The organism is Amycolatopsis sp. A133 (assembly GCF_031082405.1).
Taxonomy (GTDB): domain Bacteria; phylum Actinomycetota; class Actinomycetes; order Mycobacteriales; family Pseudonocardiaceae; genus Amycolatopsis.
Genome location: NZ_JAVHJU010000069.1, coordinates 1 through 56970 on the forward strand (window position 1 = coordinate 1; position 56970 = coordinate 56970).

Here is a 56970-nt window from a genome sequence, read left to right on the forward strand (position 1 = left end):
CCCCGTCTCCCCGCCGTCGTGAGTGGTAAGGCGGGTTCTAACCCGCCTTACCACTCACGACAAGCTGCGGCAGACCCGCCGTCCGGCCCTTGACGGCGGGCCCGTGACCACCGACCATTCTCCCGTCAGTTGTTGTTAGCGCTAACAACGCCAGGATCAGCGTCGAACCGAGGACCCCATGAGCCTGCGCCGCCTCCCGGCCATCGTCGCCGTCGCCGCCGCCCTGCTGAGCGCCCCCGCCGCGCAGGCCGCGACCTACCCGGACCCCGGCTACGTGACCGGGGACATCGAAGCGGTGCACGACCCGGCGATGATCCGCGCGGCCGACGGCAGCTACCTGCTGTACTCCACCGACCAGTACCTGCAGATCCGCCGGTCGACCGACCGGATCCACTTCACGAAGATCGGCTCGGTGTGGCCGAACGGCGCGCCGTGGACCGCGCCCTTCACCGACCCCGCCAAGCCGGAGTACCTGTGGGCGCCGGACATCTCCTTCCACAACGGCAAGTACTACCTGTACTACGCCGCTTCGTCGCTGGGCTCGCGCAACTCGGCGATCTTCCTCGCCACCAGCACGACCGGCCTGCCCGGCAGCTGGACGAACCACGGCATCGTCGTGCAGACCAGCACGAGCAACGACTACAACGCGATCGACCCGAACCTGTTCGTCGACTCCGCCGGCCGCTGGTGGCTCAGCTTCGGCTCGTGGTGGACCGGCATCAAGATGATCCGGCTCGACCCGGCGACCGGCAAGCGCAGCACCGCCGACACCGCGCTGCGCAGCATCGCCCAGCGCACGGGCGGCACCTCGGCCGAGGAAGCGCCCTTCATCATCCAGCACGGCAGCTACTACTACCTGTTCGTCTCGTGGGACCTCTGCTGCCAGGGCACGAAGAGCACCTACCGCGTGATGGTCGGCCGCTCGACGTCGATCACCGGCCCCTACGCCGATCGCAACGGCGTCCGGATGACCGCCGGCGGTGGCACGCAGATCCTGGCGAGCCACGGCGCGGTCCACGGCCCCGGCCACGTCGCCGTGCTGCACGACTCCGACGCCGACGTGCTCGTCTACCACTACTACTACTCGGACGCGACGCCGCTGACCGGCAAGCTCGGCATCAACCTCATCGGCTACGACAGCGCCGGCTGGCCGTACGTCTACTGATTGTGTATAACGACCTATACGGCCCGCGTTGAGAAGGCGGCTCCATGCACCGGTTCCTGTCGTTCCTCCTGGCTCTGCTGATCACGACCGGGCTGGGTGCCGCACCGGCGTCCGCCGCCTCGCCGGCGTCCGCCGCCTCGCCGGCGTCCGCCGCCTCGCCGGCGCCGGGGCGGCACCAGGTCACCTTCGACAAGTACTCGCTCATGCTGGACGGCCACCGCCAGATCGTCTGGTCGGGCGAGTTCCACCCGTTCCGGCTGCCGAGCCCGGACCTGTGGCGGGACGTGCTGCAGAAGATGAAGGCGACCGGCTACACGGCGGTCTCGATCTACTTCGACTGGAACTACCACTCGCCGGCCCCCGGGGTGTACGACTTCACCGGCGTCCGCGACATGGACCGCGTCCTCGACCTCGCCGCCGAAGCGGGCCTGTACGTCATCGCCCGGCCCGGCCCGTACATCAACGCCGAAGTGACCGGCGGCGGCTTCCCCGCGTGGCTGTCCACCCAGGCCGGGCGGGCCCGCAGCGACGCGCCCGACTACCTGGCCGCGGCCGACGAGTGGCTGACCGCGATCGACCGGATCATCGCCCGCCACCAGTACACCGACGGGCGCGGCCCGGTGATCCTGTACCAGATCGAGAACGAGCTGGCCGCCACCGGCGTGGCCCAGCAGAACTACGTCGCGCACCTCTACGACAAGGTGCGCGCCGACGGCATCACGGTCCCGATCTTCCACAACGACAAGGGCCGCAACGGGATCTGGGTGCCGCCGGGCTCCGGCGTCCCGGGCACGGTCCCGGGCAAAGTCGACCTCTACGCCTTCGACGGCTACCCGGGCGGCACCTGCCGGACCGACGCGACGCCGGGCGCCCCGAACGCCGCCCCGGATTGGGGGACCTACGGGCCGGGCGGGGCGAAGGGCGGCGCGAGCGCGTCGCCGAACACGCCCGGGTTCGTCGCCGAGTTCGGCGGCGGCTGGTTCGACTACTGGGGCAGCAACGGCACCTACCCGTGCACCGCGGTCCGGCAGGGACCGGGCTACGAGCGCGTGTTCTACGGCACCAACCTGGCCAACGGCCTGACGATCCAGAACTTCTACATGACCTTCGGCGGCACGTCCTGGGGCGGGCTGCCGGCGCCGGTGGTCTACAGCTCCTACGACTACGGCGCGGCCATCGACGAAGGACGTCAGCTGCGGCCGAAGGCCCTGACGATGAAGGAAATCGGTTCCTTCCTCGCCACCGTCCCGGATCTGGCGAAGCTGGACCGCGGGGCGCCCGTGACGCCGTCGTCGGCGGCGGTGAAGGTCTACCACAACGTCAACCCGGACACCGGCGTGCACTTCTACCTGCCGGTGCACAACCCGTCGAACGTCACGACGGACGACACCTTCACCTTCCCGGTGTCCACATCGGACGGTGACTACTCCGTGCCGCTGCGGCTGAACGGACAGGACGCCAAGTACCTGGTGGCGAACTTCGACGTCGCGGGCCAGCACCTGGTGTACTCGACGTCGGAGCTGATGGCCCAGGCCGCCGGCACCGTCCTGCTGCACGGGCGGCCGGGGGAGGACGGCGAGACGGTGCTGCGGTACGCGACCCGGCCGCGCGTGGACGTCCTGGCCGGGGACGTCACGACGACCTGGTCAGGCCACGACCTGCGCCTGAACTACCGCCACGACGGGCTCGCGCGGGTCCGCCTCAGCGGCGGCGGCCGCCCGGCCGTCACGCTGCTGCTCGCCGACGACGCCACCGCGGACACGTTCTGGCCGGTCTCCGGCCTGCTCGTGCGCGGGCCGGACCTGGTCCGGACCGCCCAGGCCGGGTTCCGGCTGACCGGCGACACGAAGGCGCCGAGGGACCTCGAGGTGTGGGGCGCCCGCGGTCCGCTGCTGTGGTGGAACGGCACCCCGGTGCCGGTGCGGCCGACGGCGTCGGGCAGCCTGCTCGCGTTCCGCCCGCTGCCGGGCCCCGCCGACCCGCGGCTGCCCGAGCTCACCGGCTGGCGTTCGGCGCCGGGTTCCCCGGAGGCGGAACCGGGCTACGACGACTCGGCGTGGCCGGCCGCGGATCGCACGACGACGCACAGCACGACCCCGCCCCCGGCCGGTCAGCCGGTGCTGACGGCGGACGACTACGGCTTCGGCGTCGGCGACGTCTGGTACCGCGGGCGGTTCACCGGGACGCCGGGGGAGCAGGTCGGCCTGCGCTACGGCGGCGGGGGAGCCGGGCTGCTCCAGGCGTGGCTGGACGGGCAGTACCTCGGCCAGCACGTCCTGCCGTCCGCGCTGGCCGCCCCGCCGACGACCGGCACGGCGGTGTTCCCGGTGCCCGAAGGCCTGCGCGGCGACGGCCCGCACGTGCTTTCGGTGATGGTCCGGAACAACGGCCACAACCAGGACGGCGGCGTCAACGACGCGCACAAGGAGGGCCGCGGGCTGATCTCCTCGTCGCTGACCGGGGTGTCGTGGAAGCTCCAGGGCGGTACGGCGGACCCGGTGCGCGGCCCGCTGAACAGCGGCGGCCTCGCCGGCGAACGGGCGGGCCGGCACCTGCCGGGCTTCCCGGACCGCGCGTGGCCGCCGGCGCAGGTCCCCGCACCGACGGCTTCACCGGGCACGACGTGGTACCGGACGACGTTCTCGATGCGTGTCCCCCGGGGCCAGGACACGTCGGTGGGCTTGACCATCGGCGACCCGGCGAAGCCCCGATCGGGCGGCCGCTACCGGGTGCTGGTGTTCCTCAACGGCTGGAACGTCGGCCAGTACATCGGGGACGTGGGCCCGCAGCACACGTTCGTGTTGCCGAACGGGATCCTCGACCCCGGCGGCCGCAACACGCTGGCGCTGGCGGTGACCAGTGACGGCGGCCCGGGCAACGGCCTCGAGAAGGTGGCGCTGACGGACCTGGGTTCGGCCCGGGGCGGAGTCCCGGTCCGGCCGGTGTTCTCACCGGGCTGGCGGCCGTGACAGCGCATCGGTCCGTGTCGTCACCGGGCCGGCGGCCGTGAAAGCGCGTCGGTCCGCGAGACGATGTGGCCCGCCTTGACGACCAGGTCGCGCGGGGGCCGCGTCACGACCGCGTGGGCCGGGGTCTCCGCGTCGACCACCACGAGGTCCGCGGGCGCGCCCTCGGTGAGGCCGTAGCCGGCGAGACCGAGGGCGCGGGCGCCGCCGTACGTCACCGCTTCCAGGGCCAGCTCGATGTCCTCGTCGCGGCGGAACGTGCTGCGGTAGGCCAGGTGCATCGCCCGCTCCAGCAGATCTCCGCTGCCGTACGGGCTCCACAGGTCGCGGATGTCGTCGTGGCCGCACGCCACGTTCACCCCGGCTTCGCGCAGCTTCTTCACCGGCGGGACCGGGAAGTCGAAGACCGCCGCCGTCGTGATCGTGATGCCCGCCTCCGCCAGGCCCGCCGCCAGCCGGTCCTGCGTCGCGGCGTCGGCCTGGCCGAGCGCGTACGCGTGGCTGACCGTCACCCGCCCGGCGAGGCCGGCCGCCCGGGTGCGCTCGGTGATCAGCTCCAGCTCGAACACCCCGAGCGAACCGGGGTCGTGCAGGTGCAGGTCGATCCGCACGCCGTGGCGTTCGGCGAGGCCGAACACGACGTCGAGGTGGCGGACCGGGTCGCGGTCCATCCCGGCCGGGTCGATGCCGCCGACCGCGCTCACCCCGAGCTTGATCGCCTCCTCCAGCAGCGCCGCCGTGCCCGGATTGGTGAGGATGCCGCTCTGCGGGAAGGCGACCTGCTCGACGGTGATCCGCCCGGCCAGCCGCGCGGCGACGTCGCGGACCACTTCGACCCCGGTGAGCCCGGTGCCCGCCGCGCCCACCGGGGCTCCCGCCGTCCGGACCCCCGGAATGCCCGAGTAGACGTCGGTGTGGGTCCGGACGTGGGTGGTGCCCGCGGCGGCCATGGCCTCCAGCAGCGCGCTCACCCGGGCCGGGTCGGGCAGCCCGAGTTCGGCGCGGCGGACGCGTTCGTCGGCGATCCGGTCGGCCAGCGCCGGCCCGGCCGAGTGCGGCCGCCACGGCCCGCCGTAGAGCGTCTTGTCCAGGTGGCAGTGGGCTTCGACCAGGCCGGGCAGGACGAGCCGGCCGCCGAGGTCGACCACCTCCGCGTCGCCGGCGTCGAGGCCGGGCCCGAGCCCCGCCACCACACCGTCCGAGACGAGGATGTCGGCCCGGCCGCCGGTTCCCCACGGGCGGCCGTCACGCAGCAGAAGTCCGGGCATCATCGCTCCTCACGGTCGGTTCCGAGCTTTACAGCCGCCCGCGGTGGGCGAAAGGGGCGTTTGGTCCTGGCGGCGCCGGGGTAGGAGGTGATCACCCGCAGCCGCCCCGTGGAAGGAGCACCTCGATGAGCGCCCTGGACCTGTCCGCCCTGCTGCTGACCGCGACGACCGCGGAGCCCCGGCCGGGCACGCTGCGGGTCACGGTCGCGGGCGAGATCGACATGGTCACGCGGCCCCGGCTCGACGAGGAACTCGACCGGGCCGTCGCCGCCGGGCCGCAGCGGCTGGTCGTCGACCTGCTGGGCGTCGGCTTCTGCGCCGTGACGGGCGTGGCCTCGCTGGGCAGGCTGCGCGTCCGCTGCGCCGACGCGGGGATCGACCTGGCGCTGAAGCCGTCCGGCGTCGTGCGGCGCGCGCTGGATCTCGCCGCGGTCGCCCCGCTGTTCCAGCTGGAAGGCCGGTCGGAGCAGCTCATCGCCCGGTGAACGTCCGGGCCTCTTCGGCGGCCGCGGCCAGCTCGCGCTCGGCGGCCACGAGGTCGCCGAGGCGGCGCAGGGCCTCGGCGTGCCGGCGGCGGGAGAAGACCGCCGCCGGCCAGTGACCGAGGGCGAGGTTGTGCCGCACGGCGGCCCGCAGGTGCGTCGCCGCCCGGTCCGGGTCGCCCGCCGTCAGCGCCGTCGTGCCCAGCGGGTGGTGGACCGAGCCGAAGCAGGCGATGCCGAGGCTCGCCATCGCGGGCAGGTGCCCGAACGGCACCAGCAGCTCGTGGATCCGCTCCGCCGTGGCGCGGTCGTCGAGCAGGTAGGCGGTTTCCGCGGCGCCGCACAGGGACGTCAGCCAGGTGCTCGACCGCGGGAGCGCCCCCAGGTCGTCGCCGCACAGCCGCGCCAGTGCGCCCGCCGCGGTGCGCCGGTCCCCGGCCGACGCCGCGGCGACGGCGAGCGCCGCGTAGTAGGAGTTGTCGATCGGGCTGAGCGTCGGCGAGTGCATCAGCCCGTCCAGCACCGGCACGAGCTCGCCGAGCCGGCCCTCGAACCACCGGATCGCCACCAGCTGCGCGCCGTACCAGCCGAGTGCGTCGAAGTCGCCCGCGGCCTGCCCGAGCTCGGCGCAGGCCTGCGCCCCGGCTTCGGCCTCGCGGAACCGGCCGGCGCGGATGGCCAGCATGACCCGCAGCGCGTCGGCCACAAAACCCGCCGCCAGGTGCTTCCGCGTGGCCAGCAGGTCTTCCAGCTCCCCGAGCCGCCGTTCGGCGTGCGGGTCCGCGGCCAGGAAGAGGTCGACGGTGTCCCACAGCACGCCCATCAGGAGGTCGGTGCGCCGTCCCGAGCGGCCGCTCACCCCGGCGAGTTCCGTCGCGAGCGTGCGCCGCAGCCGCGCGTGGTCCGGGCCGAGCAAGCAGTGGTGGGCCAGGTTCAGCGCTTCGGCGTGGGCGACCGGGTCGCCCGCCGCCCGCGTCCGCCCGGCCGCCGCGAAGACCCGGTCGTGCCTGCCCTCGGCGTAGTCGAGTTCGGCGGCGAGCCGGGCCTGGAGCCGGTGAGCGAGCGACGAGCCGGGCTCCACCTGCGCCAGCGCGTGGCGCAGCCGCGTGAGCAGCGACGCCGACGCGGCGGACGTCCGGTGTTCGTGCACCCACAGCCCGCCGAGGCCGAGGGCCGCGCGGGCGAGTGAGACGGCGTCCCCGGCCCGCTCGGCCCGGACGTAGGCGGTTTCGAAGTGTTTCCGGCCGGTCCGCAGGTCGCCGTCCTCGAGCAGCGCGTGCTCGCCCGCGGCGAGCGGGTCGTCCGGGGCCACCACCACCGCCGCGACCCGGGCCGCGAGCAGCGCCGGGTCGTGGGCGAGCACCCGGCGGTGCACCTGCGCCAGCACCGGTGACGGCTCCACGCCGGACACGGTGATCAGGCCGTGCCGGGCCCGGCGGAACGCTTCCAGCGCGTCACCCTGCCGCCCGGCCCGGTAGAGCGCCGTCATCAGCTGGGCCCACAGCCGTTCGTGGCCGGGGAACGCGGCGGTCAGCGCCTCCAGTTCGGCGATCAGGCCGGTGTCCTCGCCGGTCGCGAGGTCGGCGTCGATCCGGTCCTGGACGGCGTTGTGGCGCAGCCGGTCGAGCCGCATCCCTTCGGCCGCCAGGGTTTCCACCGCGCCGAACTCCTCGTAGGCGGCGTGGCCGCGCCACAGGGCCAGCGCGGTGGCCAGGTGCTCCCGCGCGGACTCGGGTGCCCCGGCGGCCAGCGCCCGCCGTCCCTCGGCGGCGAGGTGTTCGAACCGCGCGGCGTCGACGGCCTGCGGCGCCAGGCGCAGGACGTACCCCGGCGGCCGGGTGAGGATCAACCCGGCGCCCACCGTGCCGCGCAGCCGCGAGAGGTACGTCCGGACGGTGCGGTCGGCGTGCGCGGGCGCCCGGCCGCCCCACAGCGCCCGGCCCAGCGCGGGCACGCTGACCACGCGTCCGGCCTCGGCCGCCAGCACCGCGAGCAGGGTGCGCAGGCGCGGCCCGCCGACGTCCCGCGGCTCGCCGTCGAGCCGCACTTCGAACGGTCCCAGCACGCCGAGGTCGACCCCGTCCATCCCCGCCCCTCCGCGACGCGGGTGTCCCGCGCGCTCCGGCGTACAGGTGCCGGCCGCGGCGCGCGGGATACGTCCCACAGCCAGGTGGAGCTCCGTCGACGAACTGTCGACGGATTGTCGACGGGCGCTGCGAGGCTCGGCAACGCGGGCCGGAAAGGTCCGCGGGCATCGGTTCCTCGGGAGGAAGTCCATGAAACGCACGATTCGGGGTCTCGCACCGGTTCTCGCCGCCGCGGCGACGGGCACGGCGCTGCTGGCGGGCGCCCCGGCGGCCCAGGCGGCGCCGGCGCACAGCGCGGCGGTGCTCGAGGTGAAGAGCGCGACCTGGGGCCAGCTGCACGTCGGCGACTGCCAGCAGGACAACGGCACCATCGTGCTCCGCTCGGACGGCACGGGCGACTGGAGCGCGACCACGCTGACCTACCAGACGCACTCCGGCGACGTCTGGCACTCGAGCTTCGACTTCAAGACCACGGCCGGCACGAAGCTGTTTTCGGCGGGCACGTTCGACAGCCCGCGGATGAACGACGGCAACCCGCCGCCGCGCTACTTCTGGAGCAAGCACTTCACCTACGACGCCGCGCTGTTCGGCGCGGTCGACGTCTTCAAGACCATCCAGCACTCGAACTGCTGACCGGGGTGAGCACCGCCCCGGGTCCCGATGCGCCGGGGCCCGGGGCGGTGCGCGTCCCCGCTCGTTGGCGCAAGGCCTAGCCGATCGGCACCGTCGCCGTGCAGGAGTCGGTGCCGTTGTCGAACTTCGCCGACGCGGTGCCCACGGACGTGACCGGCACGGTGGTGGTCGTCGGCATCGTGAAGGTGGTGCTTCCGGTGGTCGCCGACGACTGGGAGTACACCGTGTGCGTCGTCGATCCGCTGCGGTAGGAAATCCGCAGGGCGACCGTGCCCGCGACGTCGCCGATGTACGGCCCCGACGTGGTGTACCCGCCGATCATGCGGTGGCTGCCGCCGACGGTCTCGTACCGGAGGGTGAACGTGCCGCCGAAGTCACCCGCGTGGCAGACGGCCGTCCGCTGGACGATCGTGGCCGCCTGGGCCGGGGCCGCCAGTACCGTCGCGCCGGCCAGCATCGCCAGCAAGCCGGCTCGTACCGCAGTCTTCATCATTTCCTCCCGCTCGCTTCGCCCGTCATCCTGCCGGGTGCCGCTTCCGTTCCGCTTCCCTTCACCCGGTGGTGCGGACGAGGTGGACCGGGCAGGCGGCGTGGTGCAGGAGGGCCTGGCCGGTGGAGCCGAGCAGGAGCCCGGGGAAGCCGCCGCGGCCGCGGTCGCCGACGACGACGAGCTGGGCGGTGCCGCTGCGCTCGACCAGTTCCTTCCGCGGGTGGGCGTGGACCACGACCTGCTCGACCACGACGTCGCCGGTGTCGTGGGCCAGTACCCGCTCGCCGAGCAGCCGTCGCCCCGCCTCGGTGACGCACCGCGGGTCCCGCTGCGGCGGCGGGCTGTCCGCCCACGCGTGCAGGACGACCAGCGGTGCGCGGCGGGCGCGGGCCTCGGCGAGGGCGGTCGCCAGCACCCGGGCGCCGGCTTCGCTGCCGTCGACGCCGGTGACGACCGGCCGCGTCGCCGCGCCGGGTTCGTCCCAGCTGTCCCCGCGGACGACGACGGTGTCACAGCGGGCGTGGGTGCCGACGGCCGCGGCGACCGACCCGGCGAGGAGGCTGGTGAGCCTGCCGTGGCCGGCCGACCCGACGACGAGCAGCGCGGCCGAGCGCGACGCCCCGATCAGCGCCTGGGCCGCGCGATCGGGATCGAGCCGGGTGACCGCGTCCGCGACGCCTTGCGCCGCGGCGAGCTCCTGCGCGGTCCTCAGCGCGCGCCGCCCGCGGGCCCGCAGGGCGTCCACCATCTCTTCCGGCGGCGGCACGACCCCGCCGGCGAGCAGGGCGGGGACGTCGAGGGCGTGCACGATCTCCAGCGGCGCCTCCCGCAGGCGGGCGGTCCGCGCGGCCCAGCGGACGGCGTCGAGCGACTCGGCCGACCCGTCCACCCCGGTGACGATCGGCGCTCCGGCGGTGGCGGTCATTTCCAAGACTGTAGGCCCGCGCGCCCCCACCGGGGACCCCTTACCTGAACGGCCGGCTCGCGCACCCGGGCGGTCGGCTCGCCCGGCGCCGAGCCTGGCCGGGCACGCGGATCGTCCGGTCGCGGGCCGGATCCGGGTCGGGCAGGATCTGCGGCGTTCCCACCCGAGCCCGGAGGAGCCCGATGGCGGTGCTGGTCGTGGCGGCGGCGGTGCTCGGCCTGCTCGTCGGGTCGTTCCTCGACGTCGTGGTCCACCGGGTGCCGCGCGGGGAGCCGGTGGTCCGCCCGCCGTCGTGCTGCCCGGACTGCGGGCCGGACATCCGGGCCCGGCACAACGTCCCCGTCTTCGGCCGGCCGGTCCTGCGCGGCCGGTGCGCGGGCTGCGGTGCCCGGTACCCGCTGGTCGAGCTCGGCACGGCGGTGCTCTTCGCACTGCTGGCGCTGCGGCTCGACCCGCCCGACCTGCCCGCCTTCCTGTACTTCGGCGCGATCGGGATCGCGCTCGCCCTGATCGACCTCGACTGCCGCCGCCTCCCGAACGCGATCGTGCTGCCGTCCTACCCGGTGCTGGTGGTCCTGCTGACGGCGGCGGCCTGGTGGCGCGGCGACTGGTGGTCGCTGGCCCGCGCCGGCCTCGGCAGCGCCGCGCTGTTCGGGTGCTACCTCGTTCTCGCGCTGGCCCACCCGGCGGGCATGGGCTTCGGCGACGTCCGGCTCGCGGGCATCCTCGGCGGGGTGCTCGGGTACCTGTCCTGGGCGGCGCTGCTGATCGGGGCGTTCGGCGGGTTCCTCCTCGGCGCGGTCGCCGGTGTCGTGGTGCTGGCGGCCGGGAAGGGCAGCCGCAAGACGGCGCTGCCGTTCGGGCCGTTCATGATCGCCGCGGCCCTCGTGGCGATCTTCGCGGCCGAGCCGCTCGGCCGGGCCTACCTGCGGCTGACCGGACTGGCCTGAGCGGTCACCGGTCGTATTTGAACGCGTTCAACTCTTCGGGTACCGTGCGAGGGAGGCGGACTGTGGAGGGGGTTTCATGAAGGTCGTGATTCCGGGCGGCACCGGGCACCTGGGGCGGGTGCTGAGCCGCGCGCTGGCCGGGCAGGGGCACGAGGTCGTCGTGCTGACGCGGCGCGAGGCCGGGCCGGAGCCGGGGGTGCGCCACGTCCGCTGGGACGGGCGCGGCGCGGGACCGTGGACGGCGGAGATCGACGGCAGCGACGTCGTGCTGAACCTGGCCGGCCGGTCGGTGAACTGCCGCTACACCCGGGCGAACCTGCGGGAGATGATGAACTCGCGCGTCGACTCGGCCCGCGTCGTCGGCGGCGCGATCACCCGCGCCGCCCGGCCGCCGAGGGTATGGCTGCAGATGAGCACGGCGACGATCTACGCGCACAGCCACGACCACCCGAACGACGAAGCCACCGGCATCCTCGGCGGCGATGAGCCGGACGTGCCCGCGTACTGGGCGTACAGCGTCGACATCGCCAAGGCCTGGGAGCGCGAGCAGCAGGTGGCGGCCACCCCGCACACGCGCAAGGTCGCGCTGCGCACGGCAATGGTGATGAGCCCGGAACCCGGCGGAGCGTTCGCCATGCTCCTGCGCATGACCCGAACGGGCCTGGGCGGCCCGGTCGCGGGCGGCGGGCAGTACCTGTCGTGGATCCACGAGGACGACCTCATCCGGGCGATCGGCTTCCTCGTCGAGCGCGAGGACCTGAGCGGGCCGGTGAACCTGGCGGCCCCGGAACCGTTGCCGTACCGCGACTTCCTCCGCGCCCTGCGGGCGGCGGCGGGGGTACGGGCCGGCCTGCCGGCGACGAAGTGGATGGCGGAGATCGGGGCATTCGTGCTCCGCAGCGACACGGAGCTGCTGCTGAAGAGCCGCCGCGTGGTCCCGGGAAGGCTGCGCGAGGCGGGCTTCGAGTTCGAGTACCCGGAGTGGCCCGCCGCGGCGGAGGACCTGGTGCGCCGGTCACGGAGTCCATTGAGGACGGTCGGCTGAGCCGGGCGCGTGTCCGGGCGGGCGGCCGGCGTGCCGGGAGGGGCGGCTGGCGTGCCTGGGCGGTCGGCTCGTATGCCTGGAGGGTCGGTTCGCGTACGGGGAGGGGTCGGCGGCGTGCCTAGGCGATCGACTCGCGTACCGGAGAGTCGGCCCGTGTGCCTGGGCGATCAGCTCGGATGCCCGGGCGGTCGGCTGGCGTACCCGCAGGGTCGGCTCGTGCGCCTGAGCGTCGGCTCGCGTGTCTAGGCGGTCGGCTCGCGTATCCGGAGGGTCGACTCGCGCAAGCCGGCCCGCGCGGCGAGCCAGGCCTCCAGGCAAGCCGACTCCCGGCGAGCCGCGTGTCCCGGCGAGACCGGGCCATCTCAACCCAGCTCGGCGTTGTCCCGCAGCCGCCGCAGGACCAGGGCCAGGTGCAGCCGGAACCGGCCCCGCGGGGAGTCCACCTCGAAACCCAGTACCGCTTCCGCGCGGGCCAGCCGGGCCGGCATCGTGCTGTGGTGCCGGTGCAGGACCGCCGCCGCCTTGCGGGCCGATCCCGTTGCGCACAGCGCGTCCAGGGCCGCCAGCGTGTCCGCGCCGTGGGGCTCTTCCGCCAGCCGGTCGAGGGCGCGGACGTCGGCCAGCTCGGCCAGTTCCGCCGGGCCGAGCTTGCTGGCGAATGCCGCCAGGCCGCCCAGCCGTTCCCACCACACCACCGGCTCGGCGGCCGAGGTGAACCGCAGTGCCGTCCGGGCCGCCGCCCAGGAGCGGGCCACCTCGATGGCCGGGCCGTCCGGGCCGATGCCCGCCCGGGCGCCGTCCGGGAGCGCGGCGACCTCGCCCGGCAGCAGGACCGCGCGCACCCCGCCCAGCCTCGCCGAGCGTCCGGCGAGCGCGTCGACGCCGGTGCCCGCGAGCACGCGCAGCCGGGTCGACGGGCGGAACCCGAGCAGGTGCAGGGCCCGCGATCGCTCGGCCGTGCCGGTGTCTTCGGACAGCACCAGCTCCACCAGCGCCGGGTCCCCGAGCTCGGGCCGCGGCACGCCGGAGTGCTCCATGAGGATCGCGGTGGCGATCGCGAACCGCTCGAGCAGCATGTCGTCGAGCGGGAGCGGCGCACCCGCACGGGCGACCCACACGACCACGCCGCCTTCCAGTGACCGCGTGGCCGCACCCGCGGGCACCGCCGCCGGGGTGACGACGTCGGCCCCCGGCGAAGCGCCCAGTGACACGCCCTGGGCCGGAGCGTGCACGCCGACCGGGCAGCCCGCCAGGTCCGCCGTGCTGCGCACCAGCACGTCCGAGCCGGCGCGCCCGGTGATCAGGCGGTCGAAGAACCCGATCACCCGCACGGCGTTCTCGGCGTCGGCGTCGAGCCCGGACAGCCTCAGCAGCAGGCCTTTCATGCCGTCACGATAGGCGGGCCCGCCGCCGGATGGCGAGGAACGGCCCGGCAACGCCCGCCGCGTGGCGGTGGCCGGGGTCACGCCGGTGCGCCGATGATCGGACCATGACCTACGCGATCGACCCCGAGCTGCTGCCCTGGCTGGAAATGCTGCCGGCCGTGACCCTCACCGACCACGAGTCCCTGCTGGCCGCGCGTGCTTCGATGGCGCAGCTGGGCGAGCTGCTCCCGGCCTACGAACCGGTGCACCCCGTCGACGTCCGCGACACCGCCGCGCCCGGGCCGTCCGACGCCCCGGACGTGCCGGTCCGCGTCTACGCGCCGGCGAACCGCACCGAGGCGGTGCCCGGCCTGCTGTACATCCACGGCGGCGGGTTCGTCCTGGGCAACCTGGACATGTTCCACACCGCGCTGCTGCACCTGGTCGACGAGCTCGGCATCGTGATCGTGTCGGTGGACTACCGGCTCGCCCCCGAGCACCCGTTCCCCGCCCCGGTCGAGGACTGCTACGCCGCACTGGTCTGGGTCGCGGCCAAGGCGGACGAGCTGGGCATCGACCCGGCCCGCCTCGGCGTGGCGGGGGAGAGCGCCGGCGGCGGCCTCTCGGCGGCGGTGGCGCTGCTGGCCCGTGACCGCGGTGGCCCGCAGTTGTGCTTCCAGTACCTCGGCATCCCGGAGCTGGACGACCGCCTGGACACCCCGTCGATGCGGGACTACACCGACACGCCGATCTGGAACCGGCCGAACGCGGTGCACAGCTGGACGAGCTACCTCGGCGCGGAGCCCGGCGGCGCGGACGTTTCGCCCTACGCCGCGCCGGCCCGCGCGGCCGACCTGTCCGGGCTGCCGCCGGCGTTCGTGACGACCTGCCAGTTCGATCCCCTGCGCGACGAGGGGATCGCCTACGCGCAGCGGCTGGCGCACGCCGGGGTGGCCGTCGAGCTGCGCCACTACCCGGGGACGTTCCACGGGTCCGCGATGGTCGAGACGGCCGAGATCTCCCGCCGCATGTTCGCCGACGAGGTCGCCGCGCTGCGGCGGGGCTTGCGCATCACCGCCGGCTGACCGGAACCCGACGGCGTGCCGGCCGCGGCGCCGTTCGTAGACGCGGTCGGCCGCGGCCTGCCCGGAGGGGAACACGAACTGGTAGCTGTCCAGATCGGCGGCCTCGGCCAGCTCGAACGACCCGATGGGGGTGACCTGCACCTGGTAGCCGTGGCTCATCAGCAGCCGCCGGACCTGAGCGTCTTCGAAGAAGTCCCGCTTGGACGCGATCATCGCGCGCACCACGGTGACGGGCTGCAGCGGCCCGGCGACGTGCCCGGCGAAGAGCAGTGCGACGAACCCGAGCACAAAAAGCCCGGCCGGCGGCACGAACCAGGACAGGAACCGCCGTCTCGTGTCGACGACGTCGAACCTCGGCTCCTCCACCGCCGCCCCCTCCGGACGCGTCCTCCGCCATTCAACGAGAGGCCGCCCACCCCGGCCACGGCATCCGCCGAAACAGGACCGAACGGACCATCGGCTTTTCCGGGAAAGGAAGCGGTTCGGAAGCCGGATCCCGCACAATACGGGGGAACGCGAAGGAGCTCATCGATGAAACGTGCTGTAGCTGCCGCTTTGCTCACCGCGGCCGCGCTCGCCGTGCTCGCCCCCGTGGCGTCCGCGACGAACGACCCGTCGCCGGTCGGCGGGGTGGGAAGCGGTCCCTACATCGGCGATGTGCCGAAACCCGGCCCTGGGGGCCGGTGACCACAGTGGTCACCGCCGGATGCCCGCGTCAGGGCACCAGCACCACGCGGCCCGGGCGGCTCCACGCCCGGGCCGCGTCGTGCAGCGGGACGCGCTCGAACCCGGCCGTCAGCGCACCGGCCATCGTCTGCGCCACCACCGTCAGCAGCGCTTCGCGGCGCTCGTCGGCGGTGAGCTCGTTGTTCGTGTAGCCCAGGATCCGCAGCGACCGGCTGCGCAGCACGGCCGACGGGACCGGGCACACCTCGCCGGCCGCGCTGCCGAGGTTGACCAGCCGTCCGCCCGGACGCAGCGTGCGCAGCGCCGCCGCGGCCGGGATCCCGCACACCGGGTCCAGCACCAGGTCGACCGGCCCGGCCACCGCGCCGAGCCGCTGCGCCAGCCGTTCGACGTCTTCGCCGTCCTCGAGCCGGACCGCGTCGTCCGCGCCGAGGCGCCGGGCCCGCTCCAGGGCGGCCTCCGACCGCGCGCACGCGACGACCCGCCCGGCCCCGGCCACCCGCGCCAGCTGGACGGCCGACTGCCCGACCACCCCGCCGGCGCCCAGCACCAGCACGGTCTCACCCGCGGCGAGTGCGCCCGTGCCCGTCAGGCACCGCCACGCCGCGACCGCCGACAGCCCGAGCGCCGCGACGAGCGCGGGATCGGCCCCGTCGGGCAAGGGGACCACATCGGCGGACGCGGCCACGGCGTACTCGGCCATGCTGCCGTCCCCGGGCCGCATCCCCGCCGCCGTGGCGAACCAGACCGGCGCCCCCGCCAGCTCGCCCACCCCCTGCACCCCCGGCACATAAGGGGTGGCGGGCACGCCGAAGTAGGACGTGCCGGACGCGCAGAGCAGGTCGAGCGGGGTGATCGGCGCCGCCGTCACGCGGACGACGACCTCACCGGGCCCGGGCGCCGGTTCGGCACGGTCGGCCACCACCGGGGGCTGCCCGGCCGTCCGGATCTCAGCCGCGCGCACCGGCGGTCACACCGGCTGCAGGACGAAGTCGTACCGGGCTTCGAGCCACGGATCCGCCGACTGCCCGCCGTCCGGCGTCGGCCCGGGATCGCGCGGCTCGAACGTGACGACCAGCTCCTGCTTGGTGCCGAACACGACGTCGCTGTCCAGGTACTGCGCGCCCTCCTCGAACAGGTGCGTGATCAGCGGCTCGTACCCGGCGGCGTTGATCAGGAAGTGCACGTGGGCGGGCCGGAAGTGGCTGATGTCGGTGCCGCCGACGAGCCGGCCGACCGGGCCGTCCATCGGGATCGAGTACCCCTTCGGCGCGATCGTGCGCAGGCAGTAGGACCCGTCGGCGCGGGTGGTGTACTTCGCGCGCAGCCGGGCCTCGTCGATGTCCGGGATCTGCGACTCGTACGCGCCTTCCTCGTCGGCCTGCCACACGTCGAGGACCGCGCCGGTGACGGGCGAGCCGTCCAGGTCGCGGACCGAACCGGTGATGTAGAGCGGCGTGCCGGGCAGGCCGTCGGACATGTCGCCGCCGAACTCCTTCTCCGGCGAGCCCTCGATGTGGAAGGGGCCGAGCACGGTGGCCGGGGTCGCCTCCGCGTCGAAGGCGTGGTTCATCTGCACCACCAGCATGCTCAGGCCCAGCACGTCGGAGGCGAGGATGAACTCCTCCCGCTTCTCGGTGCTGATCTGCCCGGTCTCGGTGAGCCACCGCATCGCGGCCATCCACTCGGCCTCGCTCAGCCGCACTTCGCGGGCGAAGGCGTGCAGGTGGCGCACGAGCGCGGCCATGACCTCGGCGGTCCGCGGGTCGTGCGCGCTCGCCCAGCGCTGCGCGGCGAGCTCGGTGATGTTGTCCTCGGTGACCAGCTGCATCGGCGTTCCTCTCACGCGTGCGGATCCGGCGGGACCGACCGGTTGTTCAGGTCGACCGACAGGAAGATGTTGTTGGCGACGGGGTGGCGCAGCTCCTCGGCGAGCTGGCCGATCAGCCCCGCGGTCCGGGCGAGCAGCGCGAACCCGCGCAGCAGCTCCAGCGGCAGCCCGAGGTCGGCGAGCGCGGCGCCGCAGACGCCGGCCCCGTTGAGCGGCAGGGTCTTGCCGAGCACCCGCGGGTGCACCCGGCCGATCGCGGCGAACAGCTCCAGGTGCGGGCCGCGCAGGCCTTCGGCGTCGGCGATCTCGAACAACCGCCGCGTGCGCGGGTCGCCGTCCTTGTGCACGTGGTGCCCGAGCCCGGGGACGAACTTCCGTTCCGCGCGGCGGGCCTCCACCGTCTTCAGCGCGAGCGCGTCCCAGCCGTCCTCGTCCGACGGCGGCTCGCCCGCTCCGGCGAGGACGTCGTGCAGGAACCGGCCGCAGTCCTCGGTGACGCCGAGGAACCGCGACCCGCCGCCCAGCAGGCCGGCGGCCAGCGCGCCCTGGACCGAGTCCGGCGCGGACAGGTAGGTCAGCCGCGTGACGATCGCGGTCGGGGTGAAGCCGTGGTCGGCCAGCGCGGCCAGCACGGCCTCGAAGACCCTCGTCTCCCCGGGCGACGGACGTCGCTGCGTCGCCAGCCAGAAGGCGAGCTCGCCGAACCCGACCGTGCCCATCACGTCTTCGGCGAGGTCCTGGCCCAGCAGGGTGATCTTGTCCTTCGTGGACGCACCGAGCGCGGTTTCGTAGACCGGATCAGCCATCGACGGCCTCCGTCAGCCACGCCCGCAGCTCGGCGCCGTGTTCGTCGAGCTCCGGCGGCGGCAGCCGGTAACCGGCCGGGGTCGCGGAAAACCGGATGGGGTGGCGGGTCGTCGGGACCGCCCGGTCGCCGTCGCCGACCTCGACGACCGGGTCGAGCCCGAAGCGTTCGGCCATCGCGAACCCGCCGTCGATCGTGTTGATCGGTCCACAGGGGACACCGACCTTCGTCAGCGCGTCGAACCAGTCCACCGCGCCGCGCTTCGCCAGCCGCTCGACGAGGATCGGCCGGAGCTCTTCGCGGTTCTTCGTGCGATCGGCGTTGCGGGCGAACCGCGGGTCGTCGGGGACCTCGGGCAGGTCCAGGACCTCGCACAGCCGGCGGAACTGCCCGTCGTTGGCCGCGGCGACGATCAGGTCGGCGTCGGCCGTCGGCAGCGGCTCGTAGGGGAAGACACTGGGGTGGGCGTTGCCCATCCGGTACGGCACGACGCCACCGGCGGCATAGGCCGAGCTGTGGTTGACCAGCCCCGTCAACGCCGAGGACAGCAGGTTGACCTCGACGTGCTGGCCCGCACCGGTCGCGTCGCGGTGGCGCAGCGCGGCCAGGATGCCGATCACCGCGTGGTTGCCCGCCATCACGTCGAACACCGAGATCCCGGCCCGGAACGGCGGGCCGTCCGGATCGCCGGTCAGGCTCATCAGGCCCGAAATCGCCTGCACCATGAGGTCGTAACCGGGCACGTGCGCGCCTTCGCCCGCCCCGAACCCGCTGATCGACGCGTAGACGCTGCCGGGGTTGGCCGCGCTGACCGCCTCGTAGTCCAGGCCGTACTTGGCCAGGCCGCCGGGCTTGAAGTTCTCGATCAGCACGTCGGCTCGGGCCGCCAGCTCGCGGGCGACGGCGGCGTCGGCCGCGTCGCGCAGGTCGAGGGCGATGGACCGCTTCCCGCGGTTGACGCCGAGGTAGTAGGTCGAGACGTCCCCGCGCACCGGCGGCATCCACGTGCGGGTCTCGTCGCCCTGCGGGCCTTCGACCTTGACGACGTCGGCGCCCAGGTCCGCGAGCAGCATCGTCGCGTACGGGCCGGCCAGCACCCGGGAGAAGTCCGCGACCAGCAGCCCGGACAGCGGGCCGGTGGGTGGTTCCACGCCAGCTCCTCGCCTTCTGTCCGTCAGACGGACTGTTGTCCGCCAGTCTGCGGCAAGCGTCGGCCCGCGGTCAACCCGCGGAGCCGGTCTGCCGCGGCGTCGTGAGTGGTAACGCGGGTTCTAACCCGCGTTACCACTCACGACCACGTGCGGGACGGCGTCCAGCCGGGCGAAGTCGGCGCTGATGTCCCCGGCGGTCTGCAGCAGCAGCGGCAGGTGGTGCTCCAGCAGCCGCTCGACCGACGTCTCCGCGGCGTGGCAGTTGACGTTGACCCCGGCGATCACCCGGCCGGACCCGTCGCGCAGCGGGGCGGCCACCGACCGGATGCCCAGCGCGAGCTGCTCGTCGGTGAGCGCCCAGCCGCGGGCCCGCACCTCCCGCAGTTCGGCGTCGCGCTCGGCCGGATCCGGCCGCCAGCGGGGGACCAGGCCCGAGCGGGTCGGCTCGGCCAGCACCGCCGCCAGCTCGTCCGGCGGCAGCGCGGCGAGCTGCACCTTGCCCAGCGACGTCGGCAGCGCCGGGAACCGGGTGCCGATCTGCACGCTCAGCCCCACGATCTTCGGCACCGCCACCCGGGCGACGTAGACGATGTCGGAGCCGTCGAGCTGGGCGATCGAGCACGACTCGTTCGTGCGCGCGACCAGCCGTTCCAGGTGCGGGCGGGCGACGTCCCACAGGCCCGTCGAGTGCACGTAGGCGACGCCGAGGTCGAGCACCCGCGGCGTCAGGGAGTAGTCGCGTCCGTCCGTGCGGACGTAACCGAGCTCTTCGAGGGTCAGCAGGATCCGGCGCGCCGTCGGGCGGGCCAGGCCGGCCGCGGTGGCCACCTCGGCGAGCGTCATCGCCCGCCGGCCCGGCCGGAACACCGTGATGACCTCGAGCCCGCGCGCCAGCGCCTCGATGAAGTCGGGACCGGTTCCCTCGCGTGGCATGCGCGACCTCCCTCTGCTGTGGTCCTCCACGGCAGCGTAGCCGCGGGGATTGACACCGGCCCGGCACTGGACGAAAGTGGCGGCACCCACCTGATGTCCGTCTGGCGGACGAGTGTACGCAAACGGAGGCCTGCATGTCCGGATCGACCGTCCTGCGGGGTGGCACGGTGCTGACCATCGACGACGCCCGCCGGGTCCTGCCCGGCACGGACGTCCTGGTCACCGGCGACCGGATCGCCGCGATCGGGACCGCCCTGGCCGTCCCCGCGGGCACGGAGGAGATCGACGCGACCGGCGGGATCGTGCTGCCGGGGATGATCGACACCCACCGCCACCTGTGGCAGACCGCCATGCGCGGCTACGGCGCCGACTGGACACTGACCCAGTACTTCGTCTGGTACTACCTCGAGTGGGGCAAGGTGTTCCGCCCCGAGGACATCCACGCCGGCAACCTGCTCGGCGCACTGGAAGCCCTCGAAGCCGGCGTCACCACGACGGTCGACTGGTCGCACGGCCTGCAGACCACCCAGCACGCCGACGCCGCCGTGGACGCGCTGCAGGCGGTGCCCGGCCGGTTCGTGCTCGCCTACGGCAACATCCAGGACTCGCCGGCGACCTGGACCGGCACCCGCGAGTTCCGCGACTTCGTCTCCCGCCGCATCACCGGCGACGACCTGCTCGGCTTCCAGCTCGCCTTCGACGTCACCGGCGACCCGGCGTTCCCCGAGAAGCCCGCGTTCGAGGTGGCCCGCGAGCTCGGCGTACCGGTGACCACGCACGCCGGCGTGTGGGGGGCGACCGGCGACGACAGCATCCGGCTGATGCACGACCACGGCTTCATGACCCCGGAGACGATCTACGTCCACGGCGCGTCGCTGTCGGCCGACTCCTACCACCGCATCGCCGCCACCGGCGGGTCGGTGTCGGTCTCCACCGAGAGCGAGCAGAGCGCCGGCCAGGGCTATCCGCCCACCTGGGCGCTGCGCAAGTACGGCATCCCGGTGTCCCTGTCCATGGACACCTCGGTGTGGTGGAGCGGCGACCTGTTCTCGGCCATGCGCGCCACCCTGGGCGCCGACCGGTCCCGGGAGCACCTGGAGGCGCACGCCGGCGGCGAAACGGTGACGCACGCGGCGCTGCGGGCGGAACAGGTCGTCGAATGGGCCACCCGCGGCGGCGCCGCGGCCTTGGGCCGCTCGGACCTCGGCAGCCTCGAGGTCGGCAAGAAAGCCGACGTCGTGCTGCTGAAGAACGACGACTCCCCGGTGTCGTTCCCGCTGCTCAACCCCTACGGCCACGTGGCGTTCCAGGCCCAGCGCGGCGACGTCCACACCGTGCTGGTCAACGGCCGGGTGGTCAAGCGCGACGGCAAGCTGGTCGGCGTCGACCTGCCCGCGGTCCGGCGGCGCGTCGAGGAGACGGTGGAGCACCTGCGCGCGCAGCTGGGGGAGGAGGCGTGGCGGCAGGGGATGAACCCGGACGTGCCGGAGACCAAGATCCTCGACAACCCGTACACCTACACCGACTACCAGAGCGAGAGCACCCACGGCGGCTGAACTACGGTGGAGCCGTGGTCCAGGTCTTCGTCCAACCCGCCTACGGCACCGCCGACGCCCGCCGGTACGGAGCGGAATCCCTGGAACGGGCCGTCGCGTTCCGCGAGTTCGCCGACCTCCTCGACCCCGTGGACCTCGCCCGCCTGAACGCCCTGCACCCCGGCGGGCGGGCCCGGTTCTGGGGCGCCAAGGACAAGTACGACCGCCGGATGGACACCGTGACCACCGGCGACGTCGTCCTCTTCACCGGCCGCAAGCACGTCCAGGCCACGGCGGAGGTGGGACACGGGTTCCGCAACCCCGGGTTCGCCCGCCGCCTGTGGCACCCGGACCCGGGAAAGTGCCTGTTCAGCAACGTCTACAGCCTGCGCCGCTACCGGCGCGTCGAGCTGCCCTACGAGGAGATCTGGGCGCTGCCCGGCTTCAACCCCGGCGACAACTTCATGGGCCTGCGCTTCCTCGACGAGGCGAAGTCGGCCGCGGTGCTGGGCCTGCTCGCCGCCGTTTCCGCGCACTGAGCGAGCCGGGCCCGCAAAATGCGGACCCGGCTCGCTCAGCTTCGGCTCGGATCGGGAACGTCAGCCCCGGTCGTAGTCGAAGTCGTCGTCCGCGTCGTGGTCGACGACCCAGTGGTCGTCGTCCGTGGCGTCGGCCACCGCGGTGACCGAGTGCGCCGCCGCACCGCCGATCCCGGCCGCGGTGTACCACGAGTGGTAACCGGCGTAGTCCGGCACGGCCACCGCGTGCGCACCCTCCGACGATGCGCCGTACGGGCCGGCCGTCAGCTTCTCCGCCTCGTAGACGGCGTGGTGCTCACCCGCGTGGCTGATGACGTGCGCCGAGGACGCGCCGTCCACGCCGGCCGACTGCGACTCGGCGTAGTAGCCCGCGCCGCCGTCGTCGTCATCGTCGTCGTCCGCGTCGTAGACCGGGTGGACCACGTAGCCGTCCGGCTCGTCCACCGGGTCGGGGTGGCTCACGACGTGGTGGTGGACCATGTCGGGACCGTCGTTGTCGTAGTCGGCGGTGACGTAGTGGTGCCCGTCGTCGTCGCCGTCGTAGTCGTCGCAGTCGCCTTCGTCCTCGTCGTACCAGCCGTCGTGGACGGTGTGGTGCCAGCCGTGGTTCCAGCCGTCGTCGCCGGACTCGCCGGTGTGCGTCACGTACGCGCCGCCGATCCCGGCCACGGCGGTGTCCTGCTCGGACCAGTGGTGTCCCCACCAGGTCGAACCTTCGTCGGTGTCGGTCGTGCCCGCGCCACCGATGCCGGCCCAGCTGCTGGAGCTCTCCGCGCTCCAGGAGTCGTGCGGCCAGTCGAGCGGATGTGCGGTCGCCGGGGCGACCGTGACGAGGGAAAGCGGCAGCGCGAAAGCGCCGGCGACCGCCAGTCGTCGCAATGTGGACATGATTGTTCGGGGTTCCCTTCCTGAGTACGACGCCGGGTTTGATCGGGGCCCGGCCGCCGGGGCAGAAGTTCTGTCCGGTAGGTGTGACGCTACCGCTGCTATAGGGCTTTGACCTGCGCAAAGACCCGATCGGTGTGCGGGAACCGCCGAGTGGAGGACAGATCCGGAATGGGGTCGGAAGAGCCTACTTCGCCTTCATGCCCGTGGTCGGAATGAATGGCGTGAAATCACTCGCTCAGGTAGTTCTCCGTTTAACGGAAAAAACCTCGATCCGCCCGGCGGCCGCCTCGGGCGCCGTCCGCCGGTCGTCCGGTGCCGCCATCGGCCGGTCGGCTGACCGGGACCCGGCAGGTGGCGCACCCGGCCCGGGCCGGGCGGGGCCGCCGCGGCGCGCGCCGATGGGAGAATCCGGGCGGCCGGCCCCCGTCCGACCACGGTAACACCAGCGGCGCGCCGATTGTTCCCACGGTATTCACAGTTGTGGAGTAATCTCCGTTTTTTCCGTTACCTGGAACACCCGAAAGCCCGGCAATCGACTCGTTCGGCCCAAGCCGTCGCGCGGGCAATTGCGTAGGTTCACGGCATGTCGCCGATGAGATCCATTATGGCCGTTGTTCTGCTGGCCGCGTTCGTGGTGGTGCCGCCCGGCCCGGCGGTGGCCGCCGACGTCGTCACCCCCGGTCCCGTGTGCGACCACCAGCCGGTGGCCGACGTCACGGCTCCGGCCGGCGCCGTCACCGTCGACGCCGCGGTGCCCGGCGACCTCTACCGCAAGTCGCAGGAGTCGCCACCGGGCACGACGTTCTGGCTGCCCCCGGGCACGCACAAACTGGCGGCCGACCCGTTCGGGCAGGTCATCCCCAAGGACGGCAACGTCTACCTGGGCGCGCCCGGCGCCGTGCTCGACGGGCAGGGCATCAACCAGGCGGCCTTCACGCAGCAGGCGAAGGACGTCGTCATCCGCGGCTTGACGATCCAGAACTTCGTCGCCTTGCAGGACCAGGGCGTGGTGAACCACGATTCCGGCGAGCACTGGATCATCGAAAACACCACCGTGCAGAACAACAAAGGCGCGGGAATCATGGCCGGCGCCCGCCAGGAGGTGCGGCACAGCTGCCTGCGCAACAACGGGCAGTACGGCATGAACGCCTACCGGTCGGACAACACGATCACCGCGCTGATCGTCGAAGGCAACGAAATCTCGGGCAACAACACCGACGACTGGGAAACGCGCAGCCCCGGCTGCGGCTGCAGCGGCGGGATCAAGTTCTGGGTGGTCGACAAGGCCGACGTCCGCGGGAACTGGATCCACCACAACCACGGCGCCGGGCTCTGGGCCGACACCGACAACAACGACTTCCTCATCGAGCACAACCTCATCGAGGACAACGACGCCGAGGCGCTGTTCTACGAGATCAGCTACAACCTCGTGTTCCGCGACAACGTGCTCCGCCGCAACAGCCTGGTCGCGGGCAAGCGCCGCGCCGACCGCGGCGACAACTTCCCGGTGGCGAGCGTGTACCTGTCCGAGTCGGGCGGCGAGCCGCGGGTGCCGGCCCGGACCCACCTGATCGACATCTACGACAACGTCTTCGAGGACAACTGGTCCGGCATCACCGCGTGGGAGAACGCCGACCGGTTCTGCAACAGCCCGGCCAACACCTCGATCAACACCTGCACCCAGCTCGTCGCCGACCGGACGCGGTGCTCGGCGCCCGCCATCGCGTCCCCGCCGCTGTACGACGACTGCCGCTGGAAGACCCAGCTGGTCGAGGTGCACGACAACACGTTCCGCTTCGACCCGGCGAGCGTCGGCTGCACGAACGGGAACTGCGGCAAGATGGCGCTGCTGTCCAACTACGGGACGTACCCGTCTTGGTCGCCGTACAAGGGCACGCTCGTCCAGGACGCCATCACCCACGACCAGGGCAACTACTGGTTCAGCAACTCCTACTACGGGCCGTGGACGTTCGTCGCGGGGGACACGTCCCGGATCCTGACGGCCGAGCAGTGGCAGTCGAGGCCCTGGTACCAGGACAACTGCGCGTCCTTCGACGACGTGATGCCCCACTGCTGAGTGGCCGGCGTTCAGCAGGACGAGGGCGGTCCCGTCGGCCTTGGGCCAGTGCACGGGCAGGAGGAGGTACTGGCCACCGGACTGCAGGATCAGCTTCAGCCCGGTGTAGCGGTAGCGGTAGGCGGTGTCGGGAGTTGCGGCACACGGTTTCGCGGACGCCCGGCCCGGGCCGCGAGCAGGCGCGAGGAACAGGTCACCGAGGGAGAGCCCGGCGCCGGGCACGGCGTAGGAGGAGGCGAACGTTTCGGGTCGCACGACACCGACGGCCGCCACGGCGAGCCCGCCCACGACGGCGGCCGGGGTGACGGCGCGGCAGCCCGGTAGTCGCCCCGGCCCGGGCCCGGTTACAAGATTTCACCGAACGGCAGCTGCCCGTACGGGCAGCCGGGCGTACCCGAAGGTTTGCCGCTGCGCGGCTGGCCGGTGCGGCCGCGCGCGATCATCGTGGGAAGACCGCCAGTGCGAGGAGGTCCGCCGGTGATCCACGAGGTCGATGAGGCGCTGCGGCGGCTGGTGAAGGACGAGGCGCTGCGGGGCAGCGAGGTCGACGTCGCCTTCGATGCGCCCACCAAGGACTGGGCGGCCCGGCGCAACGCTCCGACGGTCAACATTTACCTCTATGACGTGCGCGAGGACATGCGACGCCGTTCGCGCGGGCTGCTCAACGAGTACGACCAGCGGGGCGAGGTCGCCGCGCGGCACCTGCCGCCCAAGCACGTCAAGCTCTCCTACCTGGTCACCGCGTGGACGCAGCGCCCGGAGGACGAGCACCGCGTGCTGTCGGACCTGCTGCTCGGCCTGCTGCGGCACGAGGCCGTGCCCGCCGAGGTGCTCACCGGGTCGCTGGCCGAGATGGGCCTTCCGGTGCCGATGACCGTCGCGCTGCCGCCGCCGGAAGACCGGGCCTTCGCCGACGTGTGGACCGCGCTGGGCGGCGAACTCAAGCCCTCGCTGGACGTCGTCGTCTCCGCGCCGATCCACAGTGGACGCGTGTACCCGGCCGGGCCGCCCGCCAAGGAAGGCCTCAAGATCGACACCGGTGACGGCGAGCTCGTCGGGCACCACGTGTCCGGGACCGGGGCGGTCGAGGGGCAGCGCCGGGTCGCCATGGCGCGCACCCACCGGAAGCCCCGGTGAGCCTGGAGTACCTGTTCGAGCGGCTGGCCCGCCTCGAACAGCGGATCCGCGACGCCGTCGACAGCCGTCGCGCGGCCGACCCGAACCCCGACGACCCCTTCCGCGGCCTCTACCTGTCGAACGAGGCGATCGACGCGCTGCTGGAAGGGCACCGCGAGCCGTTCACCCCGTTCACCGGCTCCGTCCCGGACGGCAGGCTGCGCCCGCTCGCCGACCGCGCGGGCCTCACCGGCGTCGACGTCGAACTGCTGCTGGTCGCGCTCGCGCCCGACCTGGACAGCCGGTTCGAGCAGTTCTACGGCTACCTCAACGACGACGTGACCCGCCGCCGCGCGAGCGCCGGGCTGGCGCTGCGCCTGTGCGGGATCCCCGAGGCCTCGGCCGCCGGCCGCGCCCGGCTCGACGCCGACGCCCCGCTGGTCGCCTGCGGGCTGCTCGCCGTCGGCGAGGACGAACGGCCGTTCCTCTCGCGCACGCTGCGCGTCCCCGACCGGGTGGTGAACCACCTGCTCGGCGACGACCGGCTCGCGCCCGAGCTCGCCGGCTGCGCGCACCTGGGCACCGAGCTCGTCGAAGTACCGGGCCGGGACCGGCTCGCCCGCGCCATCCGCGGCCGGGTCGGGCTGGTCTACCTGAAGGAACAGCCCGGCGGCGGCGCCGAGGACCTCGGCGTCGGCGCGCTGGCCGCGGCCGGCTTCCCGGCGCTGGTGGTGGACGCGGCGCGCTGGCAGGCCGAGCCCGGCCACGCCGAGCTCACCGCGTCGCTGCGGCGGGAGGCGTTGCTGCGCGGCGCCGGGATCGTGCTGGGACCGGTGGAGGACCCGCGGCTGGAGGAGCTGGCGCACCCGGCGATCCCGCTGGTCGTGCACGGCACCGGGGCCTGGGACCCGCGCTGGAACGCGACCCCGCCGCTGCAGCTCGACGCGGTGCCGCTCTCCGCCGCGAGCCGCGCGGACCTCTGGCGCAGCAGCCTCGACGGCCGGCTCGCCCCGGACGTCGACCCGGGGGAGGCGACCGCCCACTTCGTGCTGGGGCCGGGGCAGATCGCCCGCGCGGCGAAGGCCGCGTCGGTGACTGCGCTCGCCGACGACGGGCTGGTCCGCACGTCCCACGTGCGCGCGGGCGCGCGGAGCCAGAACGCGGCCGGCCTGCAGCGGCTCGCGCGGCGGATCGAACCGGCCGTCGGCTGGCCCGACCTGGTGCTGCCGGCCGGCGTGCTGTCCCTTTTGGACGAACTGGCGGCGCGGGCGCGCTACCGCGACCAGGTGCTCGACGAGTGGCGGATGCGCCCGGGCGGCGGGCGCGGGCGCGGCGTGACCGGGCTCTTCGCGGGGGACTCGGGGACCGGCAAGACGATGTCGGCCGAGGTCATCGCCGCGTCGCTCGGGCTGGACCTCTACACCGTGAACCTGGCGACCGTCGTCGACAAGTACGTCGGCGAGACCGAGAAGAACCTCGAACGGATCTTCACCGAGGCGTCCGGGGTCAACGGTGTCCTGCTCTTCGACGAGGCGGACGCGATCTTCGGCAAGCGGTCCGAGGTCCGTGACGCGCACGACCGGTACGCCAACATCGAAAGCGCGTACCTGCTGCAGCGGATGGAGACGTTCGACGGGATCGCGGTGCTGGCGACCAACCTGCGGGCGAACCTCGACGAGGCCTTCACCCGGCGGCTCGACGTCATCGTGGACTTCCCGCTGCCGGACGTCGACCTCCGCCGCCGGCTGTGGGACCGCTGCCTCGGCGCGCGGATGCCGCGGGGCGCGGACCTGGACCTCGGGTTCCTCGCCGAGGCCTTCGAGCTGGCGGGCGGGCACATCCGCTCGGCCGCGGTCACCGGCGCGTACCTGGCCGCCGAGGCGGGCCGTCCGGTGACGATGAGCGACCTGGTCGGCGCGGTCGCCCGGGAGTACCGCAAGCTGGGCCGGCTCTGCCTCGACCGCGAGTTCGGGCCCTACCTGGCCATGGTGACGGACGGCTGAGCTGCCCCTACGGGCAGGTTTCGCTGCCCTTCCGGCCGCGCACCGCAGTCTGGCGCGCGACGCGGCGGCGGGGCAAGCTGGACGGGCGGCGGAGGGAGCGGACATGCGCGGGCACAGCCACGACAACGACCTCGAACCGGCCCTGCGGCCACGCGGCGACCGGATCGAGCGCGACGAGGGCGACCTGCTGGGCCGCGCGGCGGCGGCCGGCCGCACCGACGTCCTGGGCCCGGCCGGCCTGCTGGGCCTGCAGCGGGCGGTGGGCAACGCGGGCACCAGCAGCCTGGTCGAGGAGGAGCGGTCCCCGGTCCACGACGTGGTCGGGTCGGGCGGGGGAGCACCACTGGACACCTCGACGCGCGCGGACATGGAGTCCCGCTTCGGCGCCGACTTCTCCGACGTCCGGGTGCACACGGACGGGGCGGCGCACGACTCGGCGAAGTCGGTGAACGCGCAGGCCTACACGGTGGGCTCGAACATCGTCTTCCAGCGCGACAAGTTCGACCCGGCCTCCGACGGCGGCAAGCACATGCTGGCGCACGAGCTGACCCACGTGGTCCAGCAGCGCAGCGGCCCGGTGGACGGCACGGACACCGGCGGCGGGGTGAAGGTGTCCGATCCTTCGGACCGCTTCGAGCGCGAAGCCGTGGCGAACGCGGACCGGCTGATGTCGGCGCCCGCTCCGGCCGCCGGCGTCCAGCGCTGCGAGGACGGCGGCCACGCGGCCCCGTCCGAGGACCCGGCGGCGGTCCAGCGCGAGGAAGCTCCCGAGGCCGAAGAAGGCGAAGAGGAAAAGATGGCGCAGACGTACGTGCAGCGGGAGGAAGAGGCCGAAGAAGAGGTCTAGCCTGCGCAGGCCTTACTCGTTTCTCAAGTCGAGCAGGGAATACGTGCCCTCGAACCGGCCGGACCGCAGCCGGTCCACTTCCTCCGCGCACGAAAACCCGCGCATTTCGAGTCCCCAGTCCATGACCGTGCGCGTCGCGGCGAGCTGCTGGTGCAGATCGGTACCCAATTGCCGGTAGCGCGGCAGCGAATTCGTCCGGTCGACGGCGCGCCCGAGCGCGGAAATGGTGATGCACGATACCGGACCCTGTTCCCGGGAATCCGAAAACGACACGGTCACCAAACCTTCCGGACCGGCGTAGTCCAGGGAACCGAGAGTCGGCCAATGCACGAGCTTGCGCAGCGTCGAATCCTCGTCGGTGACCGGTTCGGGCTCGGGTTCTTCGGTATCGGTGTCGTTGAGGTAGAGCAGCGAATCCTCGGCCAGCCGGATTTCGTGTTCGTGCAGGAGGCGGTGGCACCGGTGCACCCCGCTTTCGCGGGGGAGGCCGCGCGGGAAGACGAACGCGATCTGGTACGGCTCGCTCATCCCGGCTTCACCTCCTGCCGGTGCGCACGACGACGCCCCGGTCCTGCAGCCACTTGACCAGGGCCGGGTCGACCGGCGGTGCCGTGAAGTGGTAAACCACCGTCTTGGGCGGCAGCTTGTTTCCCGCGGGGTCGAAGCGCATCTTGGTATTGTAGTCCAGCGTTCTCGTGAACTGCGTCAGCTCCTTGCCGCCGGCCAGCTTCTTGGCGCTGGTGTAGTTGCCGTCTTTGACCTGGATGATTTCCGTGCTCGTCTCGACGTCGATCTCCGTGTACGCGCCCGGCCCCGACCGGCGGGGGATGATTTGGCCGACCGAGACGAGCGGGTCGCCGCGCTTGATCGCCTCGAGCGCTATTCGCGCCTCCATGACCAGGGAATCGTATTTGTCGGCGCTCGCCGCCGGGAGCGCGGCCAGCAATTGCGGCCCACCCGGGAGCTTGGCCAGCACGGCCGTGTCGAACGGGGGCGGCCCCTTCGTGGCGTGCACGTGGGCGGTGTACACCTTGGTCGGCGGGCTCGCTTCCGCGACCACGTCGTAGGCATGCGGGTTGTCCGGCGCCGGCGTGGCGCGGAGGCTCTTGAGCCCGCGGGGCCGCAGTTCGCCGAGAACGGCCGAGATGTGCGAGCGGAGGGTTTCCTCCTTGTCGACCTCGCGGCCCAGCCTGGTCGTGAGCTTGTCGGCCGCTTCCCGCTTGACCGCGCGGCTGGTGTCGGTGTCGCCTTCGTGGCGCGGGTCCTTCTTCTTGCCGCCCTTGAGCTTCGACCAGACCTTCTTGCCCGCCTTGACGACCGTCCCCACCACGGAGTCGATCACCTTCCCGACCGGCGCCTGGACCTTCTCCAGGATCGACTTGATCTTCTCCGAAATCCCCCCGAGCCCCAGCAGGCTCGCCAGGAAGCCCAGCACCATCGGCAACGCCTTCGCCAGCGTCCGCTCGATCAGCCCGGCCACCGCGCCGGCCCCGCCGCGGGCGATCGACTCCACCGAGTCCAGCACCGAGTCGACGAACTCCTTGATCTGCGCCGCCTTGTCCACGAAGAACAGCACGATGTCGTAGATCGCCTTGCAGGCCTTGATGAACGCCGCCGCCGGGTTGAGCATCGAGATGATCCAGGTGATGCCCGCCTTGACGATCTTCTCGATCACGAAGTCCTTGACCTGGCCGAGCACCAGCTCCTTCAGGTCGCCCAGCTTCCCGGCCACCCAGCGCCACAGCCCCGGCACGCCCTCGGTGACGAGGATCTTGACCACGTCGAGCGTCTGCTCCAGCTTGGCCAGCACGGGTTCGGGGATGAACCGGAGGATCCGCGCGCGGACGCTCGCCCAGGTCAGGCCCAGGAGCGAGAGCACCATCCTGAGGATGCCCTTCGCGTCCAGCGACTCCGGGATCTCGATGCCGGCGCTCGCCAGGTTGCCCAGCAGCCACCCCTTCAGGCCGTCCTTGAGGTGCTGGACGATGTTGGCGCCGAAGTTCAGCACCCCGGTTTTCACGGCGTTGACCAGGTTGCCGAGGAATTCGATCGGCTTCGCGATGATCAGCCCGACCGCGTTCGCCGCTCGCGACAGCACGCCGAGCAGCATGTCCTTCAGCTTCAGGATCGTCTCGACCGCGCCGCCGACGGCCTCCTTCGCCTTGCTCCACAGGCCCTTGTTCTCCGCCTGCAGCGCCTTGATCTCCTCGTCGACGGCGGTGCGGGCTTCGCTGTACTTCCGGGCCAGGTCCTCGACCAGCGACTCCTGCTTCTCGTCGACGGACTTCTCGAGGTCGTCGAACTGGCCGCCGAACTCCTTCGCCGCCTCGCCCGCGATCTTGCGCAGCGCCGGTGACTGGGACGCCACCTTCTGCTGCACCCGCGCGCGGCCGTCGGTGATCAGCTGCTTCGCCTCACCCAGCTGCTGGCCGACGAAGTCGGCGATTTCGCCGATGACACCCTGCATCTTCGACTCGTAGACCTTCTTGGCCTCGAGGAAGAGGTTGTTCGCTTCGGCAGGCAGGTCGGCGAACAGGTCGTACGCCCAGCGCGCCGCGCCGGTGATCCCGTCGTAGCGCTCGGCCTTGTAGCGCTTCATCCGGGCCTGGTGGTCGGCGGTGAACGCGGCCTTGGCCTGCGCCTCTCCGGCTTCGAACTTTTTCGCGACCTGGTCGTCGAGCGCGCCCAGCACTCCCTCGACCTTCGTCTTGGTCTCGTCGAAGATCGCCTTGATCTCGCCGGTGATCCGGGCCCGGTCCTGTTCGTCCTTCGACTTCGTGCCCGACTTCGCCGCCTGGCCCCGCTGGGTCGACGAAGACCGCGCTCCCGTCATACCCGCCATCGCGGCCCGGCCGGACGCCTGTGCCGCGCCGGTCACGGCGGCCAGCTGCCCCGCCTCGGACTCGCGGACCGCGGCCGGCGCCGAAGCCGTGTGCTGCTCGCCTTCCCGTTTCGCGGCGAGCGCGCCGGTGAACTCCGGCTCGTTGGACTCCGCCAGCTGCTGGTCGGTGACGCCGGCCGCGGCCATCGCCCCGTGGGTTTCGCACTGGCCGGCGCGCAGATCGGTCTGCTCGGGCGGCGCCTTGTCGGGGGTCGCCTTGCGCGGGTCCGGCGGGGCCAGTGCGGGTGGGGCCGGGGCGGGCGGCAGCGGGGTGACCGGCTTCTCCACGGCCCGGCTCGGGTCCGGTGGCTCCTTCGTCCGGTCGGTGACGTCCTTGGCCGAAGCGTCCTTGCCGTCGGTGACCTTGCCCAGCACCTCGGACTTGACCTGGTCCGCCCGGCCCGACGTGGCGAACTTGTCGGCCTCGTCGAGGTTCTTCGGTGCTTGCTTGGCGATCGCGGCGTTCACCGCGGCGATGAAGGCCGCCTTGTCGAAGCCGGCCGGCTTCGCCGCCGCCATCTTGTCCGCCTGGGCGGCCTTGGCCTGCGCGTCCTTGTCGTCGGCCGGCGCGACCGCGGCGTCTTGCGCCTTCTTGACCTCCGCACTGGCCGGCGGGTGCGCCTTCGCCGACTTGGCCCGGGCGCCGACGTCCTTCTTCAGCGACCGGAACTCCGGGTCGGCCGCCGGTGTCACCCCGGGCGGCGCGACCGGCGGTGCGGGGCAGCCTTGCCGCTGCAGCGCGATCAGCTCCGACACCGCCGCATTGCCGGCCGAGGCCTGCAGGCGCAACAGGGCGGGCGGGGCCGTCCGGCGCGCAGGGCGAGCCGGACGCGCGGGCTGCGCGGACGGCTCCCGTGGCGCCTTGTCCCGCCCCGTTGGCATGGGTTCAACTGTCGGCGGCGCCGGGCCGGTTGCCAACGGCCGGACGGGCGGGCACGGGTGCCCGAACGGGCAGTTGCCCCGAAGGGCAGAGATCGGTTCCCGCGGGCCTAGCCGCACGGTCGTTCCGTGGAGATCGCGTTGGCAGCAGCATCGCCGATGACAAGACTTGTGCGTCGACAAGGGAGGCCCGCATGCCCACCTATCTCACGCCGGGGGTGTACGTCGAGGAGATCGAGGCGGGCGCACGGCCGATCGAGGGCGTGGGCACCGCTGTCGCCGCCTTCGTCGGCTTCGCGGCGGACGGTCCCTTCAACACCCCGACGCTGGTGTCGAACTGGGGCCAGTTCACCCAGACCTTCGGCGACTTCCTCGAAGGCTGCTACCTCGCCCAGTCGGTTTACGGCTACTTCCTCAACGGCGGCACCAACTGCTACATCGTCCGCATCGGCGGGTCGCGCTCCCAGGAAAACGGGTCCGCGCCGAAGCAGATCACCGCCCGCCAAGCGGTGCTCGGCGGCTACCGCTTCGTCGCGAAGGAGCTGCCGGAGGGCAAGCAGGGCGGGGAGATCACCGTCGAGGTGGCCGAGCCGACCGGCGACAACCCCGCCGACGACCGGTTCACCGTGCTCGTCAAGCAGGACGGCAAGGTCGTCGAGACGCACAACGTGACGACCAAGCGCACCAAGGAGAACGTCGTCACCGCGGTGCGGGAGAAGTCCAGCTACATCACCATCGAAGAGGTCGCCACCGGCGGCGCGGTCACCAAGCCGGACAAGGGCACCGCGGTGCTCTCGGCGCCGCCGAAGGACGCGGAGACACCGCCGGTCCCGCGGCGGGTCGCGGCCGACGATTACGTCGGCGACGTCGCCGACCGCACCGGTTTCGGCGGCCTGGAGGCGATCGACGAGATCACCATGGTCGCCGCGCCGGACCTGATGGCCGCCTACCAGCGCGACCTGGTCGACCTCGACACGGTCAAGGCCGTGCAGCTCGCCATGATCGCGCACTGCGAGCTGATGGGCGACCGGATGGCGATCATCGACCCGCCGCCCGCGCTGAACCCCCAGGAAGTCCGCAGCTGGCGGATGGACGCGGCCGGCTACGACTCGAAGTACGCGGCGCTGTACTACCCCTGGGTGCAGGTGCTCGACCCCGCCTCGGGAACGAACGCGTTCATCCCGCCGAGCGGCCACATGGCCGGCGTGTGGGCCCGCACCGACGCCACCCGCGGCGTCCACAAGGCACCGGCCAACGAGGTCGTCCGCGGCGCGCTCGCCCTCGAAACCCACCTGACCAAGGCGGAGCAGGAGCTGCTCAACCCGATCGGCGTCAACTGCGTGCGGTCGTTCTCCGGCAAGGGCATCCGGGTCTGGGGCGCGCGGACGCTTTCGAGCGACCCGGCGTGGCGCTACCTGAACGTCCGGCGGCTGTTCAACTACCTCGAGGAGTCCATCCTCGGCGGCACGCAGTGGGTCGTGTTCGAGCCGAACGACGACGCGCTGTGGGCCCGGATCCGGCGCACGATCAGCGCGTTCCTGGTCATGGAGTGGCGCAAGGGCGCGCTGTTCGGGCTCACCCCGGACGAGGCTTTTTTCGTCAAGTGCGATCGCGAGACCAACCCGGCCGAGGGCATCGACCTCGGCCAGGTGATCTGCGAAGTCGGCATCGCCCCGGTGAAACCGGCGGAGTTCGTGATCTTCCGGCTGGCCCAGATGTCCGGCGGCACCAGCCTCGTCAACGAGTAGTGAAGGGACTCCACCATGGCACTTCCCGATCTCGACAAGGCGGTAGGCCACTCCTTCGGGCTCGAGATCGACGGCGTCCAGATCAAGCAGATCTCCGAGGTCTCCGGCCTCAAGATGGAGCAGGACGTCATCGAGCTCAAGCAGAACACCGCGGACGGCAAGTACGTCATCAAGAAGCTGCCCGGCCGGCCCAAAGCGGGCGAGGTCACGCTGACCCGCGGTCTGACCGAGGACAACAGCTTCGAGAAGTGGGTCAAGGACGCCCACTTCGGCAAGATGACGACGGCCCGCAAGGGCGGCGCCATCATCGTCTACGACTACGAGGGCACGGCGCTCAAGCGCTACAAGCTGACCAACGCCTGGCCGAAGAGCCTGGAGATCGGTTCGCTCAAGGCCGGCGACACGAGCGTGCTCACCGAGAAGCTCGTCATCACCTACGAGCAGATGGAAGTCGAGTGAGCCGATGCGCAGGGTGATGGCGTCGGCGCCGGTCGAGGAAGCCCCCGCGGAGGAGCCTCGGACCGAGCGGCCGAAGCTGCGGACGGAGTTCGCGTTCGAGCTCCCGCGCGGGTACGTCGACGACGAAGGGAAGGTGCACCACTCCGGCGTGATGCGCCTGGCCACCGCGCGCGACGAGCTGATCCCGCTGCGGGACGACCGGGTGCGCGAGAACCCGGCGTTCCTCACGGTGGTGCTGCTGGCCCGGGTGGTCACCCGGATCGGCGACATCACCGACGTCCACGCCGGGGTCATCGAGAACCTGTTCGCCTCGGACCTGGCGTTCCTGCAGGACATGTACCGCCGGGTCAACAGCGAGGGCCACACCCGGGCGGGCGTCGCCTGCCCCGAGTGCGGCCACAGCTTCGTCGTCGACGTCGCCGGCGGCCGCCTGGGGGAATCGTGACGTACGCGGCCGACCGGCTGCACGAGGAAGTCGCGTACGTCGCCTACCACCTGCACTGGTCCCTCGACGACATCCTCGACCTCGAACACCCCGACCGGTTGACCTACGTCGCCGAGATCGCCCGGATCAACACCCGGATGAGCCAGGGACGGTGACGCTGGAATGTGGTGGAGCAGGAAGGAGGCGAGCCCGCCCGTCGTCCCCCCGGAACCCGCGCCCGCACTGCCGGTGACCCGCGCGGAATGGCGGAGCGTGCCGCCGATCCAGCGCGTCGTCGCCGAGCACCCGCTGGTCAACCCGGTGCAGCGGTTCAGTTCCACGCTGACGTCCTGGCAGAGCCCCGGCTACCTCGAGCCGCTCGGCCACCGCATCGGCCCCGGCGAACCCGCCGGCGTCATCGGCGACCTCGCCCGGCCCCGGCCGGCCGAGACGCCGCCGCCCGCCATGCCGCTGGTGCAGCGGGAGATCGGGAAGCGGACCGGGCTGTCCGGGCTGTCCCGGCTGTGGGGCGCCTCGGTGCAGCGTTCGGAAGTCCCCGCCGTGGAAAGCGTGCGGTCCGAGGAAGCGGGGATGCCGTCGCTGGTGTTGCCGGTCGTCACGGCTCGCGAGGCCGGGCCGCCGTTGACGGTCGCGGATGTCGCGGCCGGGCCGCCGGTGCGGACCGTCCAGGCGATCGCGGAACCGTCCCCTGTGGACGTTCCGGCCGTCTCATCGGATCCCGTGGTCCCGCTGCCCGCTCCGGAACCGATGAAGCCACCGCCGGTCGAGCCGGCGCGGCCGGCGCTGCCGGTCGTTCAGCGAACCGAGCGGCGCTTCGGGCTCGGTGCGCCGATCCTTTCGCCGGAAGCACCGCTGTCGGGCGCTTCGGAGACGGTGCAACGCCTTGCCGACGGTTTGCCGCCTGCCGGGCCGGTAACGCGGACGGCCGAAACGCCGCCGGTCAACACCTTTCGCCCGGTCGGCACCCCGGAATCGGGGTCCGGGACCACCGAGCCGCCCGGGACACCGGGCGGCTCGACGAGCTTTTCCCCGTCCTTGCCCGCCGAGGCCGAGGTGGCGGCGGTGCCGATGCCGGGCGGGGAAGGTGCGTCGCTTGCGGTGGCCCGGGCGGTCGAGGATGCGCCGGCGCCGGTCGAGCGGGCGGTCGGCGGTCCGCCGCTCCCGGTCGCGGGTTCGGGCTCGCGTGCTTCGGGGGAGAGCTCGCCGCTTTCGGTGGCACGGGCGGTCGAGACCCTGGCGCTGCCGGTGACGGGCACGGTGGAGGCCTCTCGGCTTCCGGTGACGGAGGCTTCGGCGCTGCCGGTGGCGGGCACAGTGGAGGCTTCCCGGCTTCCGGTGGCGGAGGCTTCGGCGCTGCCGGTGGCGGGCACAGTGGAGGTCTCCCGGCTTCCGGTGGCGGAGGCTTCGGCGCTGCCGGTGGCGGGCACGGTGGAGGCCTCTCGGCTCCCCGCCGTGGGGGCGGCCGAGACCCCGGCGCTTCGGGTGACCTCGGCGGCGCAGCAGCCATCGCTTCCGGTCCTGCGGGCGGCCGAATCCCCGGCGCCCCGGTCGGCACAGGAGCCACTGCTTCCGGTGGCACGGGCGGTCGAGGCTCCGGCGGCGCAGCAGCCTCTGCTTCCGTCGGTACCGGCGGCCGAGACCTCGGGTCTTGCCACGGCGCCGGCGGAGCCGTCGCTTCCCGCGGTACAGGCAGTCGAGACTCTGGGGCTTCCAGCGGCAGGGGCGGTCGAGACCGCGGGACTTCCAGCGGCACCGGCGGTCGAGACCGCGGGACTCCCCGTGGCACCGGCGGTCGAGGTCGCGGGACTCCCCGTGGCCCGGGCGGTGCAGGAGCCACCGCTTCCCGTCTCACGGGCGGTCGAGGCTCCGGCGGCGCAGCAGCCGCTGCTTCCGTCGGTACCGGCGGCCGAGACCCCGGGGCTCGCCACGGCGCCGGCGGAGCCGTCGCTTCCCGCCGTACAGGCGGTCGAGACTCTGGGACTCCCAGCGGCGCCGGCGGTCGAGACTACCGAGCTCCCCGTGGCACGGGCGGTGCAAGATCCGCTGCTCCCCGTGGCACGGGCAGTGCAGGAGCCACCGCTTCCGGTGGCACGGGCGGTCGAGACCTCGGCGGTGCAGAAGCCACTGCCTCCCGTCTCACGGTCGGTCGAGGCCTCGCTCGCGCAGCAGCAGCTATCGCTTCCCTCGGCACGGGCGGTCGAGACCCTGGGACTCCCGGCGGCGCGGGAACCATCGCTCCCCGTGTCTCGGGCAGCCGAGACCGCGGGAACTTCCGCGACCCAAGCGGCCGAAACCCCGGCACACTCGACGGGCGGGCCGGCGCTGCCCGTGCTGCGGGCGGCCGAGACACCGGCTCACTCGACGCTTCCGGTATTGCGCGCGGCCGAGACCCCGGCGTTCCCGGCGACACAGCCGACCCTGCCGACACTGAGGACAGCCGACACTTCGGCACTCCCGGCGCAAAAGCCCGCACTTCCGGTACTGCAGACGGTCGCGATCCCGGCGCACGAGCCACTCCTCCCCGTCTCACGAGCAGCCGAAGCCCCGGTGACACCGGCGCACGAGGTGATGCGCCCGATCGAGACCCGAGCGGTCGAAGGCTCGACGGCAGCGGCACAGGGCGCACCCCTCCCGGTGGCACGAATGCTCGAAACCCCCGTGGCGCGATTCCTCGAAGGCTCGGCAGCACCGGTCTCGCGCACCGCCGAAACCCTCCCGGTGGCGCGCGGCGTCGAAACCCCCGCCGAACCCGTCGCCGTCGCCAGGACCGCCGACCACGACCCACCGTCCACCACCGACCTCACCCCGAGCCTCCCCGCGATCGTCCAGCGGGAACCATCGTCCGATCCGCCGGCCGCCGCCGCTGTGCCGGCGGAAACCGAGGAGCTCGTCAAGAAGCTGTTCGATCCGCTGCTGCGGCGGCTCAAGACCGAACTCCGTCTCGACCGTGAGCGCCGGGGCGCGCTCACCGACCGCCCGCACTGAAGGAGATGCCGATGCCGGACACCGAAGAGGCCGTTGCCGTGTGCTACGTCGTCAAGCTGGACGACAAGAACCTCGGCAACCTCGGCGCGTTCTCCAGCTGCGACGGGCTGGGCTGCGAGTTCGTCATGGAACAGCGGGAAGAAGGCGGCAACAACGGCATGGTCTGGCAGCTGCCGACCCGGATCAAGTACTCGAACATCAAGCTCTCCCGCCCGGTCACCGCGGCCAGCGCGCAAATCACCAAGTGGTTCGCCAGCCTGGCGAGCGGGGTCGAACGCAAGACCGCCACGATCGAAGCCCGCACCCTCGAAGGCACCGTGATCGCCAGCTGGGCCCTGGAAGGCGTCGTCCCGGTGCGCTGGAGCGGGCCGCAGCTCTCGCCCGACTCGCCCAAGGTCGCCACCGAGACCCTCGAACTGGCCCACCACGGCTTCCTCGGCTCGGCGAAGAAGGGCTGACCATGTCCTCACCCGTCACCTTCACCTCGGCCGGCTCCCAGCCGCCGTCCGCGTACGGCTCCGGCGAACCGGCGCCGAACAACCTGCAGCGCGCGGTGCTGAAAGTCCACAAGCCGCCGAAGTCGGGCGGGACCGGGCAGCCGCCCGGTGACTGGATGTTCGACATCAAGTTCCAGTTCAACCCCAAAGAACTTTCGCTGAGCAAGAACGCCAAATGGGGCCGCGACGCCCAGCCCAACGCCAAGAAGAGCGCGCCTCCGCAGTTCAAGGGCTCCGACCCGGCCAAGCTCGCGCTGGAGATGTTCCTCGACGCCACCGGCAAGATGGACGACGCCGTCGTCAAGCTGGTCGAGCAGCTGTTCAGCTGCTGCGTGGCGACCGAGGACAGCCGCCAGCAGAAGAAGCCCTCACCGCCGTGGGTGATCTTCAAGTGGGGCGGGATGACCGGCTTCCCCGCCTACGTCTCCAGCGTCACGGCGAAGTACACGCTCTTCACGCCGTCGGGGACGCCGGTGCGCGCGATCTGCACGGTGAACCTGGAGGAGATCTCGGGTGAGCTGGGCGGCCAGAACCCGACGTCCGGCGCGCTCGCGGCCCGGGACACGCACGTACTGGTGGCCGGGGATTCGCTGCCGTCGGTGGCGTTCCGCGCCTACGGCGACGCCGGGAAGTGGCGCGAGATCGCCGACGCCAACGGCATCGACGACCCGATGCGGCTGCGGCCCGGCACCCGGCTCCTGGTGCCCGCGCTGGAGGAGCTCGATGGCTAACGAAACCTTCACGAACACCCTCGTGGTCGAGGTCGATGGGACCGCGCTGCCCGACGACGTCCGGGTGATGCTCGGCTACGCCTACGTCGACGACAGCCGGAACCTGCCGGACACCTTCGTGCTGCGCTTCCGCGACCCCGGGGCCATCGTGCTGGAGAAGGGCAAGTTCAAGGTCGGGGCGAAGATCAAGCTGAAGGTCCAGACGTCCGACCCGGAACGCCCGCAGGACCTGGTCTCGGGCGAGGTCACCGCGGTCGCGGTCGACCTCGACCCGCACGGCACGTTCACCGAGGTCCGCGGGTACGACCACGCGCACCGGCTGTTCCGCGGCCGCCGCGTCGCGGCCTACCCGAACATGACGATCGCCGACGTGGTGCGCAAGGTCGCCCAGCGGGCGAACATCCCGGCCGGGAAGATCGACGACGTCAAGGGTTTCGGCGGCCGCCCGAACACCCAGCTCAGCCAGGACAACGTCAGTGACTGGGAATTCCTGTCGCGGCTGGCCGACGTGGTGGGCGCGCAGATCGCCGTCCGCGACGGCAAGCTGAACTTCGAACTGCCGGAGAAGCCCTCCGGCGCGCCCTCGACCACCACGAAGGCGACCGCGGACCCGCTCGTCCTCGAGGCCCACGGGACGCTGGTCAGCCTGCGCGCCAGCGTCACCGCGGCGGAGCAGGTCCCGCAGGTGCGGGTCAACGGCTGGGACTACGAAAACAAGCAGGCGATCACCGCCACCGCGATCCCGAAGAACGCCGGCACGGACGTGCCGGGGGTGGATCCGGTGACCCTGGCCGGGAAGTTCGCGAGCCCGCCCTTCCTCGACGCCGCCTCGCCGCGACGCGCCCAGAGCGAAGCGGACGCGACCGCGAAGGCGCTGGCCGACCGGATCGGCAGCGCGTGCACCGAACTCGACGGCGTCGCGAAGGGCAACCCCAAGCTGCGGGCGGGCACCGCTGTCACGCTGACCGGCGTCGGACAGCCCTTCACGGGCAAGTACACGCTGACCAGCACGCGGCACCTGTTCAACGCCGACGTCGGCTACACCACCGAGTTCACCGTGTCCGGGCGCCAGGAACGCTCGCTCTACGGCTTGGTGGCCGGCGGGGCGAAGGGCTCGTCGTGGCCGGGAGTCGTCCCCGCGGTGGTGACGGACCTCAAAGACCCGGCGAAGCTCGGCCGCGTCAAACTCACGTTCCCGTGGCTGGACAGGGAGTTCACGAGCACCTGGGCGCGCACGGTCCAGCCGGGCGCGGGCAAGGACCGCGGCGCGCTGGTGCTGCCCGAAGTCGGGGACGAGGTCCTGGTGGGCTTCGAACACGGCGACTTCGAAGCGCCCTACGTGCTCGGCGGCCTCTACAACAGCAAGGACACCGCGCCGTCGAAGTTCACCAAGCCCGTCGTCGACGGCAACAGCGGGGAGGTGGCGCTGCGCGGGTTCGTCTCGCGGAAGGGCCACAAGCTGGAGTTCGCCGAGGACGACGGGATCATCCTGTCCTCCGGGGACGCGAAGTTCGTGGTCAAGATCGACCAGAAGAACCAGGTCATCGAGGTGACCAGCGGCAAGAGCGTCACGGTCAAGGCCCAGAACGGCGTGAGCATCGACGCCGGCACCGGACCGCTGGAGCTCAAGGGCCAGAAGGTGTCCGTGAAGTCCCAGACCGACGCGAGCGTCGAGGCGACCGGCCAGCTGAAGCTCAACGGGACCGCGGGCGTGAAGGTCGAGGGCGCCACCGTTTCGGTCGCGGGCCAGGGCCAGACGGAGCTGACCGCCAGCGGTGTCGTCACCGTGCGCGGCAGCGTGGTCAAGATCAACTGACGGGGGAGTGCGCATGCCACCAGCCGCGAGGGTCGGCGACCCGACCGGGCACCCGGGCGTCATCGCCGGGCCGGGGGTGCCGACCGTGCTGATCGGCGGGCTGCCCGCCGCGAACGTCGGCACGCTGCACACGTGCTCGTTCCCGCCGCCCGCGGTGCACCCGCCGACGCCGATCGCGCCGCCGGGCTGCCCGACGGTGCTGATCGGCGGCATGCCGGCGGCCCGGATGGGCGACATGGCCACCTGCGGCGCGCCGATCGTCATGGGCTGCCCGACCGTCCTGATCGGAGGCTGACGTGACCGTGCCACGGAAAGACGTGCCGGCGAGGGACTTCCTCGGCCGGGGACTGGCGTTCCCGCTGCACACCGACGCGACCGGCTCGATCGCGCTGGTCGGCGGCGAGCGCGAGGTCGTCGAGAGCATCCGGCTGATCCTGGCGACCTCGCCGGGCGAACGCCCGATGCGCCCCGAGTTCGGCTGCGCGGTGCACGACCTCGTGTTCGCGCCCGCCGACGCCGCGACCGCCGGGCAGATCGCCTACGAGGTCCGGACCGCGCTGGAGCGCTGGGAGCCGCGGATCACCCTCGACGACGTCGTCGTCAGCTTCGACGAGGCCGACCGGGGGACGCTGCTGATCGACATCCGCTACCACCTGCGCGGCACCAACGACCCCCGCAACCTCGTCTTCCCGTTCTACGTCATCCCGCCCCACGGATCCGCAGAGGACGGTGCGTGATGACCCTGCCGATGCCCAACCTCGACGACCGCCGGTTCCAGGACCTGGTCGACGAAGCCAAGTACCTGGTCCAGCGCAACTGCCCGGAGTGGACCGACCACAACGTCTCCGACCCCGGTGTCACCCTGATCGAGACGTTCGCGCAGATGGTCGACCAGCTGCTCTACCGGCTCAACCGGGTGCCCGAACTGCACTACCTGCGCTTCCTCGACCTGATCGGGGTGCGCCTGTTCCCGCCCGCCGCGGCGCGGACCGACGTGACGTTCTGGCTCTCGGCCGCCCGGGACGTCCCGGTGGTCGTTCCGGCGGGCAAACAGGTCGCGAGCGTGCGCAACGAGGTCGAGGACCCGGTCGTCTTCACCGTGGAGCGGACGCTGGACATCGTGCCGTGCTCGTTCGCGCACCTGGCGACCAGCACCTCCGACGCCGGCCTGCCGCCGGTCGACCGCACGGACGAACTGCTCGTCGGCGGCGGTCCCGCGGCCTTCGCCGAAAGCCCGGCCCCCGGCGACGCGGTCTGCTTCGGGCTGTCGGACGCCGTACCCGGCTGCGCGGTGCTGCTGCGGGTGAACTGCGAGGTCGAGGGCCAGGGCGTCGACCCGCACGACCCGCCGTGGCTGTGGGAGGCATGGGACGGCACCGGCTGGGCGGCCTGCGAGGTCGACCGGGACAGCACCGGCGCGTTCAACCGGTCCGGCGACATCGTCGTGCACGTCCCGCACGGGCACACGATGTCCGTGCTCGCGCGGCAGCGAGCAGGCTGGCTGCGGTGCCGCCTGCTCGAGGCCAAGCAGAACCAGCCGTTCTACCAGCGCTCGCCGCGGCTGCACGCGGTCGCGGCCTCGACCATCGGCGGCACGGTCGGTGCCGTGCACGCCGAGATCATCCGCAACGAGATCGTCGGGACGTCGGACGGCACACCGGGCCAGCGGTTCCCGCTCGGCCGTCCCCCGGTGGTCGTCGGGGACGGCGAGCTGGTCGTCGAGGTCTCGGGCCCGGACGGCTGGCAGCAGTGGACGGAGGTCCGCTCGTTCGCCGACTCCGGCCCCGGCGACCGGCACGTCGTGCTCGACCGCGTCGGCGGCCAGGTCGTGTTCGGTCCCGCGGTGCGCCAGCCCGAGGGCGGCCTCCGGTACTACGGGGCCTTCCCGGCCAAGTCCGCCGCCATCCGCGTGCCCGAATACCGGTCCGGGGGCGGGCGGCGCGGCAACGTCGCCCGCGAAGTCCTCGAGGTGCAACGCGACCCGATCCCGTTCGTGAGCAGCGTGGTGAACCGCCGCCCGGCGATCGGCGGCGTGGACGGCGAATCGGTGCAGGACGCGGCGGTCCGCGGCCCGCTGCTGCTGCGCACCCGCGACCGCGCGATCACGGCCGAGGACTACGAGCAGCTCGCACGCGAAGCGGCACCGGAGGCGGCCCGGGTGCGGTGCATCCCCGCGCACGGCACCGACGGCCGCGAGACCGGCGCGATCCGGGTGCTCGTCGTGCCGGCGGTGCCCGGCAGCGGCGAACTCGCGTTCGCGACCCTGATGCTCGACCCCGGCATGCGCGCCCGGATCGAGCGCTACCTCGACGAACGGCGCTGCGTGGGTGCGCTCGTGTCCGTGGAACCGCCGTTCTACCAAGGTGTCACGGTGGTCGCGCGGCTGCGCGCCCGGCGCCGGACGACGGCGGGCACGCTCGGTGCGCGGGCGACCCAGGCCCTGTACGGCTACTTCAACCCGATCAGCGGCGGCCCGGACGGCGACGGCTGGCCGTTCGGGCGTCCGGTGCAGTCGGGCGAGGTGTTCGCGGTGCTGCAACGGCTCCCCGGCGTCGAGCTGGTGGAGGACGTGCGCCTGTTCGCCGCGAACCCGATCACCCGCGAGCGCGGCGACCAGGTCGACCGGCTCGACCTGCCGTCGAACGCGCTCGCGTTCTCCTTCGGGCACCAGGTCCGGGTCCGGGAGGCGGGCGCATGAGGACGGGGATCCCCGGGCTGCCGAGCCCGCACGCGATCGGCGAGCAGCTGCCCGCGGTCTACGCCGAGGACCGGTTCGTGCAGGGCTTCACCGGCGCCCTCGACGAGGTCATCGCCCCGGTGATGTCCACATTGGACAACTTCGCGGGCTACCTCGACCCCGGGGTGGCGCCCGAGGACTTCGTCGGCTGGCTGGCGCACTGGGTCGCGCTGCGCGTCGACGAGAGCTGGAGCCCCGCGCAGCTGCGTCAGCTGGTGACGCGCTCGGTCGAACTGCACCGCTGGCGCGGGACGCAGCGCGGCCTCGCCGACCACGTGCGGCTGCTGACCGGCGGCGCGGTCGAGGTGACCGACAGCGGCGGGGTCGTCGCGGCGCCGCAGCCCGGTGCGCCGCTGCCGGACCCGGGACCGGCCTGGGTGCAGGTGCTCGTGCGGGTGCCCGACCCGGCCCGGATCGACGTGCGCCGGCTGACGGCGACGGTGGTGGAAGCGGTGCCCGCCCACGTGCGGGTCACGGTGGAAGTGGTGGAGGGGTAGCGGATGGTCATCTACGCGGAGTGCGGGCACCAGGGGCCCGCCGACGTCGAGTTCTGCGGCGAATGCGGCCGCTACCTGAAGTGGGACGACGACGGCCCGGTCGCGGTGCGGTCGCAGCCGGTGGTGCAGCAGCAGGTCGTGCAGCCCGCCGAGCCGGCGGCCCCGGTCCGGCAGCCGGTGCAGCAGACCGTCGAGGAGCAGGTCCTCAACCCCGGCGACCTCATCTGCGGCCGGTGCGGCAAGGGCAACGCGCCCAGCCGGAACTTCTGCAGCCGCTGCGGCGGGTCGCTGGCCGAGTCCGAGGTCGTCGAGACGTCGTGGTGGCGCAAGCTGTTCGGCCGCAAGCCGAAGGAGCACAAAGCCGGGGCGCGGCCGGGCAAGGACGGCGTCCGCCGCCGGACCGGCCGGGCCGGGGCCGCGCGCCGGACCGCGGGCAAGATGATCCGCCGGGTGATCGCGGTGGCGCTGGTGCTCTCGGCGCTGGTCTACGCGCTGTACCAGCCGTTCCGCGGCGCGATCAACACGGCGGCCGCCGGCCTGTGGAGCCAGGTCACCGGGATCTTCGAGGCCAAGCTGAACCCGGTCCGCCCGGTCAAGGTGACCGCGACCGCGCAGGCCGGAGCGCACGCGGCGCCGCTGGTCACCGACAACGCCAAGAACACGTTCTGGGCGGCCCCGGCCGACCGGGAACAGGCGCTGGTGTTCACCTTCGACCACGCCGTGGACCTGCGGAAGGCCATCGTCTACTCCGGCGACGCGGCGAACTTCCAGGCCGAACACCGGCCGCAGAAGCTGCACCTGGTGTTCTCCACCGGCAAGACCTACGACGTGGTGCTGGCCGACACGCCGGACGCCCAGGAAGTCCCGATCGAGAACAGCGAGGGCGCGACCGGCGTCGAGCTGCACGTCGTCGGGTTGCACCGCTCGCTCAACGGCACGGACCTCGCGATCTCCGAGATCGAGCTGTTCGAAGCCGGCTGAGTCACCGACAGCTTGGGGAGGACCGATCATGCGCGCGAACCGAGTGGTGGCGGGCAGCGCGGTCGTCGCGGTGCTCGGCGGCTGGGCGATCAGCGGAGCGCTTTCACCGACCGCGGCGCAGGCGCCCGCACCGGTGGCGGCGCCGTACCGCGTCGGGTACGTCAGCGACGCCACCACCGGCCTGTACGAGGCCACCGGCGAAGGCGCTGTACCGGCGCTGCCCGGCGGCGCCGGGGACGTCGACTCCGCCGCGTCCGCGAGCACCGGCGGCATCGTGTGGGTGAGCCACCGCGCCGCGGCCGCCGGTGGCGCCGAGCGTGACGGCGAGCTCTTCTACCTCGGCGACGGCGACGGCGGTGACGGTGACGGCGGCCGGGCTCCGGTGCAGCTGACCGCCGACGAGACCGCCGACACGCACCCGGCGCTGTCCCCGGACGGCCGCACGGTCGCGTTCGCTTCGGACCGCACCGGCAGCAGGAAGCTGTTCGTGATCGGCGTCGACGGCCGCGGCCTGCGCCAGGTGACGTCCGGCCCGGCCGCCGACGACTCGCCGAGCTGGTCACCCGACGGCACCCGCCTGGTGTTCAGCAGCACGCGCGACGACCCGGCGGGGGACATCTACACCGTGCCGGTCGGCGGCGGCGCGCCGGCGCGCCTGACGGCCGACCCGGCCGCCGACACCCAGCCCGCGTGGGGACCGGCGCGGATCGCCTTCACCACGACCCGCTTCACCCCGGCCGGCGACGTCGCGCTGGTGGCCGAAACCGGGGGAGCGGTCACCCGCGCGATCGCCGGCCCCGGGGATTCGGCCGAGCCCGCGTGGTCGCCCGACGGTGCCCGCCTGGCGTTCACCACGCGCGCGAAGGACCCGCTCGGCGACGTCGCGGAACTCGCCGGCGGGAAGATCTCGATCATCTCGGCCTTGCCCGGCACCGGCGAAACCGAGCCGGCGTACCGCGCGAACGGCCGTCCGGTGTTCACCGAGCTGCGCGCGGGCGGCAGCACCGACATCTGGAGCGCCGACGCGACCGGCGGCGACCGCCGGGACATCACCCACCGCCCGGACGCCGACGAGTTCGATCCCGCCTTCTCCGCTGACGGCGGCCGGCTGGCCTACAGCCAGACCGGCACGGGCGAGCCCACGGACAGCGAGATCGTCGTGGCGAACGCCGACGGCAGCGCACCCCGCCCGCTGACCGGCCCGGTGGACGGACGCAAGCGCGAACAGCACCCGGCGTGGTCGCCGGACGCCACGATGATCGCGTTCACCCACTCCGCCATCCGCAGCGAAAAGCGCGTCGACACCGTGCGGATCGCGCGCGTCGCCGACGGCCGGATCCTGGGCGAGATCCCGATCCCGCCGTACCTGCGCGCCCGCGACTCCCAGCCGGTGTGGTCGGCCGACGCCGCGATGATCACGCTGACCAGGGCGGCCGCTCGCACCGCACCGCCCGGACCGTCCAGAGTGGACCCGCCGGTGGTGGACATCCCGTTGGGGCAGGGCACTTCGGGCACGGTCGCCAAGACGGTGCAGACGGACAAGGTGCCCGCGCAGCCGGACATCGTGCTGCTGATGGACCAGACGTACTCCATGAACGGCGTCCTCGGCGAGGTCAAGCAGAACCTCGACAAGGTGATCGACGACGTGCTGGCGGTGCAGCCGTCGGCGCACTTCGCGATCGCCGCGTACGGCGACCTCGTGGACGACCGCCCGACCGAGGGCCCGCCGCCGGATCCGCCGCGGTCGTTCCACGTGCAGCAGCCGCTCACCGCGGCCGACACACCGGAGCAGCGCGAACTGCTCAGGCAGGCCTTCGGCCGGATCACCGCGGACGGGGGCGACGACACGGCCGAAGACTGGTACGTCGCGCTGCAGAAGGTGGCCACGGGCGCGATCGGCTTCCGCGAGACGAGCAACCGGATCGTGGTGCTGGTCGGCGACGCCGCCAGCCACGAGTCCCCGAAGGACGACGCGAGGGGCACGTTCCCGACCGGCGCGAGCGTCATCGCCGCGCTGAACGCCGCGAAGGTGCGGGTGGTCGCGGTGCCGGCCGTCACCAGCGGCGGCAGCTCGGAGGAGAGTTTCGCCGCGGAGACGGACGCGGCGCTCGACGGGCGCGGCCAGGCGAGCGCGATCACGAAGGCCACCGACGGTGTCCTCACCGAGAGCACGGACGTGGGCCAGATCAGCGCGGCGATCGTCAAGGGCATCACGGATCTCCCGGTGAAGGTGCTGCCGGTGCCCTACTGCGACACCGGGCTGACGGTGACGTTCGGGCCCGAGGCGCAGCAGGTCCCCGGCGGGACCGACGCGCACTTCGTCGAAACCGCCACGGTCTCCCCGGACGTGCCGATCGGGTCGGTCCTGCACTGCGAGGTCGACTTCCGGCTGGACGGCGAGCCTGCCGCGCGGGCCGGCTACACCCAGGACATCACCGTGCACGTCAAGGACCCGCGGCTGCCGCTGATCACGGTGCACGACAAGACCGTGACCGGTACCGCGCCGACGGTGCTCGAATACCCCGCGACCGCGATCGACGCCGACCTCGAAACGCCGCTCACGCCGTTCTGCACGCCGTCGTCGGGCAGCCTGTTCCCGGTCGGTGCCACCACCGTGACGTGCACGGCGACCGGGCGGGGCGGCACCGCCACCGAGACCGCCGTGATGGCGGTCGACCCGGGCGGGGAGTTCCGGCAGGAGCTGTGGCAGGTCGCGCTCACGCCGGGGCCGGACAGCGTCGTCGCGGGGACCCAGCGGAACCTGTCGCCGTCGTTCGGCTCGCCGTGCGGCTCCGGGCGGCAGGGCTCGGCGGACGTGTCGCCGGACGGCGCCGCGCTCGCGTTCCAGAACGACCACCGGCAGATCTGCGTGGCCCCCGCCGACGGCGGCCCGGGCCGGGTCCTGGTGCCGGACGCCGGATCCGTGGACAACCCGGCCTGGTCGCCGGACGGCGCGCTGATCGCCTTCGACAGCGCGCCCGGGGAATCCCGGCCGAGCATCCGGATCGTGCCTTCGGGCGGGGGCACGCCCGTGCTCCTGATCGACGGCCCGGGCGGAGCGGCGCAGCCGGCGTTCCAGCGGATCGCGGACGTCGGGGTGACGGCCACCGCCATCCCGCCGTCGATCCCGTTCGGCGGGCTGACGACGTTCGAGTTCGTGGTCACCAACCACGGGGTCGCCGCGTCGCCGTCGGTCGGGCTGTTCGTCCGGCTGACGCCCGGGCTGCAGCCGCAGGCGCCGATCACCACCGCGGGCACGTGCACCCCGGACCTCGTCTGCACCATCGGGACGCTCGCGCCGGGTGCGCAGGCGCGGGTGCGGTTCAGCGCCGCCGGCGTGACGGCGGGGCCGCAGGCCGCAATCGGCACGGTCACCACGGCGGGCCAGGACGCCGACGGGCGGGACAACTCCGCCACGGCGGTGGTCACCGTCGCGGAGAAGCCGGTGCCCCCGGTGACACCGGGGTCGTTGTCGGTGGGGCTGGCGGTGTCGGCGGTCCCGTTGTTCGCCGGCGGCGACGACGTCGTGCTGACCTTCCTGGTGCACAACGGGTCCGGAGCGCCGATGCCGGACGTCCGCCTGGCCACCCAGCTGCCACCGCAGCTGCCCGTGACTTCGGCGTCGCCGGGGTGCACACCGGGCGGCGGCAGCTGCGCACTCGGGACGCTCGCGCCCGGCCAGACGGCCGAGACCCGGATCTCGCTGGCGGCCAAGGCGGCGGCGGACGCGCCGGTGTCCGGCACGGTCACCACGACCGGTCCGGACAACAACGCCGGCGACAACACGGCGAGCGCGCGCGTGGTGATCCGCCGGCCGGTGGTGACGGTCGAGCCGGGCGTCGGCCCGCTGGGTTCCGTCCCGCGCGTGACGGGCACGGACCTCCCGCCGGGCGCCACGGTCCGGCTCGCGTGGTCGGCGGGGATCTCCGAGACACCGGGCCTGGTCACGGTGGGCGTGGACGGGAAGTTCGAGGCGCAGTTCCTGATCTTCCACCACGACCTGATCGGACCGCGCACGGTGTCGGTGACCTCGGTGAGCGGCCCGAAGTTCGGCCCGGTCCAGTCGAACCCGGTCCTGGTGGTGCTGCGCACGGAACAACCACCGTTCATCAGCCGCGGCTGACTCCGGTTCAGAGGTCGCGAATGACTCATTCGGGACGTGTGAGGTCCCGAATGAGTCATTCGCGACGTCGGAGGCGGCAGATGAGTGCGGCAGATGAGGGCGGCAGGGAGCGAAAGGCGTCGGCGACGAGGCGTCGCGGGCGCCGGTGCCGGCGTGGCCGGGGTACAAGGTCGGCGATGCGGCGCATCGCCAGGTCAGGCGGAGGGGCCAGCTGCTGCCCGGCGGTGAGGGTGATCGCGACCGGCAACAACCCCGATGGCGGCCGGTTGGCCGACCACGACCAGCAGGGTTCCGCGCCGGGCGAGCTGGCCGGTGGCCGTGCCCCTCTGCAGCGGCCGGTCGATGCCACCAGGGGAATAGGCAAGCGAGGTCGCTGCCCGTAGGGGCAACCACCGGCGCACGGCCGCACACCCGTCCGCTGGTGCCGGACCCGCGGCGCGCGGCGGAGACTTCCGGGCATGGGAGCAACGGCGACGCTGTCCGAGGCCGGCCTGGTCGCGGAACCCGGCCAGGAGACGAGCTGCTCGGTGACCATCCGGAACGCCGGGCAGGTCGTCGACCAGTTCGCGATCGACGTCGTGGGCGATGCGGGTGGCTGGGCCACCGCGGAACCGGCGACGATCAACCTGATGCCGGGGGAGACGGGGACGGTCACCGTGCGGTTCGCGCCGCCGCGGTCCTCCGACGTGCCCGCCGGGACGATCCCGTTCGGGGTCCGGGTGTTCTCGAGCGAGGACCCGGCCGGCTCGGTCGTCGAGGAGGGCACCGTCCAACTCGGAGCCTTCACCGAGGTGACCGCCGAGATCGTGCCGGCCAAGGTGGAAGGCAGTTCGAAGGCCGACTTCGAAGTCGCCGTCGACAACCGTGGCAACCGGCCGGTGGCGGTGGAGCTGAGCCCGCTGGACCCGGAGGACGAGCTGGACTTCCGGCTCGAGCGTGACCGGGCCGACCTGGCGCCGGGCACGGCCGCGTTCGTCCGGCTGCGCACCCGGCCGCGGAAACGCTTTCTGCGTGGACAGGCGGTGCGGCACCGCTTCCAGGTGTTCGTCGTCGCCGACGGGGCCGAGCCGATCAAGACCGAAGGCACCATGGTGCAGCGGCAGCTGCTGCCGAAGTGGCTCCTGCCCGCGCTCGCCGCGCTCCTCGTCCTCCTGCTCGCGCTCGTGACGCTGTGGTTCACCGTGCTGCGGCCCGCCGTGAAGTCGGCCGCCCGCGAGGCCGCCCAGGAGCAGAACCAGGAGATCGTCAAGGCCGCCCAGGACGCCGGCGCCGGAGCCGATCAGGCGAAGAAGAACGCCGATCAGGCCAAGCAGAACTCCGAGCAGGCGATGAAGGCCGTCGGACTGACCCCGCCGGGCGACAACCCCGCGCCGCCCGGCTCCGGTCCCGGCGCCACCCCGACCCGGGCCGCGAACGCCGCCGACGGGACACCGACGGACTTCCGGGTGGCCGCCGACGCGAAGATCGACTCGAACGTCAACCGGTTCGCCGAGTTCCCCTACACCCTGCCGGACGCGAGCAAGACGCTGGTGATCACCGACCTGATCCTGCAGAACCCGCGCGGCGACACCGGAACCCTGCGGCTGCTGCGGGATTCCGGTGGCACCAAGACCGTCCTGCTGGAGGTCGGGCTCTCGAACTTCCGCGACCTCGACCACCACTGGCTGCAGGCCTGGCGGTTCCAGCCGGGGGACAAGATCGTGCTCGCCGTCAGCTGCCAGAACCCCGGTGACCGCGGCCGCTGCACCCCGTCGGTGTCCTTCTCCGGCCGGGTCGAGTAGCCCGTGTCAGATCAGCCCTTCGCGCATGGCGAACGCCACCGCGTGGGCGCGGTTGCGGAGCTGGAAGCGGTTGGTGATGTCGTGCAGGATCGACTTCACCGTCCGCTCGGAATAGCTCAGCTGGTCGGCGATCTCCTTGGTCTCGAAGCCGTCGGCGACCAGCCGCAGCACCCGGGTCTCCCGCTGGGACATCCCGGCGAGGTCCCAGCCGTTCGGGCGCAGCACGTCCCGCTGCAACCGGGACACCCGCGACAGCAGGCGGCCGAGCAGATCGGGCGGCAGCGCGCCTTCGCCGACGGCCGCGGCCTTGACCAGCCGCACGAGTGTGTCCGGGGTGGCGTCGGCCCGGCGGATGATCGCCGAGACGCCGTTGCCCACAACGTCGAGCAGCTCCGAGTCCTCCACCTCCCCGGCGACCAGGACAACACCGGTGTGGCCGGCGCACTGGAGGCTGCGCAGCAGCTGCCGGGCCTCCTCGTTCAGCCGCTCCACGATGACCAGCACGACGGCGGGCTCGCCGGAGTCCTCGTCGGCGAAGCGGATTTCGGGACGTGACCGCAGCGCGGCCGTGACACCCGCGTGGGTGATGGTGTCGGTGGCGTGCAGCAGCACCGGAACCTGGTCGGTGATCATCGGTGAGGCCCTCCCTCGAACGACATCGGATCGCTCCACCTCCAAGGATCGTGGTGCGGGCGCCTGCCGAACAGGGACATGGAGTCCCGATATGTCCCGCTTTTCCTTACTCCGATCGGGCAATGCCGGCCTCTTTGGCCTTGGCGATGGCCTGCGCGCGGTCGGTGACGCGGAGCTTGCGGAAGATGTGGGACACGTGGTTGCGCACGGTTTTCTGGCTCAGCACCAGCTCCTCGGCGATCGACGCGTTGCCCATGCCCTGGGCGACGAGCAGCATGATCTCCTTCTCGCGCAGGGTCAGCTGCGGGAACGACTCGTCGCGCGGGGTGGCCGTGCCCAGCAGCGACAGCACCCGGGTGGCGATCGCCGGGCTGAAGATGGCCTCGCCGTCACCGATCACCCGGATCGCCCGGATGATCTGTTCGTTGCGCGCGCCTTTGAGCAGGTAACCGCGGGCGCCCGCGCGCATGGCGGCGAACACCGCGGCTTCGTTCTCGAACATGGTCAGCATGAGCACGCCGGTGTGCGGGCTCGCGCCGACGATCCGCCGCGTCGCCTCGACGCCGTCGAGGTCGGGGAGGTTCAGGTCCATCAGGATGACGTCGGGTTCCAGCCGGCCCGCGTCGGCGACGGCGGTCAGGCCGTCGGCCGACTCTCCGGCGACTTCCATGCCGTCGGTGGCGTCGATCATCGCGCGCAGCGCCGCCCGGAACACGGGGTGGTCGTCCACCACGAGGACGCGCAGCGTGCCGAACACAGTCTCACTTCCCCGCGGCGAGCGGCAGCCAGGCGGCGATGCGCGTGCCGCCCGAGGACACCGGTTCGACCCGGCAGCCGCCACCGAGGTCGCCGGCGCGTTCCCGCATCGAACGCAGCCCCGTCCCGCCGATCGCGGGCAGCGCCTCGCCGTCGGTACCCACCCCGTCGTCGACGATCTCCACGTGCAGGTCGCCGTCCAGCGGCCAGAGGCACACGGTGCACTCCCGGGCCCCGGAGTGGCGGGCGACGTTGACCAGCGCCTCCCGGATGATCCGGTACGCGGTGACTTCCACTTCCGCCGGCAGCGGCGGCAGTTCCCCGCGGACGTCGACCTCGACGCGCAGCGGGCCGTGCTCCGCGGGCACCCGGCCGGTGAGCGTGGCGGCATACCGGCGCACGGCCAGGACGAGCCCGGCGTCGTCGAGCGCCGGGGGCCGCGCGTCGGCCACGATGCGGCGCAGGTCGGTGATGGCGCCGTAGAGCTCGTCCTCGAGCCGGGCGAGGAGGTGCTCGGTGCCCGCCCGGTCCCGCCCGATCAGGTCGCGCGCGGCGCGCAGCCCGAGCACCGCGGCGGTGAGCGTCGGCCCGAGTCCGTCGTGCAGATCGTTGAGCACCCGTTTGAGCCGGTCTTCGTACCCCGCAGGACGAACGTAGTCGGCGACGACGAATGTCCGGCGCATTTTGTCCCCGTCCGCCAGAAATGGTCTGGACCCCCACCGCGAATCGGGGAACCAGCTCTCGTGCGGGTAGCCCAGCCGGCTGCTCCGTTCCGCGTAGCGGGATGGTCACCCGCAGTACTAATCGCCTTACCGTGCTCCGATGTTTCATTCCGGGCCGCGTGGCCGGGTCACGGTATGGTCCCGATGCGGAAACGGTCGTAACGGCGCAGGTGGGGCGCTGTTCCGACCGGGCCGGTGGCGGATATCCGCCAAAAACGATTCATGAACTGTGCGGTGAACCGGTGGAAATCCGACCGAACGGGCGACAATTGGCCGAATGGCAACAGTGTGGGCGTCCAGGTCCACAGTGGACAGCCGAGGATCCGCGGCCGGCACGCGGTCACCGGAGCGGCTTCCTCCGTCCCGGTTCCGGGGCTCAGGACGGGGAACGGCCGGCCGCCGGTCGCGGTCCGGACGTCAGCGCCGCGTGCGGGTCGCTCGCGGGCAGCCAGCCCAGCTCGGGCGAACCGACGTCCCGGGTGAGGGCCGCGATCGTCGCGCGCACCGGTGCGCGGGTCTCGTCGCGGCGGGACACCAGCGACCACGTCCAGTACGGCGCCGGATCGACCACCGCCCGGCGGGCGAGGTCCGCCGGGACCGGTGCCGTCTGGCCCTTCGGGCAGTTCAGCACCGGCCGCCGCAGCCGGCGGACGTGGTCGAAGAACGCCGGGCCCGTGACACCGCCGTCGGAGGTGCGGACGACTTCGGCGCCGGTCGCCCGTGCGAACTCTTCCGCGTAGACGTTCCACGAAGCCCAGCTCGCGGTGTCGGCGTCGACGAGCACGACGACGTCCTTCGCCGGGACGTCGGCGGTGCCGGTGCCGATCGCGTGGAGGCGGTCCGCGCCGAGCAGGTGCGCTTCGAGGCCGTGCTCGGCCAGGTCGGCGGCCTGCGCCCAGCAGATCGCCAGGTCGATGCGGCCGTCGGCGACCCGGCCCAGCTGGGCGTGCGAAGGCAGCACCCACGTGTCGACGTGCAGGTGCGCGACGCCGGCCACCCGGTCGAGCAGGTCGGCCGGGCGCCAGTTGACGTACCCGAGCCGCACCGGTTCGCGCGCGGCGATGCCCGCGGCCGACCGGCGCAGCTCGTCGGCCTGCTCCAGCAGCGCGCGGACCCGGGGCAGCAGGGACTCGCCGCACTCGGTCAGCGTGACCGAGCGGCGGTCGCGGTCGAAGAGCCGGACGCCGAGGTCGCGTTCGAGCGCCTTGATCTGCTGGGACAGCGAAGGCCCGGCGATGCGCAGCCGCTCCGCGGCCCGGCCGAAGTTCAGTTCTGTGGCGACGGCCACGAAGTACCGAAGCTGGCGTAGCTCCATACCGGGAGCTTAGTGCGGTGGGAGGCGGGGCCTTCCAGCTGAGAGCGAACCGGTCGTGGCGAACCGGGTCCGGCGGGCACATCCTCGGCTTGGAAGCACCACCTACCAGGAGGTTTTCATGAACACCCAGAAGGTCGCGGTCGTCACCGGCGCCTCGCAGGGCATCGGCGCGGCCGTGGTCGAGGCGTACCGCAAGCTCGGTTACGCCGTGGTCGCGAACTCGCGGAACATCACCCCCTCGGGTGACGCCGGGATCCTGGCGGTCCCGGGCGACATCGCCGACCCGGCCGTCGGCGCCCGCGTGATCGACCAGGCGCTGGCGACCTACGGCCGCGTCGACGCGCTGGTGAACAACGCCGGCCTCTTCGTCGCCAAGCCGTTCACCGAGTACACCGCCGCCGACTTCGACGTGGTGACCGGCGTGAACCTGCGCGGGTTCTTCGAGGTCACCCAGCGGGCGATCGCGGCGATGCTGGAGACCGGCGGCGGGCACGTCGTCACCATCACGACCAGCCTGACCGACCACGCGAACAGCGCGGTGCCCTCGGCACTGGCGTCGCTGACGAAAGGCGGGCTGAACTCGGTCACGAAGTCCCTGGCCATCGAATACGCCAAGCGGGGCATCCGGGTGAACGCCGTGTCACCGGGCATCATCCGCACCCCGATGCACCCGCCCGAGACGCACGAAGCGCTCGCGGGCCTGCACCCGGTCGGCCGGATCGGCGACCCGGCCGACATCGTCGACGCGGTCGTCTACCTGGAGGGCGCGCCGTTCGTCACCGGCGAGATCCTGCACGTCGACGGCGGCCAGAGCGCGGGACACTGACCACGATGAGCATCCTGACCGGAGTACTGGACGGCTGGAAGTCGGCGGTCGAGGCCCACGAACCCGAGCGCGTCGCGGACCACTTCACCGAAGACGCGATCTTCCAGGGCCTGCACCCGTACAGCGTGGGCCGGGCCGGTGTGGCGGCGTACTACGCCGCGCAGCCGCTCGGCATGACGGCGGACTACCGCGTCGAGGAGACCCGCCGCCTCGCCGAAGACGTGATCCTGGGTTACGTGAGCGTCGACTTCGCCTTCACCGACCGGCCGACGCTCCCGGTGCACCTGAGCGTTGTCGTCCGGCGCGTCGGCGACACCTGGCTGATCGCCCACTACCAGGTTTCGCGGCTCTGAAGGGCGTGGCCCCGGGTGGCCGGCGAGCGAGTCCGGCCACCCGGAGCGACGCGGTACCGGGGTCAGCGTTCGGTGTCCCATCGTTTGGTGGCCGCCGGGAGGTCGGCCGGCCAGTCCTCACCGCGGTTGACCAGGTTGCGCTCGGTCACCGTGAACGGGCCGAGCAGGCGCTCCAGCGTCCGCAGCACCGTGGCCTCCTCGAACGGCTTGCACGAGAAGATGTTCAGGAACAGCTGGCCCAGCCCGGGGTAGGTGTGCACGGCGGCGTGGGACTCGGCGAGGATCACCACCGCCGACTTGCCCGCCTTCTCCGGGGTGCCCAGTTCGGTGCCGACGACGGGGCCGGCGATGACCCGCATTCCGATGTCGGCCACCAGCGTGGTGAGCAGGCCCGCCACGGCGGCGTCCTCCCACAACGCCGTCACGTCGGTGACTTCGGCGATGCGCAGGGTCAGTTCGGCGCCGTAGAAGTGGTCGGCCCACTGGTGTGCCGCGGTCATGTGTTGCCCCCGATCGGTCGGAACTGCATCGGTCTGAACTGGGGTGGAGCGGCGTGCAGGACGGCGAGCACCCGGTCCGCGCCACCGGGCGGGTGCGCGGTCCGGCCGGGCCGCGCCGGGACGTCCACCAGCGCGCGGAGCCGGTCGGGCCGCCAGTCGGCTTCGGAGCAGGAGAACGCGAGCCCCTGGCACGCGAGCGCCTCCGCGAGGTAGCGCCGCTCGGGATCGCGCCCGGCGAACACGAGCGCCGGGACGCCCGCTTCCACCGCGCAGGCCAGGGTGTTGCGCCCGCCGTGGCAGATCAGTGCGTCGCTGCGGGCGAGCAGCTTGCGCAGCGGGACCAGCGGCCGGACCCGGACGTTGCCCCGGTCCGGCCCGGGCGCCCGCACGGGCCCGGCGCGGCCCGCGGTGAGCAGGACGTCGACATCGGTGC

50 protein-coding genes (1 of these 50 only partly in view) are annotated in these 56970 nt (G+C 72.7%); 31 read left to right on the top strand and 19 right to left on the bottom strand.

Going from position 1 to position 56970, the window contains the following annotated elements; all coding sequences use genetic code 11:
• Positions 1-178 precede the first annotated feature (178 nt).
• Positions 179-1165, top strand: coding sequence for an arabinan endo-1,5-alpha-L-arabinosidase (locus Q5425_RS41500; RefSeq protein ID WP_308677924.1), 987 nt, complete (start codon positions 179-181; stop codon positions 1163-1165).
• Positions 1166-1209: 44 nt separating this feature from the next.
• A complete protein-coding gene (locus Q5425_RS41505; RefSeq protein WP_308677925.1) occupies positions 1210-4134 on the top strand; it encodes a beta-galactosidase in 2925 nt (974 codons plus the stop codon).
• 20 nt (positions 4135-4154) lie between these two features.
• On the opposite strand, the gene Q5425_RS41510 is transcribed toward Q5425_RS41505, so the two are convergent.
• Positions 4155-5399 carry an amidohydrolase gene (locus tag Q5425_RS41510; protein WP_308677926.1) on the bottom strand — a complete coding sequence of 415 codons (1245 nt, stop codon included), beginning with the start codon at positions 5397-5399 and terminating at the stop codon, positions 4155-4157.
• A gap of 125 nt (positions 5400-5524) precedes the next feature.
• Between Q5425_RS41510 and Q5425_RS41515 the strand changes: the two genes are divergently transcribed.
• Entirely contained in the window at positions 5525-5884 is a 360-nt protein-coding gene (locus Q5425_RS41515) for an STAS domain-containing protein (protein WP_308677927.1), read from the top strand.
• Here the strand turns inward: Q5425_RS41515 and Q5425_RS41520 are convergent.
• Complete coding sequence (locus Q5425_RS41520; RefSeq protein WP_308677928.1) at positions 5871-7967, bottom strand: AfsR/SARP family transcriptional regulator; 2097 nt, start codon at positions 7965-7967, stop codon at positions 5871-5873. The genes Q5425_RS41515 and Q5425_RS41520 overlap by 14 nt on opposite strands.
• 190 nt (positions 7968-8157) lie before the next feature.
• Between Q5425_RS41520 and Q5425_RS41525 the strand changes: the two genes are divergently transcribed.
• Positions 8158-8601, top strand: coding sequence for a DUF6294 family protein (locus tag Q5425_RS41525; RefSeq protein ID WP_308677929.1), 444 nt, complete (start codon positions 8158-8160; stop codon positions 8599-8601).
• Positions 8602-8677: 76 nt separating this feature from the next.
• On the opposite strand, the gene Q5425_RS41530 is transcribed toward Q5425_RS41525, so the two are convergent.
• Positions 8678-9091, bottom strand: coding sequence for a hypothetical protein (locus Q5425_RS41530; RefSeq protein WP_308677930.1), 414 nt, complete (start codon positions 9089-9091; stop codon positions 8678-8680).
• Between the two features lie 61 nt (positions 9092-9152).
• Positions 9153-10016: a universal stress protein gene (locus Q5425_RS41535; RefSeq protein WP_308677931.1), complete on the bottom strand. Its 864-nt coding sequence runs from the start codon at positions 10014-10016 to the stop codon at positions 9153-9155.
• A gap of 182 nt (positions 10017-10198) precedes the next feature.
• Between Q5425_RS41535 and Q5425_RS41540 the strand changes: the two genes are divergently transcribed.
• Together Q5425_RS41540 and Q5425_RS41545 are read left to right on the top strand one after the other, a co-directional pair.
• The gene (locus Q5425_RS41540) at positions 10199-10966 is read left to right on the top strand and encodes a prepilin peptidase (RefSeq protein WP_308677932.1); all 768 of its coding nucleotides are present in this window, start codon (positions 10199-10201) and stop codon (positions 10964-10966) included.
• Between the two features lie 76 nt (positions 10967-11042).
• Positions 11043-12011, top strand: a complete 969-nt coding sequence (locus tag Q5425_RS41545; RefSeq protein WP_308677933.1) for a TIGR01777 family oxidoreductase — start codon at positions 11043-11045, stop codon at positions 12009-12011.
• 362 nt (positions 12012-12373) lie between these two features.
• Here the strand turns inward: Q5425_RS41545 and Q5425_RS41550 are convergent, their stop codons facing one another.
• Complete coding sequence (locus Q5425_RS41550; RefSeq protein ID WP_308677934.1) at positions 12374-13396, bottom strand: helix-turn-helix domain-containing protein; 1023 nt, start codon at positions 13394-13396, stop codon at positions 12374-12376.
• Positions 13397-13500: 104 nt separating this feature from the next.
• Between Q5425_RS41550 and Q5425_RS41555 the strand changes: the two genes are divergently transcribed.
• Positions 13501-14460 carry an alpha/beta hydrolase gene (locus Q5425_RS41555; protein WP_308677935.1) on the top strand — a complete coding sequence of 320 codons (960 nt, stop codon included), beginning with the start codon at positions 13501-13503 and terminating at the stop codon, positions 14458-14460.
• Positions 14461-14991: 531 nt separating this feature from the next.
• Positions 14992-15147: a hypothetical protein gene (locus tag Q5425_RS41560; protein ID WP_308677936.1), complete on the top strand. Its 156-nt coding sequence runs from the start codon at positions 14992-14994 to the stop codon at positions 15145-15147.
• Between the two features lie 28 nt (positions 15148-15175).
• Here Q5425_RS41560 and Q5425_RS41565 read toward each other — a convergent pair whose 3' ends face one another.
• From Q5425_RS41565 to Q5425_RS41585, 5 genes are all read right to left on the bottom strand, one after another.
• Positions 15176-16111: a zinc-binding dehydrogenase gene (locus tag Q5425_RS41565; protein ID WP_308677937.1), complete on the bottom strand. Its 936-nt coding sequence runs from the start codon at positions 16109-16111 to the stop codon at positions 15176-15178.
• A gap of 6 nt (positions 16112-16117) precedes the next feature.
• Positions 16118-16978, bottom strand: coding sequence for a dioxygenase (locus Q5425_RS41570; protein WP_308677938.1), 861 nt, complete (start codon positions 16976-16978; stop codon positions 16118-16120).
• 11 nt (positions 16979-16989) lie between these two features.
• A complete protein-coding gene (locus Q5425_RS41575) occupies positions 16990-17784 on the bottom strand; it encodes a citryl-CoA lyase (RefSeq protein ID WP_308677939.1) in 795 nt (264 codons plus the stop codon).
• The gene (locus tag Q5425_RS41580; protein WP_308677940.1) at positions 17777-18934 is read right to left on the bottom strand and encodes a CaiB/BaiF CoA-transferase family protein; all 1158 of its coding nucleotides are present in this window, start codon (positions 18932-18934) and stop codon (positions 17777-17779) included. The genes Q5425_RS41575 and Q5425_RS41580 overlap by 8 nt, the downstream gene beginning before the upstream one ends.
• A gap of 120 nt (positions 18935-19054) precedes the next feature.
• Positions 19055-19867 (bottom strand): IclR family transcriptional regulator C-terminal domain-containing protein, encoded by an 813-nt coding sequence (locus Q5425_RS41585; RefSeq protein WP_308677941.1) that lies wholly within the window; start codon positions 19865-19867, stop codon positions 19055-19057.
• A 134-nt stretch (positions 19868-20001) separates the two neighbouring features.
• Here Q5425_RS41585 and Q5425_RS41590 point away from each other — a divergent pair, with 134 nt between their 5' ends.
• Positions 20002-21423 (top strand): amidohydrolase family protein, encoded by a 1422-nt coding sequence (locus Q5425_RS41590; RefSeq protein ID WP_308677942.1) that lies wholly within the window; start codon positions 20002-20004, stop codon positions 21421-21423.
• Between the two features lie 14 nt (positions 21424-21437).
• Positions 21438-21941 (top strand): hypothetical protein, encoded by a 504-nt coding sequence (locus Q5425_RS41595; protein WP_308677943.1) that lies wholly within the window; start codon positions 21438-21440, stop codon positions 21939-21941.
• Positions 21942-22001: 60 nt separating this feature from the next.
• Here the strand turns inward: Q5425_RS41595 and Q5425_RS41600 are convergent, their stop codons facing one another.
• A complete protein-coding gene (locus Q5425_RS41600) occupies positions 22002-22829 on the bottom strand; it encodes a hypothetical protein (RefSeq protein ID WP_308677944.1) in 828 nt (275 codons plus the stop codon).
• A gap of 583 nt (positions 22830-23412) precedes the next feature.
• Here Q5425_RS41600 and Q5425_RS41605 point away from each other — a divergent pair.
• The 4 genes from Q5425_RS41605 to Q5425_RS41620 all read left to right on the top strand — a co-directional run bounded on the left by Q5425_RS41605 (position 23413) and on the right by Q5425_RS41620 (position 28872).
• Entirely contained in the window at positions 23413-24906 is a 1494-nt protein-coding gene (locus Q5425_RS41605) for a right-handed parallel beta-helix repeat-containing protein (RefSeq protein WP_308677945.1), read from the top strand.
• Positions 24907-25383: 477 nt separating this feature from the next.
• The gene (locus tag Q5425_RS41610; protein WP_308677946.1) at positions 25384-26043 is read left to right on the top strand and encodes a DUF4255 domain-containing protein; all 660 of its coding nucleotides are present in this window, start codon (positions 25384-25386) and stop codon (positions 26041-26043) included.
• Complete coding sequence (locus Q5425_RS41615) at positions 26040-28025, top strand: ATP-binding protein (RefSeq protein WP_308677947.1); 1986 nt, start codon at positions 26040-26042, stop codon at positions 28023-28025. The genes Q5425_RS41610 and Q5425_RS41615 overlap by 4 nt, the downstream gene beginning before the upstream one ends.
• 103 nt (positions 28026-28128) lie before the next feature.
• Positions 28129-28872: a DUF4157 domain-containing protein gene (locus Q5425_RS41620; RefSeq protein WP_308677948.1), complete on the top strand. Its 744-nt coding sequence runs from the start codon at positions 28129-28131 to the stop codon at positions 28870-28872.
• Positions 28873-28884: 12 nt separating this feature from the next.
• On the opposite strand, the gene Q5425_RS41625 is transcribed toward Q5425_RS41620, so the two are convergent.
• Positions 28885-29400 (bottom strand): hypothetical protein, encoded by a 516-nt coding sequence (locus Q5425_RS41625; protein ID WP_308677949.1) that lies wholly within the window; start codon positions 29398-29400, stop codon positions 28885-28887.
• Between the two features lie 7 nt (positions 29401-29407).
• Complete coding sequence (locus tag Q5425_RS41630) at positions 29408-32635, bottom strand: hypothetical protein (protein WP_308677950.1); 3228 nt, start codon at positions 32633-32635, stop codon at positions 29408-29410.
• 191 nt (positions 32636-32826) lie between these two features.
• Between Q5425_RS41630 and Q5425_RS41635 the strand changes: the two genes are divergently transcribed.
• The 15 genes from Q5425_RS41635 to Q5425_RS41705 all read left to right on the top strand — a co-directional run bounded on the left by Q5425_RS41635 (position 32827) and on the right by Q5425_RS41705 (position 51432).
• Complete coding sequence (locus Q5425_RS41635) at positions 32827-34380, top strand: phage tail sheath family protein (protein WP_308677951.1); 1554 nt, start codon at positions 32827-32829, stop codon at positions 34378-34380.
• 15 nt (positions 34381-34395) lie between these two features.
• Entirely contained in the window at positions 34396-34839 is a 444-nt protein-coding gene (locus Q5425_RS41640) for a phage tail protein (RefSeq protein WP_308677952.1), read from the top strand.
• A 4-nt stretch (positions 34840-34843) separates the two neighbouring features.
• A complete protein-coding gene (locus Q5425_RS41645) occupies positions 34844-35284 on the top strand; it encodes a hypothetical protein (RefSeq protein WP_308677953.1) in 441 nt (146 codons plus the stop codon).
• A complete protein-coding gene (locus Q5425_RS41650) occupies positions 35281-35439 on the top strand; it encodes a DUF6760 family protein (RefSeq protein WP_003098516.1) in 159 nt (52 codons plus the stop codon). The genes Q5425_RS41645 and Q5425_RS41650 overlap by 4 nt, the downstream gene beginning before the upstream one ends.
• A 415-nt stretch (positions 35440-35854) precedes the next feature.
• Entirely contained in the window at positions 35855-38269 is a 2415-nt protein-coding gene (locus tag Q5425_RS41655; protein WP_308677954.1) for a hypothetical protein, read from the top strand.
• An 11-nt stretch (positions 38270-38280) separates the two neighbouring features.
• Positions 38281-38727, top strand: a complete 447-nt coding sequence (locus tag Q5425_RS41660) for a phage tail protein (RefSeq protein ID WP_308677955.1) — start codon at positions 38281-38283, stop codon at positions 38725-38727.
• Positions 38728-38729: 2 nt separating this feature from the next.
• Positions 38730-39497 carry a LysM peptidoglycan-binding domain-containing protein gene (locus tag Q5425_RS41665; protein ID WP_308677956.1) on the top strand — a complete coding sequence of 256 codons (768 nt, stop codon included), beginning with the start codon at positions 38730-38732 and terminating at the stop codon, positions 39495-39497.
• Entirely contained in the window at positions 39490-41313 is a 1824-nt protein-coding gene (locus Q5425_RS41670) for a VgrG-related protein (protein ID WP_308677957.1), read from the top strand. Before Q5425_RS41665 ends, Q5425_RS41670 begins: the two co-directional genes overlap by 8 nt.
• 13 nt (positions 41314-41326) lie before the next feature.
• Positions 41327-41608 (top strand): PAAR domain-containing protein, encoded by a 282-nt coding sequence (locus Q5425_RS41675; RefSeq protein WP_013226666.1) that lies wholly within the window; start codon positions 41327-41329, stop codon positions 41606-41608.
• A 1-nt stretch (position 41609) separates the two neighbouring features.
• Positions 41610-42050, top strand: a complete 441-nt coding sequence (locus Q5425_RS41680; RefSeq protein WP_396135367.1) for a GPW/gp25 family protein — start codon at positions 41610-41612, stop codon at positions 42048-42050.
• On the top strand, positions 42050-44011 hold the full coding sequence (locus tag Q5425_RS41685; protein ID WP_308677958.1) for a putative baseplate assembly protein: 1962 nt from the start codon (positions 42050-42052) through the stop codon (positions 44009-44011). Before Q5425_RS41680 ends, Q5425_RS41685 begins: the two co-directional genes overlap by 1 nt.
• Positions 44008-44547 (top strand): phage tail protein, encoded by a 540-nt coding sequence (locus Q5425_RS41690; protein WP_308677959.1) that lies wholly within the window; start codon positions 44008-44010, stop codon positions 44545-44547. Before Q5425_RS41685 ends, Q5425_RS41690 begins: the two co-directional genes overlap by 4 nt.
• 3 nt (positions 44548-44550) lie before the next feature.
• Positions 44551-45528, top strand: a complete 978-nt coding sequence (locus Q5425_RS41695) for a zinc ribbon domain-containing protein (protein ID WP_308677960.1) — start codon at positions 44551-44553, stop codon at positions 45526-45528.
• Positions 45529-45556: 28 nt separating this feature from the next.
• A complete protein-coding gene (locus tag Q5425_RS41700) occupies positions 45557-49651 on the top strand; it encodes a VWA domain-containing protein (protein ID WP_308677961.1) in 4095 nt (1364 codons plus the stop codon).
• A 458-nt stretch (positions 49652-50109) separates the two neighbouring features.
• Complete coding sequence (locus Q5425_RS41705) at positions 50110-51432, top strand: hypothetical protein (protein WP_308677962.1); 1323 nt, start codon at positions 50110-50112, stop codon at positions 51430-51432.
• Between the two features lie 6 nt (positions 51433-51438).
• Here Q5425_RS41705 and Q5425_RS41710 read toward each other — a convergent pair whose 3' ends face one another.
• The 4 genes from Q5425_RS41710 to Q5425_RS41725 all read right to left on the bottom strand — a co-directional run bounded on the left by Q5425_RS41710 (position 51439) and on the right by Q5425_RS41725 (position 54858).
• Positions 51439-52065: a response regulator transcription factor gene (locus tag Q5425_RS41710; protein WP_308677963.1), complete on the bottom strand. Its 627-nt coding sequence runs from the start codon at positions 52063-52065 to the stop codon at positions 51439-51441.
• A gap of 106 nt (positions 52066-52171) precedes the next feature.
• Entirely contained in the window at positions 52172-52822 is a 651-nt protein-coding gene (locus Q5425_RS41715) for a response regulator transcription factor (protein ID WP_308677964.1), read from the bottom strand.
• Between the two features lie 4 nt (positions 52823-52826).
• Entirely contained in the window at positions 52827-53504 is a 678-nt protein-coding gene (locus Q5425_RS41720) for a sensor histidine kinase (RefSeq protein WP_308677965.1), read from the bottom strand.
• A 415-nt stretch (positions 53505-53919) separates the two neighbouring features.
• Positions 53920-54858 carry a LysR family transcriptional regulator gene (locus Q5425_RS41725; protein WP_308677966.1) on the bottom strand — a complete coding sequence of 313 codons (939 nt, stop codon included), beginning with the start codon at positions 54856-54858 and terminating at the stop codon, positions 53920-53922.
• A gap of 118 nt (positions 54859-54976) precedes the next feature.
• Here Q5425_RS41725 and Q5425_RS41730 point away from each other — a divergent pair, with 118 nt between their 5' ends.
• Both Q5425_RS41730 and Q5425_RS41735 read left to right on the top strand, forming a co-directional pair.
• A complete protein-coding gene (locus Q5425_RS41730) occupies positions 54977-55684 on the top strand; it encodes an SDR family oxidoreductase (RefSeq protein WP_308677967.1) in 708 nt (235 codons plus the stop codon).
• A 5-nt stretch (positions 55685-55689) separates the two neighbouring features.
• Positions 55690-56037, top strand: a complete 348-nt coding sequence (locus Q5425_RS41735) for a nuclear transport factor 2 family protein (RefSeq protein WP_308677968.1) — start codon at positions 55690-55692, stop codon at positions 56035-56037.
• A gap of 62 nt (positions 56038-56099) precedes the next feature.
• Here the strand turns inward: Q5425_RS41735 and Q5425_RS41740 are convergent, their stop codons facing one another.
• Together Q5425_RS41740 and Q5425_RS41745 are read right to left on the bottom strand one after the other, a co-directional pair.
• A complete protein-coding gene (locus Q5425_RS41740; RefSeq protein WP_308677969.1) occupies positions 56100-56537 on the bottom strand; it encodes an S-adenosylmethionine decarboxylase in 438 nt (145 codons plus the stop codon).
• Positions 56534-56970, bottom strand: partial view of a nucleotide disphospho-sugar-binding domain-containing protein gene (locus Q5425_RS41745; RefSeq protein ID WP_308677970.1) — the final stretch only. It continues 763 nt past the right edge of the window; the window shows 437 of its 1200 coding nt (coding positions 764-1200); its start codon lies off the right edge, out of view — the gene reads right to left on this strand; the stop codon is at positions 56534-56536. The genes Q5425_RS41740 and Q5425_RS41745 overlap by 4 nt, the downstream gene beginning before the upstream one ends.

What these genes read in the sequence shown, in the direction of transcription:
- Q5425_RS41500 (WP_308677924.1), top strand. Translation starts at nt 179, where the DNA reads ATGAGCCTGCGCCGCCTCCCGGCCATCGTCGCCGTCGCCGCCGCCCTG.
- Q5425_RS41505 (WP_308677925.1), top strand. Translation starts at nt 1,210, where the DNA reads ATGCACCGGTTCCTGTCGTTCCTCCTGGCTCTGCTGATCACGACCGGG.
- Q5425_RS41510 (WP_308677926.1), bottom strand. Translation starts at nt 5,399, where the DNA reads ATGCCCGGACTTCTGCTGCGTGACGGCCGCCCGTGGGGAACCGGCGGC.
- Q5425_RS41515 (WP_308677927.1), top strand. Translation starts at nt 5,525, where the DNA reads ATGAGCGCCCTGGACCTGTCCGCCCTGCTGCTGACCGCGACGACCGCG.
- Q5425_RS41520 (WP_308677928.1), bottom strand. Translation starts at nt 7,967, where the DNA reads ATGGACGGGGTCGACCTCGGCGTGCTGGGACCGTTCGAAGTGCGGCTC.
- Q5425_RS41525 (WP_308677929.1), top strand. Translation starts at nt 8,158, where the DNA reads ATGAAACGCACGATTCGGGGTCTCGCACCGGTTCTCGCCGCCGCGGCG.
- Q5425_RS41530 (WP_308677930.1), bottom strand. Translation starts at nt 9,091, where the DNA reads ATGAAGACTGCGGTACGAGCCGGCTTGCTGGCGATGCTGGCCGGCGCG.
- Q5425_RS41535 (WP_308677931.1), bottom strand. Translation starts at nt 10,016, where the DNA reads ATGACCGCCACCGCCGGAGCGCCGATCGTCACCGGGGTGGACGGGTCG.
- Q5425_RS41540 (WP_308677932.1), top strand. Translation starts at nt 10,199, where the DNA reads ATGGCGGTGCTGGTCGTGGCGGCGGCGGTGCTCGGCCTGCTCGTCGGG.
- Q5425_RS41545 (WP_308677933.1), top strand. Translation starts at nt 11,043, where the DNA reads ATGAAGGTCGTGATTCCGGGCGGCACCGGGCACCTGGGGCGGGTGCTG.
- Q5425_RS41550 (WP_308677934.1), bottom strand. Translation starts at nt 13,396, where the DNA reads ATGAAAGGCCTGCTGCTGAGGCTGTCCGGGCTCGACGCCGACGCCGAG.
- Q5425_RS41555 (WP_308677935.1), top strand. Translation starts at nt 13,501, where the DNA reads ATGACCTACGCGATCGACCCCGAGCTGCTGCCCTGGCTGGAAATGCTG.
- Q5425_RS41560 (WP_308677936.1), top strand. Translation starts at nt 14,992, where the DNA reads ATGAAACGTGCTGTAGCTGCCGCTTTGCTCACCGCGGCCGCGCTCGCC.
- Q5425_RS41570 (WP_308677938.1), bottom strand. Translation starts at nt 16,978, where the DNA reads ATGCAGCTGGTCACCGAGGACAACATCACCGAGCTCGCCGCGCAGCGC.
- Q5425_RS41575 (WP_308677939.1), bottom strand. Translation starts at nt 17,784, where the DNA reads ATGGCTGATCCGGTCTACGAAACCGCGCTCGGTGCGTCCACGAAGGAC.
- Q5425_RS41585 (WP_308677941.1), bottom strand. Translation starts at nt 19,867, where the DNA reads ATGCCACGCGAGGGAACCGGTCCCGACTTCATCGAGGCGCTGGCGCGC.
- Q5425_RS41590 (WP_308677942.1), top strand. Translation starts at nt 20,002, where the DNA reads ATGTCCGGATCGACCGTCCTGCGGGGTGGCACGGTGCTGACCATCGAC.
- Q5425_RS41600 (WP_308677944.1), bottom strand. Translation starts at nt 22,829, where the DNA reads ATGTCCACATTGCGACGACTGGCGGTCGCCGGCGCTTTCGCGCTGCCG.
- Q5425_RS41605 (WP_308677945.1), top strand. Translation starts at nt 23,413, where the DNA reads ATGTCGCCGATGAGATCCATTATGGCCGTTGTTCTGCTGGCCGCGTTC.
- Q5425_RS41620 (WP_308677948.1), top strand. Translation starts at nt 28,129, where the DNA reads ATGCGCGGGCACAGCCACGACAACGACCTCGAACCGGCCCTGCGGCCA.
- Q5425_RS41625 (WP_308677949.1), bottom strand. Translation starts at nt 29,400, where the DNA reads ATGAGCGAGCCGTACCAGATCGCGTTCGTCTTCCCGCGCGGCCTCCCC.
- Q5425_RS41630 (WP_308677950.1), bottom strand. Translation starts at nt 32,635, where the DNA reads ATGCCAACGGGGCGGGACAAGGCGCCACGGGAGCCGTCCGCGCAGCCC.
- Q5425_RS41635 (WP_308677951.1), top strand. Translation starts at nt 32,827, where the DNA reads ATGCCCACCTATCTCACGCCGGGGGTGTACGTCGAGGAGATCGAGGCG.
- Q5425_RS41640 (WP_308677952.1), top strand. Translation starts at nt 34,396, where the DNA reads ATGGCACTTCCCGATCTCGACAAGGCGGTAGGCCACTCCTTCGGGCTC.
- Q5425_RS41645 (WP_308677953.1), top strand. Translation starts at nt 34,844, where the DNA reads ATGCGCAGGGTGATGGCGTCGGCGCCGGTCGAGGAAGCCCCCGCGGAG.
- Q5425_RS41655 (WP_308677954.1), top strand. Translation starts at nt 35,855, where the DNA reads ATGCCGTCGCTGGTGTTGCCGGTCGTCACGGCTCGCGAGGCCGGGCCG.
- Q5425_RS41660 (WP_308677955.1), top strand. Translation starts at nt 38,281, where the DNA reads ATGCCGGACACCGAAGAGGCCGTTGCCGTGTGCTACGTCGTCAAGCTG.
- Q5425_RS41665 (WP_308677956.1), top strand. Translation starts at nt 38,730, where the DNA reads ATGTCCTCACCCGTCACCTTCACCTCGGCCGGCTCCCAGCCGCCGTCC.
- Q5425_RS41670 (WP_308677957.1), top strand. Translation starts at nt 39,490, where the DNA reads ATGGCTAACGAAACCTTCACGAACACCCTCGTGGTCGAGGTCGATGGG.
- Q5425_RS41675 (WP_013226666.1), top strand. Translation starts at nt 41,327, where the DNA reads ATGCCACCAGCCGCGAGGGTCGGCGACCCGACCGGGCACCCGGGCGTC.
- Q5425_RS41685 (WP_308677958.1), top strand. Translation starts at nt 42,050, where the DNA reads ATGACCCTGCCGATGCCCAACCTCGACGACCGCCGGTTCCAGGACCTG.
- Q5425_RS41690 (WP_308677959.1), top strand. Translation starts at nt 44,008, where the DNA reads ATGAGGACGGGGATCCCCGGGCTGCCGAGCCCGCACGCGATCGGCGAG.
- Q5425_RS41695 (WP_308677960.1), top strand. Translation starts at nt 44,551, where the DNA reads ATGGTCATCTACGCGGAGTGCGGGCACCAGGGGCCCGCCGACGTCGAG.
- Q5425_RS41700 (WP_308677961.1), top strand. Translation starts at nt 45,557, where the DNA reads ATGCGCGCGAACCGAGTGGTGGCGGGCAGCGCGGTCGTCGCGGTGCTC.
- Q5425_RS41705 (WP_308677962.1), top strand. Translation starts at nt 50,110, where the DNA reads ATGGGAGCAACGGCGACGCTGTCCGAGGCCGGCCTGGTCGCGGAACCC.
- Q5425_RS41710 (WP_308677963.1), bottom strand. Translation starts at nt 52,065, where the DNA reads ATGATCACCGACCAGGTTCCGGTGCTGCTGCACGCCACCGACACCATC.
- Q5425_RS41720 (WP_308677965.1), bottom strand. Translation starts at nt 53,504, where the DNA reads ATGCGCCGGACATTCGTCGTCGCCGACTACGTTCGTCCTGCGGGGTAC.
- Q5425_RS41725 (WP_308677966.1), bottom strand. Translation starts at nt 54,858, where the DNA reads ATGGAGCTACGCCAGCTTCGGTACTTCGTGGCCGTCGCCACAGAACTG.
- Q5425_RS41730 (WP_308677967.1), top strand. Translation starts at nt 54,977, where the DNA reads ATGAACACCCAGAAGGTCGCGGTCGTCACCGGCGCCTCGCAGGGCATC.
- Q5425_RS41735 (WP_308677968.1), top strand. Translation starts at nt 55,690, where the DNA reads ATGAGCATCCTGACCGGAGTACTGGACGGCTGGAAGTCGGCGGTCGAG.
- Q5425_RS41740 (WP_308677969.1), bottom strand. Translation starts at nt 56,537, where the DNA reads ATGACCGCGGCACACCAGTGGGCCGACCACTTCTACGGCGCCGAACTG.